Origin of the sequence: Pseudomonas sp. HN2 (assembly GCF_020736465.1) — a bacterium.
In the GTDB taxonomy this organism is placed as follows: domain Bacteria; phylum Pseudomonadota; class Gammaproteobacteria; order Pseudomonadales; family Pseudomonadaceae; genus Aquipseudomonas; species Aquipseudomonas moraviensis_A.
Genome location: NZ_CP085885.1, coordinates 5,735,347 through 5,792,182 on the forward strand (window position 1 = coordinate 5,735,347; position 56,836 = coordinate 5,792,182).

A 56,836-nucleotide genomic window follows, 5' to 3' on the forward strand; every position below is an offset into this window, starting at 1 on the left:
TTATGTGCACTCTTGTGAAAAGACCGTATTCTTGTCGCCTTTTTACTGACTTTTCAGCGGGTAACTGCAATGCGCCTGGCTCTATTCGATTTGGACAACACCCTTCTGGGCGGCGACAGCGATCACGCCTGGGGCGATTATCTGTGCGAGCGCGGCTTCCTCGACCCGATCGCCTACAAGGCGCGCAACGACGAGTTCTATCAGGATTACCTGGCCGGCAAGCTGGACAACGCCGCGTACCTGAACTTCTGCCTGGAGATTCTTGGCCGCACGGAAATGTCTGTGCTTGACGCCTGGCACAGCGATTACATGCGCGACTGCATCGAGCCGATCGTCCTGCCCAAGGCTCTGGATCTGCTGAAAAAGCACCGCGATGCCCGCGACAAACTGGTGATCATCACCGCCACCAACCGTTTCGTCACGGCGCCGATCGCCGTGCGTCTGGGCGTGGAAACCCTGATCGCCACCGAATGCGAGATGGTTGATGGCCGCTACAGCGGGCGCAGCACCGATATCCCGTGCTTCCGTGAAGGCAAGGTCACGCGCCTGAATCGGTGGCTGGAGGAGACTGGTTATTCGCTGGAGGGCAGCTATTTCTATAGCGACTCGATGAATGACCTGCCATTGCTGGAGCAGGTGGCGAATCCGGTGGCGGTGGATCCGGATCCGAATTTGCGTGCTGAAGCCGAAAAACGCGGCTGGCCGGTGATTTCGTTGCGCGGTTGATATTGCTATCGCGAGCAGGCTCACTCCTACATTTGGAATGCGTTCCCTGTAGGAGTGAGCCTGCTCGCGAATGGCCGCAACTCGGTCGCAAACCTTAAACCGGCTTGGCCCCCATCAACGCCGCTATGGCGACAAACCCGACGCCGCTGACAATCGCCAGCGCCAGATTGAATGTGCGGTTACCCCGCCCGGTTGTCCAGAGCCGATCCAGCCGAACCAGCAGCCAGACCGCACTGAACGTGGCCACGGCATAGATCACGCTGGATCCCAGAATCCACAATTGTCCCAAGGGCCAGCCAATCAGGTGCACCAGCCACCAGCCGGTGAACGGCATGCTGAGCATGCCGATCAGCATCAGGCACCAGATGAACAGCCACGGCCGGCGCATCGTGCTGGCCGGGCCTTCGCTGCGATTACGCCAGGTCAGGAAGGCCAGCCCCAGCCCACTCGCGAGGATGACCACGGTCGCTGCGACGTGAAGGACTTTCAGGGTGGTCAGGGTTTCCATGTCGTTCTCTTCCGTAGGTCCATGCCCATCAGCGTAGCCGTTCAGCCGAGAAACAGCTGATAGGCCGGATTGTCGCTTTCGTCCCAGTACGGGTAGCCGATTTCCGCCAGCGCCGCGGGCACCAGATGACGCTCGTCATGGGGCACTTGCAGGCCGGCGACCACACGGCCGTCCGCCGCGCCGTGGTTGCGGTAGTGGAACATCGAGATGTTCCAGCGCCCGCCGAGCTTGTTGAGGAAGTTGAACAGCGCCCCCGGCCGTTCCGGGAATTCGAAGCGCAGCACCACTTCATCGACCACCTGCGCGGCGCGGCCACCGACCATGTGGCGGATGTGCAGCTTGGCCAGTTCATTGTCGGTCAGGTCGATAACCGGGAAACCCTGCTCGGTCAGGCTCGCCAGCAAGGCGCTGCGCGGGTCGTTGTCAGGATGGGTCTGCACGCCGACGAAGATGTGCGCTTCGCTGCCGGTGTTGTAGCGGTAATTGAACTCGGTGATCTGGCGCTTGCCGATGGCTTCACAGAACGCCTTGAAGCTGCCGGCCTGCTCGGGAATGGTCACGGCGATGATCGCCTCGCGACCTTCGCCCAGCTCGGCGCGCTCGGCAACGTGGCGCAAGCGGTCGAAGTTGACGTTGGCGCCAGAGTCGATGGCGACGAATGTCTGACCGCTGACGCCGCGCTGCTCGACGTATTTCTTGATCCCGGCCACGCCCAGCGCGCCGGCAGGTTCGGTGATCGAACGGGTATCGTCGTAGATATCCTTGATTGCCGCGCAGATCTCGTCGGTGCTGACAGTGATCACTTCATCGACGTAATCCTTGCAGATCTCAAAGGTATGCTGGCCGATCTGTGCCACCGCCACACCGTCGGCGAAGATCCCCACGGTCGGCAGGACCACGCGCTCGCCCGCTGCCATCGCGGCCTGCAGACAGTTGGAATCGTCCGGCTCGACGCCAATCACCTTGATGTCGGGCCGCAGGTATTTCACGTACGCCGCGATACCGGCGATCAGCCCGCCGCCGCCGACCGGGACGAAAATCGCGTCCAGCGGCTGCGGGTGCTGACGGAGAATTTCCATGGCCACGGTGCCCTGCCCGGCAATGGTGTGCGGATCGTCGTACGGATGGATGTAGACGTAGCCTTTTTCATCGACCAGTTTCAGCGAATAGGCCAGTGCTTCCGGGAACGAATCGCCGTGCAGCACCACTTTGCCGCCGCGCGAACGCACGCCTTCGACTTTGATTTCCGGGGTGGTCTTGGGCATGACGATGGTGGCTTTGACGCCCAGCACTTTCGCCGCCAAGGCCAGACCCTGCGCATGGTTGCCCGCCGAGGCGGTGACCACGCCACGGGCGCGCTCTTCGTCGCTCAGTTGCGTCAACTTGTTGTAGGCACCGCGAATCTTGAACGAGAACACTGGCTGCAAGTCTTCGCGCTTGAGCCAAATGTCGTTGCCCAGTCGCTCGGAGAGCTGGCGAGCGTTCTGCAGCGGGGTTTCTACGGCAACGTCATAAACGCGCGAGGTGAGGATCTTTTTGACGTACTGTTCGAGCATCGGAAAGCATCACTGAGCGGGTTGGGCAGGGCCAAGGAGTCTAACCCGGCTTTCGGGCGCACGACCACACGAATCCAGAGGTTTTAGCCACGCTTGCGGCTATAATGCCGGCCTTTCTGCCCACCCCTTGCCCGCTTCGGAGCCCGCATGACCCAGGATCAACTCAAACAGGCCGTGGCCCAGGCCGCCGTCGACTTCATCCTGCCGAAACTCGACGACAAGAGCATCGTCGGCGTCGGCACCGGCTCCACCGCCAACTGCTTCATCGATGCCCTGGCCCAGCACAAGGGCGCGTTCGATGGTGCGGTCGCCAGCTCCGAAGCCACCGCCGCGCGCCTCAAGGGCCACGGGATTCCGGTGTATGAGCTGAACACTGTCAGCGATCTGGAGTTCTACGTCGACGGCGCCGATGAAAGCGACGCACACCTGAACCTGATCAAGGGCGGCGGCGCGGCCCTGACCCGCGAGAAGATCGTTGCCGCCGTGGCCAAGACCTTCATCTGCATCGCCGACGCCAGCAAACTGGTGCCGGTGCTCGGTGAATTCCCGCTGCCGGTGGAAGTGATCCCGATGGCCCGCAGCCACGTTGCCCGCCAACTGGTCAAACTCGGCGGCGACCCGGTGTACCGCGAAGGCGTGCTGACCGACAACGGCAATATCATCCTCGACGTGTTCAATCTGCAGATCACCAACCCGGTGGAACTGGAAGCGCAGATCAACGCCATTGTCGGCGTGGTCACCAACGGCCTGTTCGCCGCACGCCCGGCGGATCTGTTGTTGCTGGGCACGAGTGAAGGTGTGAAGACCCTGAAGGCTGAGTAAATATTCTTCAGGCGCTGAAATCCCCCTGTAGGAGTGAGCCTGCTCGCGATTAGCGGTCTGTCAGTTGATGTTTATGTCGACTGACAGACCGCTAATCGCGAGCAGGCTCACTCCTACAAAGGTTTTGTGGTGATGGTCAGTCTGATGTGGGTTTTTTGAAGACGTAGAAAAGATTCGGCTCACTCACCAGGTACAACGTGCCGTCATCGTCCATCGCAATCCCCTCGGCCTGCGGCACGGTTTTCTGCAAACCCTGACGGCCGCCACTGATCGACATGGTGCTCAACGGGCGGCCGTCGACATCCAATTCGATAATCAAGCGCGACTCGTCCGACAGCGCCAGCAAGTGCCCGCTGCGTTCGTCGTACTGCAGACTCGACAGGTCACGCACGAACATCCCGGCATCGCGCTTGGGGTTGTTGATCACGTGTACGGCGTAGGTCTTGTCCGGTTTGAAATGCGGAAAACCGTGGACCTCATAGATCAGCATGGGGTCGCGTTCTTTCGCCACGAACAGGCGTTTGCCCACCGAGTCGTAAGCCAGCCCCTCGAAACCCTTGTTGCTGGCCATGTGCACGCCCAAGGTCATCTGCTCGGCATCTTCGGCGTCGAGGAACGTGGTGTCGGCGTCGAGGTGGATCTTGATCAGGCGCTGCTGGCGCTCGTCGGTGATGACGTAGGTGTCGGCACTGATGTATTCGACCGCTTCAGGATCGCCGAACCCGACCAAAGCAATGCGCCGCAGGATCTTGCCTTCCAGCGACAGCTCGATCAGTTCGGAATTCTTGTTGGTCACGGTGAACAGGCTTTTGCGCACCGGATCGTAGGTCAGCGCCGAGACATCATCGTCGAGCCCGTCGATAGGCCGCGCTTCGATAGTCACGCGATATTGATCCAGACCGATCGCCTCGCTGCTCAACGGCTGCCACAGGGTGTGCAGGTTGAACCAGGCGCGCTCGAACAGGCGCAGGTACTGGCCGATCGCGAGCAACGCGACCAGAGCAATCATCAACAGGACAAGAATCAACGGTTTGGGACGGGCAAGTCGACGCATTCAGGCAGGCTCGGATTCAAGACAGGCCGATGAAATATCACGCCCGTCTGAATTGAAGCTTAATGGCCAGTTGCCTGCCAGGACAACCACACGATTCCGCGTTTGTCGTAGGGAAAATTACCGGTGCTTTTCGAAGCGATAGAACAGATTCGGCTCGCTGACCATGTACAGCGTGCCGTCTTCGTCCATGGTCAGGCCTTCGGCGCGGGGAATGGTGTCTTTAAGACCGTTGAAATTGCCGAGCAAGGTCATGAAGCTGACTTGCTCGCCACGCTCGTCCAGTTCCAGCAACAGGTGCGAATCGGCCGACAACACCAGTAGATGGCCAGTGCGCGGATCGACCGCCAGCGCCGAGAGATTGCGAATGTCGAGCTCGTCACTGGCCAGCTTCTGCTTGTCGCCGATCAGGGTCTGACTGCCATCGCTCTTCCAGGTGAACAGCGCTGGCGGGCGTTCTTCACCCAGCACAAGCTGATGATTGCGCGGATCCCAGGTGATGGCTTCAAAAGCCTTGTTCTGGTCTTTCGACGGCCCGAGGTCGTATTTAGGGAAGTCGGCAATGTTCAGCTCGCGGGTACCGGCGTCGACCTTGACGATCGACAACGTGTGCTGGCGCTCATCGACAATCGCCATCAGGCCGTTTTCCATGACCGTCAGGCCTTCGGGATTGCTCCAGCCCACCAGCGGCATCTTGCGCAGCACCTCGCCCTGCAGTGTCAGCTCAGCGAGGAACGGATTTTTGCCCATCACCGAAAACAGGGTTTTGGTCTGCGGGTTGTAAGCCAGGTCGGAAGCTTCGTCCTTCTCCATGCCCGGCAACGGTTTGGCGTCGATCACCACCTGATAGTCCGGCAGCCACACGCTCTCCTTTTGCTCGGCCTTGCTCTCGAAGCGCTCCAGCACCCACAGCACACCACGATCATCCCAGTGCATGGCAAACGCCAGCCCATAAGCCGCCACGATGGCCAGCAACAGCCAGACATACCAGCGCAGAGCGAAGCGGGAACGGAGGGTGGGTTTCTGCTGAGTTCGAGATGCCATCAAGGGACGCGTTCCGTAAATTCAGGCCAAGGGTAATAGCACAAAGAGGCCGGCTGAGACGCCGCAATCGCGGAAATTATCCAGAGAGGATGTGAAAAAAACGGGAAATGGCGGGATTGGCGTGTGCGTTTGCGGGCCACAACACATAACCAAGGTGGCATGGGGCAATTGTGGCGAGGGAGCTTGCTCCCGCTGGGGCGCGAAGCGGCCCCGCTTTTTTTACTGCAAAAAGCAGGGGCCTGCTGCGCAGTCCAGCGGGAGCAAGCTCCCTCGCCACAGGTGCGGTGACATTCCTACAAGTTAGCGCACGCTGCTGCTGAAGCTGCTCGCCCCCGGCAGTTCGAGGACGATCTCGTCGCCGACGTTCAGCGGGCCGACACCCACCGGCGTACCGGTAAGGATCACGTCGCCGGCCTGCAGCGAGAAGCAGCCGGCCATGTGCTGGATCATCGGCACGATCGGATTGAGCATCGCACTGCTGTTGCCGTCCTGGCGCACTTCGCCGTTGATGGTCAGGCGGATGCCGATGTCGGTCAGGTCAGCGAAAGTGCTACCGACCACGAACGGCGCGATCACCGCCGCGCCGTCGAACGACTTGGCGATTTCCCACGGCAGGCCCTTGGCTTTCAGCTCGGCCTGCTTGTCGCGCAGGGTCAGGTCCAGCGCCGGGGCGAAACCGGAGATCGCATCGAGGACTTCTTCGCGGCTTGGTTTGGTCGACAGCGGTTTGCCGATCAACACAGCGATTTCCGCTTCGTAGTGCACCGAACCACGCTCGGTCGGAATGCTGAAACCGCCTTCCAGCGGCACCACGCAACTGCCCGGCTTGATGAACAGCAGCGGCTCGGTCGGCACCGGGTTGTCCAGTTCCTTGGCGTGTTCGGCGTAATTGCGGCCAATGCACACGACTTTCCCGATCGGGAAGTGGATGCGCGTGCCGTCGACGTACTGGTGCTGATAGCTCATTTACCGACTCCTGCCTTCATTGATTCAACAGAGATTACCGATCACACCGGGAAAATCTTCCCCGGGTTCATGATGCCGTTCGGGTCGAACACTGCCTTGACCGCTTTCATGTACTCGATCTCGGCCGGTGAGCGGCTGTAGGTCAGGTAATCACGCTTGGTCATGCCCACGCCATGTTCGGCCGAGATCGAGCCGTTGTACTTCTCGACGGTTTCGAACACCCACTTGTTGACGGTGGCGCACTTGGCAAAGAACTCGTCCTTGCTCAGGTTTTCCGGCTTGAGGATGTTCAGGTGCAGATTGCCGTCGCCGATGTGGCCGAACCAGACGATTTCGAAATCCGGGTAGTGCTCACCGACGATCGCGTCGATTTCGCGCAGGAACGCCGGCACCCTGGAAACGGTCACCGAGATGTCGTTCTTGTACGGCGTCCAGTGGGAGATGGTTTCGGAGATATACTCGCGCAGCTTCCACAGATTATGCAGTTGGGTCTCGCTCTGGCTCATCACGCCGTCGAGTACCCAGCCTTGTTCGACGCAGTGTTCGAAGGTTTCCAGCGCGCTGTTGGCCACTTCTTCAGTGGTCGCTTCGAATTCCAGCAGGGCGTAGAACGGGCAGTCGGTGTCAAACGGCGCCGGCACGTCGCCGCGGCCCATGACCTTGGCCAGGGCCTTGTCGGAGAAGAATTCGAACGCGGTCAGGTCGAGCTTGCCCTGGAAGGCGTGCAGCACCGGCATGATCGAATCGAAATCGGCGGTGCCGAGGACCATGGCGGTGAGGTTTTTCGGTGCGCGATCAAGGCGCATGGTTGCTTCGACGACGAAACCGAGGGTGCCTTCGGCGCCAATGAACAGCTGACGCAGGTCATAACCGGTGGCGTTCTTGATCAGGTCCTTGTTCAGCTCGAGCACGTCGCCCTTGCCGGTGACGACCTTCATGCCGGCGACCCAATTGCGCGTCATGCCGTAGCGAATCACTTTGATCCCGCCGGCATTGGTGCCGATGTTGCCGCCAATCTGGCTGGAACCCGCCGAGGCGAAGTCGACCGGGTAGTACAGGCCGTTTTCTTCAGCAACGTTCTGCAGATGCTCAGTGACCACGCCCGGCTGGCATACAGCGGTGCGGTCGGTGAGGTTGACGTCGAGAATCTGGTTCATGTAATCGAACGACACCACCACTTCGCCATTGGCCGCCACCGCAGCGGCGGACAACCCGGTGCGCCCGCCGGACGGCACCAGCGCAACCTTGTGGGTGTTGGCCCAACGCACCACGGCCTGCACTTGCTCGATGGTCTTGGGAAACACGATAGCGCTCGGCGCCGGGGCGAAGTGCTTGGTCCAATCCTTGCCGTAAGCATTCAGGGAGTCGGCGTCGGTGAGGACTTTGCCGGGCTCAACCAGGGTCTTCAGTTCATCAATCAGCGCAGGATTGGTCATCGACAGAACTCTCGAACAATTCATGGTCATCCTGAGAACGCTTCACGTCGCAGGAATGAGTGTTTAGCGGGGTGGCTATGCTAGCATACCGACCCCGCAGGACAGTGCCCAAGGCCAGATCCGCGGTGACGGCTTTCCTGCCGTTTGGGTCAGCTCCAGGCTGCGCCCCTCCCTGCCATTTTTCTCCGGGATACAGGTTTACGCAGATGAGCAAGACTTCTCTCGATAAGAGCAAGATCAAGTTCCTTCTTCTCGAAGGCGTCCACCAATCGGCTGTCGACGTCCTCAAGGCGGCGGGCTACACCAGCATCGAATACCTGACTGGCTCCTTGCCGGAAGCCCAGCTCAAGGAAAAGATCGCTGACGCTCACTTCATCGGCATTCGCTCGCGCACGCAACTGACCGAAGAGATCTTCGATCACGCGAAGAAACTGGTCGCGGTCGGCTGTTTCTGCATCGGCACCAACCAGGTTGACCTCAGTGCGGCCCGCGAGCGCGGTATCGCCGTGTTCAACGCGCCGTACTCCAACACTCGTTCCGTAGCGGAACTGGTACTGGCCGAAGCGATCCTGCTGCTGCGCGGCATCCCTGAGAAAAACGCTTCCTGCCACCGTGGCGGCTGGATCAAATCCGCGGCCAACTCGTTCGAGATCCGTGGCAAGAAGCTCGGCATCGTCGGCTACGGCTCGATCGGCACGCAGCTGTCGGTTCTGGCGGAAGGCCTGGGCATGCAGGTGTTCTTCTATGACACCGTGACCAAGTTGCCACTGGGCAACGCTACCCAGGTCGGCAATCTGCATGAGCTGCTGGGCATGTCCGACATCGTCACCCTGCACGTCCCGGAAACCGCGGCGACCCAGTGGATGATCGGCGAGAAGGAAATCCGCGCCATCAAGAAGGGCGGCATCCTGATCAACGCTGCACGCGGCACCGTGGTCGAGCTCGACGCCCTGGCGGACGCGATCAAGGACAAGCACCTGATCGGCGCAGCCATCGATGTGTTCCCGGTGGAGCCACGCTCCAACGACGAAGAGTTCGAAAGCCCGCTGCGTGGCCTCGACAACGTGATCCTGACCCCGCACATCGGTGGCTCGACCGCCGAGGCGCAAGCCAACATCGGTCTGGAAGTGGCGGAAAAGCTGGTCAAGTACAGCGACAACGGTACTTCGGTGTCGTCGGTCAACTTCCCGGAAGTGGCCCTGCCGGCTCACCCTGGCAAGCACCGCCTGCTGCACATCCACGAGAACATCCCGGGTGTGATGAGCGAGATCAACAAGGTCTTCGCCGAAAACGGCATCAACATCTCCGGTCAGTTCCTGCAGACCAACGAGAAGGTCGGCTACGTGGTGATCGACGTCGACGCCGAATACTCGGAGCTGGCGCAAGAGAAGCTGCAACACGTCAACGGTACTATCCGTAGTCGCGTCCTGTTCTAGAAAAGCAGCGGCAAGTGAACAGCGCTCTTGTTTAAACTTGCCACTTGCAGCCAGCCACTTGTAGCTGAATAAAAAAGGGAGCCCCGAAGGGCTCCCTTTTTTATTTCACGTTAACCGTGATTTTTTCCGAAACGATCGATGGGTCGAACGGCATGTGGCCGCTGTCGCCGAGGATCAATTGCAAGGTGTGCTTGCCGGGGGCCAGTTTGATCGTGGCTTCGGTCTGCGCCTTGCCGAAATGCATGTGGTGCGCGTCGGTCGGGATCGGCGCGCCTTCGGCCGGCAGGTCGTCGACGTCGATCAGCAGATGATGGTGGCCGGTGTTCTTGGTGGTATCACCCGCCGGGGCCAGCGCGATGTTCTTGACGCCGAACTTGACTTTGAATTCCTGGGAGACCGTAGCGCCGTCCTCGGGAGAAACGATGAACACTTCAGCATCCTTGGGAGCCGGCGTTGCCGCACTGGCCAGCACCGAAACACCCATCAGCACACCGGCCAACGCTGCACGTGACATAAAGCTTTTCATTTTCTTCTCCAGTTTTTCCGTAAAATCCGCACGGTCATGACAACTTCATGACCATTCGTTGTCGAAGGCACTCGACAACCATAGCAAAGCGAGCCTGAATCAGAGCGTCGCGATAATGATTTCAAAGGAGTGACCATGCGCTTGCTGCCTGGCCTGATCTGCCTGCTACCCCTTTTAAGCCCGCTGGCTCACGCCGAACTGATTGATGACGTCAACGACCGTGGCGAGTTGCGCATAGCCATTGAGGCTAATACACCGCCCTTCAATTACAAGGAAGGCGACACACTCACGGGGTTCGAGGTCGAGCTTGGGCAACTTCTTGCCAAGGAGCTGGATGTACGCGCCGATTTCATCGTCACCGACGAGGGCGATCTGCTCCAGGGCGTTGAAAGCGGCAAGTACGACGTCGCGCTCAACCACATAGCACTGACACCCGAACTCAAGGATCGTTTCGACTTCAGCGAGCCGTACGGCGAGGTCGATGGGCAACTGCTCGCGAAGAAGGACGAGACGCCACGGCCGATGGTGCTGGTGCAGGCGTTGACCGAAGAGAAGCCGAAAGCGGCGGCGCCGGTGGAACTGGCGATTCCGTTTCAGAAGGGCAATCCGGCGTTTCAGGCCAGCCTCAAGAGCGCGCTGGAACGGATCAAGGCGGATGGGCGGTTGGCGGCGTTGTCGCAGAAGTGGTTGAAACCGTAAGAGCCCCCTCACCCTAACCCTCTCCCGGAGGGAGAGGGAACTGATCCGGGAATGCTTTAGAGGTACGCCGACTTGGGATTGCTATACCGAATCCGAAATCGACTGATCATGGCTTTGCCGAACCCATAATCGCCAAGGTCTTTCAGGTCGATGGACAGCGCCAGACACCTCGGTCGGCCCCCTCTCCCCCCGGGAGAGGGCTGGGGTGAGGGCAACTATTGCGGATCAGTCCAAAGCTGCCAAAGCCACCGCCGCCTCATCCAGCTCTAGCTCATTGAACACCCGAACACCATGACGCCTGAGCAACGCCGCCGTCACCCCTTCGCCACTGACCTTGACCCCACTGAACGTCCCGTCATACGTCAGCAGATTCCCGCACGAAGGGCTGTTGGCCTTGAGCACCGCCACCCTGATGCCGTGCCGTTGCACCAGTTCCAGCGCTTGGCGCGCACCTTCGAGAAACTGCGCACTGACATCCTCGCCTTCGGCAGTGATGACAGCAGCATTGCCATCCAGCACCTCACCGCCCTGCCCGCCGGGAATCTCCGCCGCCGCCCTCGGCGTCGGCAAACCACCGGCCACCTCAGGACACAACGGCACTACGCGGCCCTCGGCAATCCACTGCTCAAGCAGATCAAACGGACCACTCGCGCCACCGTCATAACGCACGCGATGGCCCAACAGGCAGCGGCTGACCAGAATCTTTTCCATGCTCAGAACGGCTCGTTGCCACGGCGACGGAACCACCCGGTCAGCGACAGCCGCTCGCGATGAGCCGGCAATACTTCGTGGGGGACTTCGCCGGAGAGAAACACCACCAGACAACCGCCGGTAGGCTGTACGTCATGCACGCGTTCATCACCCAGGTACATGCGCAACTGGCCACCGTCCTCCGGCAGCCAGGCGTCGTTGAGGTAGATGACCGCCGACACCATGCGTCGGTCGTCATCGCGAAAGCGGTCGACGTGCTTGCGATAAAACGCGCCGGGCGGGTACAGGGCGAAATGGCATTCGAAATCTTCGAGGCCCAGAAACAGTCCGCGATTGAGCGCCTCGCGCAGACTGTCCATCAGGCTCAGATAGCGGTCGGTAGCGTCGGCCTGGCCGGGGTCGATCCACTGAATGTGATCGCCACGAATACCCTCGCGAATCTCCGAAAACGGCCCGCGCCCGACCGCCGCCGGCGCCAGTTCACCTTCGGCCTCACGTTTACGGCACTCGGCCGCCAGCGCCCGGGTCAGATCGGGGGGCAGGAAGATGTTCTGCTGCGACCAGCCGTGTTCGGCCAGGTCATCGACAATGCGTAACAGCAGTGGGTGTTCAGAGGATATCGGCATGGCGCGCATAGTATGCCGACGGCAATAAATCCGACAGAGCCACGCAGCGGCTTGCTACGAATTCTCGACAAGTACCGGCACCGCACGGACAATAGTCCGCTGCTGACAGGAGTCCCTATGCGCCGTTTGCTTTTTTCACTGTTGATGTTCTGCGTATTGCCCGCCTGGGCGGACGGCCACGATCAGTTGTACAAGGTCGCCGGCTGGCCAGAACAACGCGCGCATTTCAACGATGCCCTCAGCGCCGCCCAGCAGCGCTATCAGAACAGCCTGCCGCCTGCGGTGTTTCAAGCACTGGTCAACAATAGCAACCAGCGGTTCGCCGCGCAGGCCATGGATCAACGCGCCGAAGCGCAACTGCGACAGAAACTCGCTGATCCGAAACCGGCGCTGACCTTTTTCCAGTCACCGCTGGGCAAGAAAATCGTCGCCGCCGAACTGCTCGCGACCCGCCGCGATCAACTGGCGAAAAATGCCCAGGGCCTGCCAAAAATGCAGGCCAGCGACAGTCGTTTGCTGATCATCGGCCACCTGGCGCAAGCCTTGCCGGCCCGCGAGGCTGGCGCCGAGGTCAGTCTGGCGATTGCCGGCGTCGCGGCGGACAGTTTGAGTTCGATGATCCCGGGATTGCTCGGTGGCGGTCAGGCGCAGGGCATGTTGAACGGTCAGCGCCAGCGGCTGATGGATCAGATCGGCGCCGATCTGAACAACACCCTGCTCTACGTTTATCGCGATTTGTCGGATGAAGAGCTGGAAGAATTTGCGACGTTTGCCGAGTCGACCGAGGGCAAGGCTTACTATCAGGCGGCGCTGGCGGCGATTCGGGCGGGGTTGGCGGTCGGCCAGTGATCTTCGTTGCCTGAAAGATCGCATTCGCGAGCAGGCTCGCTCCCACATTGAGTCCTCAGCGGACACAAAATTTGTGCCCCCCGACTTCCTGTGGGAGCGAGCCTGCTCGCGAAGAGGCCCGCCCAGCCGCTACAGATTCCGCCCCCTGATCCGCTTGCTCAAGAACTCGAAATACTCCTCACGCATCTCTACCGTCTCATTGGCCAGGTGATGCCGCGCCTCGGCCAGCAGCAGAATCTGCGGGCGGTCGAACTTCCATTTCAACACCTGCAGATTGTGCTGCCAGTCGACGGTCATGTCCGCCTGTCCCTGAATGATCAGCGGCCGTCGCGGACTTTTTTTCGCGTGCTCGACGCGGATGATCCAGCGCGACAACGCGCCCACCCACTTCGTCGGCAGACGCCGAGGCTGTAACGGATCAGCCTGCAGAAACGGCAGAAAGTCCGGATCGTTGGAATTTTCGCTGAAGCGCCGCGCGACGCCGCGAACAAATGGCCGCAGCAGGTAATAACTCAACTGCGACCAGCCCCAGGCCCGTGGTCGCACCAGAGGCGCCAGCAGAATCACCTGCCCCTGCGCCGGGCTGTTCTCGCCATGGTTGAGCAGGTGATCGACGACAATCGCGCCCCCGGTGCTCTGCCCGCACAAATGCCACGGCTGCGGCAGCGCGATCGAAGTCGCTTCAGCGAACAACGCTTGCAGCATGTGCTGATATTCAGCGAAATCGCGGATGCTCGCCCGCGGCCCGCTCGACAGTCCATGCCCCGGCAAGTCGCAGGCAATCACCGCGAAATCCTGATCCAGCGCCCACTCGATCACATGCCGGTAAAGGCCGATGTGATCGTAGTAACCGTGCAGCAGAAACAGTGTCGCCTTGACCTTCTCCGGCCACCAGCAATGACTGACCAGTTCGTAGCCATCGACCTCGAAACGTCCCATGCCGCGCCAGACATCGCGCTCGGCGAAGTCGGTCTTGTAGAAGCGCTGATAAGCCTTCGCCTCATCCGATAACGGCTGCCACTCGGCCAACGGCTTGAGGCTCGCGCGTAAATGATCGGGGTCGAAAGTATCGGGCATGCGCACATTCCAAAGCGGTTAACGGACTTTATCGGCCTGCGATATTCATCTGTCGGAGCAAGCATGGCAAGCTAGCCAACCTTTTCAGATTCCGAAACCATGCGTTCGCCCTACCGCACCGCACTGTTCGCCAGCCTGCTCGCGCTGATCTGCGCCGGGGTGCTGTGGGCGGCATATGACTGGTTTCAGGGCCGCTATCTGCGTGCGTTCAGTGAACACACGGCGGTGTTTTCCGGCGATCCGCTGCGCCTGCCGGACGACCTCGCCGGGCCGGGCAATATCCGTCTCGTGCACTTCTGGGACCCGGCCTGTCCGTGCAACGTCGGCAATCAACAGCACCTGAGCGAGATGGTCGAACAGTTCGGCGCGCGCGGCGTGGAGTTCTTCGCCGTGCAAAAACCCGGCAGCCACGGTCAGTTGCCCGCCACCCTCGCCGGCCTGAAAACCATCATCGTCCTGCGCGGCTCCGAACAGATTCCCGCCAGCCCCGCCGTGGCGATCTGGGATCGCAGCGGCAAACTGGCCTACTTCGGCCCGTACAGCGAAGGCCTGACCTGCAACTCCAGCAACAGCTTTATCGAACCGATCCTGCATGCCCTGACGGAAGACCGCCCGGTGAACGCTACGCACACCTTGGCGGTGGGTTGTTATTGTCCGTGGCCGGCGGATGCGCGGTAAGGCATTCCGGACTTTTCAAGGACAGCGCTGCACCGCACAGATGCTCTGTGCTAAATGTTTGCAGCCCGACGGGCGGCCCTCCCGCCTGCACAAGGAGTCACCATGAAGCGTGCGTTGATCGTCGTTGCCCTGCTGGTCGTTGTCCTGCTCTGCGCCGCTGGCGGGTATATCTACAGCAAGCAGCCGACGCGCCAGGGCCAGGTCCAGCTGCATAACCTGCAAGGCTCGGTGACCGTGCGCTATGACGAGCGCGGTGTGCCGCATATCCGCGCCGAGAACGAAACCGACCTCTATCGCGCCCTCGGTTATGTGCACGCGCAGGATCGCCTGTTCCAGATGGAAGCCCTGCGTCGCCTCGCCCGCGGTGAGCTGGCCGAAGTGCTCGGGCCGAAACTGCTCGACACCGACAAGCTGTTTCGCAGCCTGCGCATCCGCGAGCGCGCCGCCAGTTACGTCGCCAGCCTGGACAAGCAGTCGCCGGCGTGGAGGGGCCTGCAAGCCTATCTGGATGGCATCAACCAGTATCAGGACAGCCACGCCGCGCCGATCGAGTTTGACGTGCTGGGCATCCCCAAGCGGCCGTTCACCGCCGAAGACAGCATCAGCGTCGCCGGTTACATGGCCTACAGCTTTGCCGCCGCGTTTCGCACCGAGCCGCTGCTGACCTACGTGCGCGATCAGCTCGGCGCCGATTACCTCAATGTGTTCGATCTTGACTGGCAGGCCAAAGGCGTACTTGCCACGGATCACACCAGGCATCCGCCAGCCCTCGCCGCCGGCGACTGGCAGGACCTCACCGCCCTCGCCCGCCTCAGCGAACAGGCACTGATCGACAACGGTCTGCCGCAGTTCGAGGGCAGCAACGCTTGGGTCATCGCCGGCAGCCGCAGCCAGAGTGGCAAGCCGTTGCTGGCCGGCGATCCGCATATCCGCTTTTCGGTGCCGTCGGTGTGGTACGAGGCGCAGCTGTCGGCGCCGGGCTTCGAGTTGTACGGCCATCATCAGGCGCTGGTGCCCTTCGCGTTTCTGGGTCACAACCTCGATTTTGGCTGGAGCCTGACCATGTTCCAGAACGATGACCTCGATCTGATCGCCGAGAAGGTCAACCCTGACAATCCCGATCAGGTCTGGTATCGCGGCCAATGGACCGACCTGCTCGTCAGCGAGCAACAGATCAATGTGAAGGGTCAGGCGCCGGTGACGATCACCTTGCGCCAGTCGCCGCATGGGCCGATCGTCAACGATGCCCTCGGCAGCGCTGCCGGCAAGACCCCGATCGCGATGTGGTGGGCCTTCCTCGAAACACCCAACCCGATCCTCGACGGCTTTTACCAGCTCAACCGCGCTGACACGTTGGCCAAGGCCCGCGCGGCGGCGGCCAAGGTGCAGGCGCCGGGTCTGAATCTGGTTTACGCCAACGCCAAGGGCGATATCGCCTGGTGGGCCTCGGCCTTGCTGCCGAAACGTCCGGCCGGGGTGAAACCGGGCTTCATTCTCGACGGCAGCACGCCTGAGGCGGACAAGGACGGCTACTACCCGTTCAGCGCCAACCCGCAGGAGGAGAACCCGGCGCGCGGCTATATCGTCTCGGCCAACTTCCAGCCGGTATCGCCGACCGGCATGGAGATTCCCGGTTACTACAACCTCGCCGATCGCGGCCAGCAGCTTGATCGTCAGCTCAGCGACAACCGGGTGAAGTGGAGCAACGAGGCCAACCAGAAACTGCAGCTGGGCACGACGACCGGCTACGGCCCGCGTCTGTTGGCGCCGCTGTTGCCGGTGTTGCGTGAAGTGGTGAGCGATCCGGCGCAACGCAAACTGGTCGAGCAATTGGCGCAATGGCCCGGCGACTATCCGCTGAATTCGGTCAGCGCGACGGTGTTCAACCAGTTCCTCTACGACCTTGCCGACGCAGCGATGCGCGATGAGTTGGGCAATGACTTTTTCGAAACGATGCTGTCGACGCGGGTCATCGATTCCGCCTTGCCGCGACTGGCGGCGAGAGCTGATTCACCTTGGTGGGACAATCGCAGCACGCCGGTCAGAGAAACCCGCGCCGACATCGTGCGCACGGCATGGGCGGCGAGCATGCAGCATCTGCAACTGACCCTCGGCGACGATGTGGCGGGTTGGCAATGGGGCGCGGCGCATACCCTGACCCATGGCCATCCGCTGGGCCAGCAGAAGCCACTGGATCGGCTGTTCAATGTCGGCCCGTTCCCGGCGCCAGGCAGCCACGAAGTGCCGAACAACCTCTCGGCGAAAATCGGCCCGGCGCCATGGCCGGTGACCTATGGACCGTCGACCCGGCGTCTGGTGGATTTTGCCGATGCGGTGCATGCCCTGACGATCAATCCGGTCGGCCAGAGCGGCGTGCCGTTGGACAGTCACTATGACGATCAGGCCGAGGCGTATGTGGAGGGGATTTATGTGCAGGCGCATTTCAGCGAGGAAGAGGTGCTGGCGAATACGCGGAGTACGTTGAAGCTGTTGCCTGCGCGCAAGCCCTGAAGAGCCCCTCACCCTAGCCCTCTCCCAGAGGGAGAGGGGACCGATTGGGGGATATTGGGGAGAAACGCCGACGTGCAAGATTGGCACCGAATCCATAATCGATAAGGTCTTTCAGGTCGATGCAACACGCCAGACACCGCGGTCGGCCCCCTCTCCCTCTGGGAGAGGGCTGGGGTGAGGGCTTTCGAGCTCAAGCCCGGATCAGACATCCAGCGCAAAATTCAGCCGAAACTGCTGCGGCGTCACGCCCAAGCGCCGGTTGAACACACTGCGCATATGCTCCGCATCCCGAAACCCGCACTGATACGCCACGGTTTTCAACGGCGCCGTGGTGCTTTCCAGCATGACCCGCGCTGCGTCCACCCGCGCCCGTTCGACGAATTCCGCCGGGGTCACTTTGGCTTCTCGCGCGAACACCCGCGAGAAATTGCGCGCACTCATGTTCGCTGCATTGGCCAGATCGGCAATCGTCAGGTCGCCGGTGAGATTGGCCAGCACATACAGCTGCACCAGCGCCACCGCTGATGTCGGTTCGGCATGCGGCGTGAGGAACGGGCTGAACTGCGATTGCCCGCCCGAGCGCTGGGTGAACACCACCAGCCGTTTCGCTACACTCAGCGCCACCTCGGCACCGTGATCGCGCGCCAACAGGTACAGCGACAGATCAATGCCCGCCGTGACCCCGGCCGAGGTGTAGAGCGTGCCGTCCTCGACATACAGGCGATCCGCCTCGACCCGCGTGGTGGGGCACAACTGCGCAAGCGCCTCGGCATCGTTCCAGTGCGTGGTGACGGTGCGCCCCTCGAGCAAACCGGCGCGGGCGAGCATGAACGCGCCGTTGCAGATCGAGCCGCAACGCCGGGCGCGACCACAGGCGTCACGCAGCCAGGCGTCGAACGTCGGGCCGAAATCCATGAACTGCAATTGCGGGCCGCCAGCGACCAGCAACAGGTCGGGGCTATCGGTTGCTTCGCTGAAGTGGCAGTGGGCGTTCAGGCTCATGCCGTTGGAACAGGCCATCGGCCCGTGCTCGAGGCCGATCACTTGCAAGCGATAGTGATCCTGCGGCGCGAGGAAGCGGTTGGCTTCGGCGAACACGTCCATGGGTCCGCTGACATCCAGTGACTGCACGCCGGGGAATACCACGATGGCGACGGATTTGTTCATGGCTCAAACGTCCTCAATACCTGTGACAAACACACCAACCTGTGGGAGCGAGCCTGGCCTGTTGATCGAGCCAACCTGGCCAATCCACACCCGACAAGCGAGCTTGGCACGATTTGCAGGTGCAATGGCAAGGATCGCAGCCATGACTCGATTGCTCGCCTGGCGCGCCGGGAACAGACTTTCTCCAGCAGCGCCACGACGGCGTTTTCGACGAGGAAACCGTTATGACCAGCACCATCGCCGGCATCAAGATCCCTGACAGCGCCCTCGCCCGGGCCACCACCGAATACATCCGCGACATCGAATCCGACCTGCTCTATCACCACTCGCGTCGAGTGTTTCTGTTCGGTGCCTTGAGCGGCGAACGCCAGCAACTCGCCTACAACCCGGAGTTGCTGTACGTCGGCGCGATGTTCCATGACCTTGGTCTGGTCGCAGGCCATCGCAGCGATGACGAACGTTTCGAGGTGGACGGCGCGAATGCCGCGGCAGCGTTTCTCAAGCCGTACGGGCTGAGCGACGACGACATCGAGCAGGTGTGGCTGTCGATTGCATTGCACACCACGCCGGGCGTGCCCAAGCATCTGCGCCCGACCGTGGCACTGGTGACGGCCGGGGTGGAGATGGACGTGCTGGGCATGGACTACGCGGCCTTCAGCAGCGTGCAGCGCGAAGCCGTGGTGCATGCGCATCCACGCGGGGAGGGTTTCAAGGAGTGCATCATCTGCGCGTTCGCCGATGGCTTGCGCCATCGTCCGCAGACCACGTTCGGCAATGTGAAGACCGATGTGCTGGTGGATCAGGAGCCGGGATTCAAGCCGATGAATTTCGTCGAAGTCATCCGCCAATCTCCCTGGACTGCCTGAATCCCCTGTAGGAGTGAGCCTGCTCGCGATAGCGGAGTGTCAGCCGAATAATGCCTGGCTGACACACCGCTATCGCGAGCAGGCTCACTCCTACAGTCTGGATTTGGGTTGGCCTCGGAAATGAGACCAACCCTTCGGCTCACACAGCCTGTGGCGCAGGCGCGCGACGCGCGTCCGGTTGCTTCCACGAATCGGCGGCGCTTTCTTCGATGGCTTGCTGGATGGCTTTCTTGCGTGCTTCTTCGGCGCGGCGGCTGAAGAACCAGACGAGGAAGGTCACCAGCGACACCGCCAGCAGAATCAGGCTGGCCACCGCGTTGATCTCCGGCTTCACACCGAGCCGCACCGCCGAGAACACTTCCATCGGCAGGGTCGTCGAACCCGGGCCGGAGACGAAGCTCGCCAGCACCAGGTCATCCAGCGACAGCGCGAACGACATCATCCCGCCCGCCGCCAACGATGGCGCGATCATCGGGATGGTGATGAGGAAGAACACCTTCCACGGCCGCGCCCCCAGGTCCATCGCCGCCTCTTCGATCGATAGGTCCAGCTCACGCAGACGCGCCGACACCACCACTGCCACATACGCCGCGCAGAACGTGGTGTGCGCAATCCAGATGGTGACGATGCCGCGTTCCTGCGGCCAGCCGATCATCTGCGCCATCGCCACGAACAGCAGCAACAGCGACAGACCGGTGATCACTTCCGGCATGACCAGTGGCGCAGTCACCAGGCCGCCGAACAGCGTGCGACCCTTGAAGTGAGTGATGCGCGTCAGCACGAACGCCGCCAGTGTACCCAGCGCCACCGCAGCAACCGCCGTGTAGCAGGCGATTTCCAGCGAGCGCAGCACCGAGCCCATCAATTGCGAGTTGTCCAGCAGGCCGACGTACCACTTGATCGACCAGCCGCCCCACACCGTTACCAGTTTCGAGGCGTTGAACGAGTAGATCACCAGGATCAGCATCGGCAGATAGATGAAGATCAGACCCAGTACCAGCATCAGGCTGGAGAAACGGAAGCGCTTCATTCTTTACCCTCCATTTCCTTGGCCTGACTGCGGTTGAACAGGATGATTGGCACAATCAGGATCGCCAGCATCAACACCGCCAGCGCGGACGCCACCGGCCAGTCGCGGTTATTGAAGAATTCTTGCCACAGCACCTTGCCGATCATCAGGGTTTCCGGACCGCCGAGCAGTTCTGGAATGACGAACTCGCCGACCACTGGAATGAACACCAGCATGCAGCCGGCGATGATGCCGTTCTTGGACAGCGGAATGGTGATTTTCCAGAAGCTGTTGAAGGTGCTCGAACCCAGGTCCGACGCAGCTTCCAGCAGGCTCTGGTCATGCTTCACCAGGTTGGCGTACAGCGGCAGGATCATGAACGGCAGATACGAATAGACCACACCGATGTACACGGCGAGGTTGGTGTTGAGGATCTGCAGCGGCTCGTCGATCAGGCCCATGCTCATCAGGAAACCGTTGAGCAGGCCGTTGTTGCTCAGAATACCCATCCACGCGTAGACGCGGATCAGGATCGCGGTCCAGGTCGGCATCATGATCAGCAGCACCAGCACCGTTTGCAGCTCTTTGCGCGCGCTGGCGATGGCGTAGGCCATCGGATAACCGATCAGCAGGCAGAGCACGGTGCTGATGAAGGCCATTTTCAGCGAGCCGAGGTAGGCGGCGATGTACAGCTCGTCGTCGCCGAGCATCGCGTAGTTGCCCAGGTTCAGCAGCAGTTGCAGCTTCTGCTCGGCGTAGGTGTAGATCTCGGTGTACGGCGGGATCGCCACGTCGGCTTCGGCGAAGCTGATCTTCAGAACGATGAAGAACGGCAGCATGAAGAACAGGAACAGCCAGATGAATGGCACCCCGATGACCAGCTGCCGGCCATTGGGGATGATTCGGTTGATGCGGCGTTTGAATTTGCGCATGTTCATGAGCGAAGTACCACGCCGCTGTCGTCTTCCCACCACACGTAGACCTGATCGCCCCAGGTCGGACGCGCGCCGCGACGTTCGGCGTTGGCGACAAACGACTGCACCAGTTTGCCGCTCGGCAATTCGACGTAGAACACCGAGTGCCCGCCCAGATAGGCGATGTCGTGGACCTTGCCGCTCGACCAGTTGTACTCGCAGGTCGGTTGATCGGCGGTGACCAGCAGCTTCTCCGGGCGGATCGCGTAGGTGACCGACTTGTCCTGCACCGAGGTGCTGATGCCGTGGCCGACGTAGATCTGCCGGTCGAGGTCCTTGCAGGTGATGGTCGCGTGGCCTTCGGCGTCGTCGATGACTTCGCCTTCGAAGATGTTGACGTTGCCGATGAATTCACAGACCAGACGGCTGGTCGGGGTTTCGTAGATGTCGATCGGGCTGCCGATCTGCGCGATCCAGCCCAGGTGCATGATCGCGATGCGCTCGGCCATGGTCATGGCCTCTTCCTGGTCGTGGGTCACCATCACGCAGGTCACGCCGACGCGCTCGATGATTTCCACCAGTTCCAGCTGCATCTGCGAGCGCAGTTTCTTGTCCAGCGCGCCCATCGGCTCGTCGAGCAGCAGCAGCTTCGGCCGCTTGGCCAGCGAACGGGCCAGGGCCACGCGCTGACGCTGACCGCCGGACAGTTGATGCGGCTTGCGCTTGGCGTACTGGCTCATCTGCACCAGCTTGAGCATCTCGGCCACGCGGGCGTCGATCTCGGCCTTGGGGATCTTGTCCTGCTGCAGGCCGAAGGCGATGTTCTGCGCCACGGTCATGTGCGGGAACAGGGCGTAGGACTGGAACATCATGTTGATCGGACGGTCGTACGGCGGCATGTCGGTGATGTCGACGCCGTCGAGGAAAATCCGCCCTTCCGTGGGCCGTTCGAAGCCTGCCAGCATCCTCAGCAAGGTGGATTTGCCCGATCCCGAACCGCCGAGCAGGGCGAAGATCTCACCCTTCTTGATTTCCAGGGACACGTCGTCCACGGCAATCGTCTCGTCGAACTTCTTCGTGACCCGGTCGATTTTGACCAGCACCTGTTTCGGTGTCTGGTCGCCCTCGAGGGCTTTCTTGTAGGCGCCGGAGGCAACTGCCATTTACGAAACTCCCAACAGAAGCAGCAGTTCGCCCCGCAAGACGAACCCTGGATAGTTTGTGCGTTATTTGCCCGACTTGACCTTGGTCCAGCTGCGGGTCATCAAACGCTGAATATTGGCTGGCAACTCGGTCGACACGTAGGTCTTGTCGAGGACTGCTTGCGGTGGGTAAACCGCTTCATCGGTGCGAATGGATTGTTCCATCAGCTTGTCCGAACCCGGATTGGGGTTGGCGTAACCGACGTAATCACTGACCTGGGCAATCACCTCAGGTTTCAGCAAATAATTGATGAAGGCGTGGGCTTCCTTGACATTGGACGAATCCTTGGGGATCGCCAGCATGTCGAACCACAGCGCGCCGCCCTCTTTCGGAATCGAGTAGGCGATGTTGACGCCCTTCTTGGCTTCCTCGGCACGGTTCTTCGCCTGGAAGATGTCGCCGGAGAAACCGATCGCCACGCAGATGTCGCCGTTGGCCAGGTCGCCGATGTACTTCGAGGAGTGGAAATAGGTCACATAAGGACGCACCGCGAGCAGCTTGGCGGTGGCTTTTTCGTAGTCCTTGGTGTTGGTGCTGTTGGCGTTCAGGCCCAGGTAATTGAGCATGGTCGGCATCATTTCATCTGCCGAATCGAGGAACGCGACGCCACAGCTGTGCAGTTTCTTGATGTTTTCCGGTTCGAACAGCACGGCCCAGGAGTCGATCCTGTCGATGCCGAGCACGGCTTTGACCTTGTCGACGTTGTAGCCAATGCCGTTGGTGCCCCACAGATACGGTACGGCGTAGAGGTTGCCCGGATCGTTCTGCTCCAGACGCTTGAGCAGCGCCGGGTCGAGGTTGGAATAATTCGGCAACTGGGTCTTGTCGAGCTTCTGGAACGCGCCCGCCTTGATCTGCTTGCCGAGGAAGTGGTTCGACGGCACGACCACGTCGTAACCGGTGCGCCCGGCGAGCAGCTTGCCTTCCAGGGTTTCGTTGGAATCGAAAACGTCGTAGACCGGTTTGATTCCGGTCTCTTTCTCGAAGTCGGCCAGGGTCGATTCGCCGATGTAATCGGACCAGTTATAAATATGCACCGTACCGGCGGCGTGGGCTCCGACAGCGATGGTCAGGCCGGCAGCGGCCAGCAGGGCTTTGCGCAAAGAAGAAAATACAGGCAAGTGGAGGTCCTCTAGATTGATTGGGCCCAAGTTGCCCCCGCGCTGCATGACAGCCATGGCTGCCCGACAACAAAACCGGCGCGCAACTTACCTTCGAAAAACCGATCCAGCAAAACTTTCTGTCATTTAATTATCCGCTGGCCGCCGTCGCGGCGACGACGGCCAGTGGTTGTGGCGACAAACCGGCTTATTTACCCGATTTGATCTTGGTCCAGCTGCGGGTAATCAGACGCAGTGTCGCGGCGTCCAGATCGCTGATCGCATAGAGCTGCTTCTTCACTTCAGCCGACGGATAGATGCTCGGGTCGCTGGTGATGTCCTTGTCCACCAGAGGCGTCGCGGCCTTGTTGCCGTTCGGGAAACGCACGGCGTTGGTGATGCCGGCCATCACTTGCGGCTCCAGCAGGTAGTTCATGAACTTGTAGGCGGCTTCGACGTTTTCGGCATCCTTGGGAATGGCGACCATGTCGTAGAAAGTACCAGCGCCTTCTTTCGGAATGGTGTAGGCCAGCTTGACCTTGTCACCGGCCTCCTGGGCGCGGGTCTTGGATTGCTCCAGGTCACCCGAGTAACCGACGGCGACGCAGATGTTGCCGTTGGCCAGGTCGGAGATGTACTTGGAAGAGTGGAAGTAGGCGACCGAAGGACGGATCTTCAGGAACAGGTCTTCGGCGGCCTTCAGATCAGCCTTGTCCTTGCTGTTGGTCGGCTTGCCCAGGTAGTGCAATGCCGCCGGAATCATTTCGGTCGGCGCATCGAGGAAGCTCACGCCGCAGCTTTTGAGCTTCTCGATGTTTTCCGGCTTGAACACCACGTCCCACGAATCGATCTTGTCGATGCCCAGCGCAGCCTTGACCTTGGCCGGGTTGTAGCCAATGCCGATCGAGCCCCACATATACGGAAAGGCGTGCTTGTTGCCCTGGTCGCTGGCGTCGCCAACAGCCTTGAGCAGGTCTTCGTCGAGGTTTTTCCAGTTCGGCAGTCTGGACTTGTCCAGCTCCTGGTAGACGCCGGCCTTGATCTGCTTGGCGAGGAAGTTGTTGGAAGGCACCACGATGTCGTAACCGGATTTGCCGGCCAGCAGCTTGGCTTCCAGGGTTTCGTTACTGTCGAAGACGTCGTAGACGACTTTGATCCCGGTGGCTTTCTCGAAGTTGGCCACGGTGTCCGGCGCGATGTAGTCGGACCAGTTGTAGACGTGCAGTACCTTGTCGTCCGCGTGCACCGCACCCGCCATCATGCCCGCCATGGACAGCGCGAGCAGAGTCTTGCCAGCTAGCTTTTTACCTAATGCCTTCATGCGTCATGCTCCAAATTTTTCTTTTTTGAACCACTTTGTTCAGCGGCCGAACCCGGACAACCGGAACCGCGGCTAGTCTGGCAAGATCCGAGGCGGTCTTTCAACAAAAGACCAGCCTTTCTGACAGCTTTGAGCGAGTGCGCCGCAGCTCCCCCGCTCAAAGCCTAGCACCTAGGCCTGCAGCGCATTGAGGGTCAGGTCCAGACACTTGCGTGCTTTTGTAACCAGCTCATCGATCTCGGCTTTGCTGATCACCAGCGGCGGCGCGATGATCATGGTGTCGCCGACTGCGCGCATGATCAGGCCGTTGTCGAAGCAGAACTGCCGGCAGATCATGCCGACGCCCTTGCCTTCATAACGCTTGCGCGTGGCCTTGTCCTGCACGAGCTCGATCGCCCCCAGCAGACCGACGCCGCGAACTTCACCCACCAATGGGTGATCGTTCAGCTCGCGCAGACGTTTCTGCAAATACGGTGCCGTTTCGTTATGGGCGTTCTCGATAATTTTTTCTTCGCGCAGGATGCGGATGTTTTCCAGGCCCACCGCTGCTGCCACCGGGTGCCCGGAGTAAGTGAAACCGTGGTTGAAATCGCCGCCTTCATTGAGCACGGCCACCACCGAATCACGCACGATCAGCCCACCCATCGGGATGTAGCCGGAAGTCAGGCCCTTGGCGATGGTCATCATGTCAGGCGCAAGGTCGTAGAAATCGCTACCGAACCACTCACCGGTACGGCCGAAACCGCAGATCACTTCATCGGCGACGAAAAGGATGTCGTACTTGGCAAGGATTTCCTTGATGCGCGGCCAGTAGGTATCGGGCGGAATGATCACGCCACCGGCACCCTGGATCGGCTCGGCAATGAAGGCACCGACGTTGTCGACGCCGACTTCGAGAATCTTCTCTTCCAGCTGATTGGCCGCCCAGATGCCGAACTCTTCCGGCGACATGTCGCCGCCTTCAGCGAACCAGTACGGCTGCGCGATGTGGACGATGCCCGGAATCGGCAGGTCGCCCTGCTCGTGCATATAGGTCATGCCGCCGAGGCTCGCGCCGGCCACGGTGGAACCGTGATAACCGTTCTTGCGGCTGATGATGACTTTCTTGTTCGGCTGGCCCTTGATCGCCCAGTAGTGGCGAACCATACGCAGCATGGTGTCGTTGCCTTCGGAGCCGGAACCGGTGAAGAACACATGGTTCATGCCTTCAGGCGCAACGTCGGCGATCGACTTGGCGAGTTCCAGCGCTGGCGGGTGGGCGGTCTGGAAGAACAGGTTGTAGTACGGCAGTTCGCGCATCTGTTTGGCGGCGGCATCGGCCAGTTCATCGCGGCCGTAACCGATCGCCACGCACCACAGGCCGGCCATGCCGTCGAGGATCTTGTTGCCTTCGCTGTCCCACAGGTAAACGCCCTTGGCGTTGGTGATGATCCGCGGGCCCTTCTCTTTCAGTTGCTTGAAATCACTGAACGGGGCCAGGTGGTGATCGCTGCTCAGCGTTTGCCACTCACGGGTTTGCGGGTTGTTGCTGGTCATGCCAATTCTCCTTGTTATCGGTGAAGGCGCGACGGCTGGCCGCCGCGCCTGGCGTATCAGACGGCGAAGAGCAGGTACTCACGCTCCCAGGAACTGATCACGCGCTTGAAGTTTTCATGCTCGGCCCGCTTGACCGCGACGTAGCCGGTGATGAAGGTCTTGCCGAGGTATTTTTCGACGGTCTTGCTGTTCTCCATGCGCTCCAGCGCATCTTCGATGGTCAGCGGCAGGCGCAGGTTGCGGCGCTCGTAACCACGACCGACCACCGGCGCGCTCGGGTTGAGGCCCTCGACCATGCCGATGTAGCCGCAGAGCAGGCTCGCGGCGATCGCCAGATACGGGTTGGCATCGGCGCCCGGCAGACGGTTTTCCACGCGGCGGTTCTGCGGGCCGGCATCCGGTACGCGCAGGCCGACGGTGCGGTTCTCCTCGCCCCACTCGACGTTCACCGGTGCCGAGGTGTCCGGGAGGAAGCGGCGGAACGAGTTGACGTTCGGCGCGAACAACGGCAACAGCTCGGGGATCAGTTTCTGCAGGCCACCAATGTGATGCAGGAACAGTTGGCTCATGGTCCCGTCTTCGTTGGAGAAAACGTTCTTGCCAGTCTGAATGTCGATGATGCTCTGGTGCAGGTGCATGGCGCTGCCCGGCTCGCCGGTCATTGGCTTGGCCATGAACGTCGCGGCCACGTCGTGCTTGAGCGCGGCTTCACGCATGGTGCGCTTGAACACCAGAATCTGGTCGGCCAGCGACAGGGCGTCGCCGTGACGGAAGTTGATTTCCATCTGCGCCGTGCCGTCCTCGTGGATCAGCGTGTCGAGGTCCAGCTCCTGCAGTTCGCACCAGTCGTAGACGTCTTCGAACAGCGGGTCGAATTCGTTGGCCGCCTCAATGGAGAACGACTGCCGACCGATTTCCGGACGGCCCGAGCGGCCGATCGGCGGCTGCAACGGATAGTCGGGGTCGTCGCTGCGCTTGGTCAGGTAGAACTCCATTTCCGGCGCCACGATCGGCTGCCAGCCCTTGTCGGCATACAGCTTCAGGACTTTCTTGAGGACGTTGCGCGGCGACAGCTCGATCGGGTTGCCTTGCTTGTCGTAGGTGTCGTGGATCACCTGCGCGGTCGGCTCGATGGCCCACGGCACCAGGTACACCGCGTTCTGGTCGGGGCGGCAGATCATGTCGATGTCGGCCGGGTCGAGCAGTTCGTAATAGATGTCGTCTTCGACGTAGTCGCCGGTCACGGTCTGCAACAGCACGCTCTCCGGCAGCCGCATGCCTTTTTCGGCGATGAACTTGTTGGTCGGCGAAATCTTGCCCCGGGTGATCCCGGTCAAGTCAGCGATCATGCATTCGACTTCTGTGATCTTGCGGTCTTTCAACCAATCGGTGAGCTGGTCGAGGTTGTTACTCATAAATGCCTCTGGGCTGAGTCTCCTGACGCGATGTCAGGCAATTTTGACGCTTGGGGCGTCGCGTTAAGGGGGGCTTGCTCGCGCAGTGCCGGCTTACGCCTGGCACCGCGCATAGACAATGAAAGAGGAGCTTACCTGCCCTTTGCGCTGGTGTTGCATTTCCCGTGCACTTTGCAAACGTGCAGAATCGACAGCACGACGCTGAGCGCGGCATGGGCTTTGAGAGGGAAAGAGTTCTATAGTGGAAGGGGACGCCATAAAGCGGATGCTGTGTCCGACGTCCAGAATATCGGACGCTGCCGTTTCGTCGACTGTTGACGAGAGTCTCGTCGACAGGCTGCGCGCCTTGCTGGCTGCGCTACGGACGGATTGATCGCCACTGATGTGATGAGCATGCAGACCGGACTGTTGCGAGCAGTCGGTGATGCCGATTAACGGCAGGCGAGACATGAAGCACCCCGGTATTATTGCTGTTATGGGTTTGACCGGAGCTTAGCCTTGTTCATTTTTTTACACAACACCCCCGTAAAAAATACAACACGGCCTGCTCAAGCCCGCAGCTGAGCAACGTTCAAGGTTTGAAAAAACGCCCCAAAGTGCCCCATAAATGCCCTTCAAGCGCTTTTTCGGGGCAAAAAAGGCCTCGCTTGACTTCGGCAGGCCGTTCGGGTTGACTGAAACCAGAAAAGATCAATGATTGATATTTTTAACAACAAAGGTGTTGCATCATGTCGGTACCCCCGCGTGCCGTTCAGCTTAACGAAGCGAACGCGTTCCTTAAGGAACATCCTGAGGTTCTGTACGTTGACCTTCTGATTGCGGATATGAATGGTGTGGTGCGCGGCAAGCGCATCGAACGCACCAGCCTCCACAAGGTTTACGAGAAAGGCATCAACCTGCCGGCCTCTCTATTTGCTCTGGATATCAACGGCTCCACGGTGGAAAGCACCGGTCTGGGCCTGGACATCGGCGACGCCGATCGCATCTGCTATCCGATCCCCGATACCCTGTGCAACGAGCCATGGCAGAAGCGCCCTACCGCGCAACTGTTGATGACCATGCACGAACTCGAAGGCGACCCGTTCTTCGCCGATCCCCGTGAAGTGTTGCGTCAGGTGGTGACCAAGTTCGACGAGCTCGGCCTGACCATCTGCGCCGCCTTCGAACTCGAGTTCTACCTGATCGATCAGGAAAACGTGAACGGCCGTCCACAGCCGCCACGCTCGCCGATCTCCGGCAAACGTCCGCACTCGACTCAGGTCTACCTGATCGACGACCTCGACGAATACGTCGACTGCCTCCAGGACATTCTCGAAGGCGCCAAAGAGCAAGGCATCCCGGCCGATGCGATCGTCAAGGAAAGTGCCCCGGCGCAGTTCGAAGTGAACCTGCACCACGTCGCCGACCCGATCAAGGCCTGCGACTACGCAGTGCTGCTCAAGCGTCTGATCAAGAACATCGCCTACGACCATGAAATGGACACCACTTTCATGGCCAAGCCGTATCCGGGCCAGGCGGGCAACGGTCTGCACGTACATATTTCGATTCTGGACAAAGCCGGCAAAAACATTTTTGCCAGCGAGGATCCCGAGCAGAACGCCGCGCTGCGTCACGCGATCGGCGGTGTGCTCGAGACCCTGCCGGCGCAGATGGCTTTCCTCTGCCCGAACGTCAACTCGTATCGTCGCTTCGGCGCGCAGTTCTACGTACCGAACTCGCCGTGCTGGGGCCTGGACAACCGCACTGTGGCGATTCGCGTACCGACCGGCTCGGCCGATGCCGTGCGTATCGAACACCGCGTGGCCGGCGCCGACGCCAACCCGTACCTGCTGATGGCTTCGGTACTGGCCGGCGTGCACCACGGTCTGGTCAACCAGATCGAGCCGGGCGCACCTGTCGAAGGCAACAGCTACGAGCAGAACGAACAGAGCCTGCCGAACAACTTGCGCGATGCCCTGCGCGAGCTGGACGACAGTGAGGTGATGGCCAAGTACATCGATCCGAAGTACATCGATATCTTCGTCGCCTGCAAGGAGAGCGAGCTGGAGGAATTCGAACACTCCATCTCCGACCTTGAGTACAACTGGTATCTGCATACCGTTTAAACGGTTTGCGGTAATAAAAAGCGCTGCCGGCTATTTCATCCGGCAGCGCTTTTTTATGCCTGATTGCTTTCCCTTTGTGGCGAGGGAGCTCGCCACAGGGATCGTATTGCATTCGGGATGGACGCTCCGCGTACAATGCCCGCTGCCCCGCAGGAGACTTCCATGACGCGTCCCGCCACCGTTCGCAAACCCCGTGCCCGCAGTCAGGCGCGGATCGATTCGATACTCGACGCCGCGCGCACGCTGCTGGCCGCCGAGGGCGTGGCCAGCCTGTCGATCTACAGCGTCGCCGAGCGCGCGCAGATTCCGCCCTCTTCCGTGTATCACTTTTTCGCCAGCGTCCCGGCGCTGCTCGAAGCGCTGACCGCCGATGTCCACGCGGCCTTCCGTGCCTGCCTGCAAGCGCCGATCGATCATGATGCTTTGCGCGACTGGCGAGATCTGTCGCGACTGGTCGAACAGCGCATGCTCGAGATCTACGATCAGGATGCCGCCGCACGGCAATTGATTCTGGCGCAACATGGCCTGACCGAAGTGACCCAGGCTGACCGCCAGCACGATCTGGAACTGGGCGACCTGATGCACAAATTGTTCGACCAGCATTTCGAGTTGCCGAGACTGCCGGACGATGTCGATGTGTTTGCCCTGGCCATGGAACTGGGCGACCGGGTGTATGCCCGCTCGGTGCAGCAGCACGGGCAGATCACCCCGCGCATGGCCGAGGAAGGGATGCGCGTGTTTGATGCCTATATCGGCCTGTATCTACCGACGTACCTGCCGAAGAGAAATCCCTAGCGCATGCACCGACCCCTTCGCGAGCAGGCTCGCTCCCACATTTGAAATGCGCTCCCCTGTGGGAGCGAGCCTGCTCGCGAAAGTCGCGCCGCCAATTTCAAGCCAGGCACAAAAAACCCCGAAGGGCTCACACCCTCCGGGGTTGTTTTTTGTTCACCGGCTTACAACTTGGCGATCGACACCTCGGTGGATTTCACAAAGGCGATCACCTCGCTGCCGACCACCAGTTCCAGCTCCTTGACCGAACGGGTGGTGATCACCGAAGTGACGATGCCCGAAGCGGTCTGCACGTCGATTTCCGACAGCACGTCGCCGAGGACGATTTCCTTGATCGAGCCTTTGAACTGGTTGCGCACGTTGATGGCTTTGATAGTCATGGCATTGATTCCTGTCGTTTGCTTGAGTTATTGCGCCCAACGCAATTGCGTAGGCAGGGGTGAAACGGGTTCCGGCGCCGGCGGTTCACCGGGCAGGGACAGAACACGGTTGAGCACTTCGGTTTCCAGCGCGGCGAGGCGATGCGAGCCACGCACCCGAGGGCGCGGCAGCTCGACGTGCAGGTCGAGGCCGACTTCGCCGTCCTCGATCAGAATCACCCGGTCGGCAATCGCCACCGCTTCGCTGACGTCGTGGGTCACCAGCAGCACGGTGAAGCCGTGTTGCTGCCAGAGACGCTCGATCAATTGCTGCATCTCAATGCGGGTCAGCGCATCCAGTGCACCGAGCGGTTCGTCGAGCAGCAGCAGACGCGGCTGATGGATCAGTGCGCGGGCCAGTGCAACCCGCTGCTTCTGCCCACCCGACAACGCCGCCGGCCATTCATTGGCGCGATCTGCCAGGCCAACCGCGTCCAATGCTTCAAGAGCCTTCGGACGCCAGTTGCCTTTAAGCCCGAGTCCGACGTTGTCGATGATCCTTTTCCACGGCAGCAGTCGCGCTTCCTGGAACATCAATCGCGTGTCGTCGCGTGCCTGGCTGAGTGGCGCGGAGCCGGCGAGCAGCTCGCCGCCAGTCGGCTGGTCGAGGCCGGCGAGCAAGCGCAAAAACGTGCTCTTGCCACAACCGCTACGTCCGACCACGGCGACGAATTGCCCCGCCGGAATGTGCAGATCGATGTCGCGCAGCACCTGGCGCGCGCCGAAGGTTTTTTGCAGGTTGCGCACCGCCAGTGGAATCCCGCGCAGCAGGCGTGGAGGTTGTTGAGCGGTCATGCCGCACCTCCCTTGGCAACCTGATAGGCCGGGTGCCAGCGCAGCCACACACGCTCAAGTCCACGGGCGGCGAGGTCGGCAAGTTTGCCGAGTACCGCGTAAAGCAGGATCGCCAGCACCACCACGTCGGTCTGCAAAAACTCACGGGCATTCATCGCCAGGTAGCCAATGCCGGAGCTGGCCGAGATGGTTTCGGCGACGATCAGCGTCAGCCACATAAAGCCCAAGGCAAAGCGCACGCCAACCAGAATCGACGGCAACGCGCCCGGCAGAATCACCTGCCAGAACAGGCTGAAACCGCTCAGACCATAACTGCGCGCCATCTCCACCAGCGCCGGGTCGACGTTACGGATGCCGTGATACGTGTTGAGATAGATCGGGAACAACGTGCCCAGCGCCACCAGAAAAATCTTCGCCGACTCGTCGATGCCGAACCACAGGATCACCAGCGGAATCAGCGCCAGATGCGGCACGTTGCGGATCATCTGCACCGAACTGTCGAGCAGGCGTTCGCCCCACTTCGACAGACCGGTGATGAAACCCAATACCAGGCCGATGCTGCCGCCAATGGTGAAACCGAGTGCCGCGCGCCAACCGCTGATCGCCAGGTGCGTCCAGATCTCGCCGCTGCGTACCAGACTGACGCCGGCCTCGATCACCGCCACCGGTGCCGGCAGAATCCGCGTGGACAACCAGCCCGCCGACACCGACAACTGCCACACCGCCAGCAGCAACACCGGCAACGCCCAAGGCGCGAGGCTGTGGATAAATTTCTTCATGGCCGCGCCTCAGCTCTGCGACGCGGCTTTGGGCAGGATGTCGTTGGCGACCATCTCACCGAACGGGCTGACATAACCGGCACTTTTCGGCAGTTCCGGGCGCTCGACGTCGAGGTGTGGGAACAGCAGCTCGGCCACCCGATACGATTCTTCGAGGTGTGGATAACCGGAGAAGATGAAGGTGTCGATGCCCAGATCCGCGTATTCCTTGACCCGCGCCGCCACGGTCGGGCCGTCACCGACCAGCGCGGTTCCGGCACCGCCGCGCACCAGACCGACGCCGGCCCAGAGGTTCGGGCTGACTTCGAGGTTGTCGCGGCTGCCACCGTGCAGCGCGGCCATGCGTTGCTGGCCGACCGAATCGAAGCGCGCCAGCGAGGCCTGAGCACGCTGGATGGTGTCGTCGTCCAGATGCGAGATCAGGCGATCCGCCGCTTGCCAGGCTTCGGCGTTGGTTTCACGCACGATCACATGCAGACGAATGCCGAAGCGCACGGTGCGCCCGAGCTTGGCGGCCTTGGCGCGAACCTGGGCAATCTTCTCGGCCACCGCTGCTGGCGGCTCGCCCCAGGTCAGAACCATCTCCACTTGCTCGGCGGCCAAATCCTGCGCCGCTTCCGAGGAACCACCGAAATACAGCGGCGGACGCGGTTGCTGGATCGGCGGATAGAGCAGCTTGGCGCCCTTCACGCTGATGTGCTCGCCGTCATAATCGACGGTTTCGCCTTCCAGAACGCGGCGCCAGATGCGGGTGAATTCCACCGAGGCCTGATAGCGTTCTTCATGGTTGAGGAACAGCCCGTCACCGGCCAGTTCTTCCGGATCGCCACCGGTGACCAGATTGAACAGCGCACGCCCGCCGGACAAACGATCGAGCGTGGCTGCCTGGCGCGCCGCGACCGTCGGGGAAATGATCCCGGGGCGCAGGGCGACGAGGAATTTCAGACGCTGGGTCACCGGAATCAGCGAGGCCGCGACCAGCCATGAGTCTTCGCAGGAACGCCCGGTGGGAATCAGCACCCCGCCGAAACCCAGACGATCCGCCGCTTGCGCGACCTGTTGCAGGTAACCGTGATCAACCGCGCGGGCGCCTTCGGCGGTGCCAAGGTAATGGCCGTCGCCGTGGGTAGGCAGGAACCAGAAGATATTGAGGCTCATGGAGTGGTCTCCTTGTAGATTCGAATTACTCGGCTTGTGAGCTTTGGGCCACAGCGGCCGGCGGGGTCCAGATCACATCCTTGATGCTCAACGGCTTGGGAATCAGCTTGAGCTGGAAGAACGTGTCAGCGATTTTCTGTTGTGCGGCGACCACTTCCGGGGTCAGGAACAGCGCGCCATAGCCCTGGCGTTTCACCGAGGTCAGGGTGATGTCCGCCGGCAGGCCGAGCAGCGGCGCGACCTGCTGGGTCACGTCTTCAGGATTGGCTTTGGACCATTCACCAACCGCGCGCACTTCTTCGACGAGGGTCTTGATCACCTCGGGATTTTTCTGCGCGTAGGGTTTGGTCGCCAGATAGAACTGGTGGTTGTCGACGATGCCTTTGCCGTCGCGCAGGGTGTGCGCTTGCAGTTGTTGCTCGGCAGCGGCCTGGTACGGGTCCCAGATGACCCAGGCGTCGACACTGCCACGCTCGAACGCAGCGCGGGCATCGGCCGGTGGCAGGAACACCGTTTGAATGTCGCTGTACTTGAGGCCGGCGTCTTCCAGCGCACGCACCAGCAGGTAGTGGACGTTGGAGCCTTTGTTCAGGGCGACTTTCTTGCCCTTGAGATCGGCCACGGATTTGATCGGCGAGTCCTTCGGCACGAGGATCGCTTCGCTGTTCGGCGCTGGCGGTTCGTAGGCGACGTAGAGCAGATCAGCGCCGGCAGCCTGAGCGAAAACCGGCGGGGTTTCGCCGGTCACGCCAAAGTCGATCGAGCCGACGTTGAGGCCTTCGAGCAGTTGTGGGCCGCCGGGGAATTCGGTCCATTGCACGTCGACGCCTTGCGCCGCCAGACGTTTTTCCAGGGTGCCTTTGGCTTTGAGCAGCACCAGCGTGCCGTACTTCTGATAACCGATCCGCAATGTCTCGGCTTGAGCTTGAGTGATGGCGCCGAAGGACACAGCCGCAGCAAACAGAGCGACCAGACCACGACGCAAAAATACAGTGCGCATAGCGCTCTCCTTTTTGCTGTTGGGTTTTGGCTGCACCTGCTTGCCCGTTGGCGGGCGAGTAAGGCCAGTACTTCAAATTCCGGTGAGGCTTAAATGCTCCAGCGAGCACTCAACAAACGTTCGTTCAACAGGCCCGGCTCCAGCGGTTTCGGCCGACGCGCCATGGCGCCAATGAACTGGTCCAGCGCCTCGTGCAAGCGTTGCTCCAGGGCCGGCGCCAGTTGCGCGGCGGCACTGCCTTCGCCGTAAGCGATCTGGCTGTCCTCGGCGAAAATGCCCTGGAGCATTTCCTGGGCTTTGAGTGCCGACAGCACAGGCTTGAGGGCGTAATCGACCACCAGCATGTGGGCGATGCTGCCGCCGGTGGCCATCGGCAAGACGATCTTGTGGTTCAGGGCACGCTCGGGGAGCAGATCCAGCAGGGTCTTCAGCGCTCCGGAAAACGAGGCCTTGTACACCGGGGTGGCGATCAGCAGGCCATCGGCGTTTTCAATCTGTTGCAGCAGGTCGAGGACCTTCGGGCTGTCGAAGCGGGCATGGAGCAGATCCTCGGCCGGGAAGTCCCGTACCTGATAACTCACCACTTCCACCCCTTGCTGTTGCAACCAGCGTTGCGAACGCTCCAGCAGCACTCCGGAACGGGAGCGCAGGCTGGGGCTGCCACCGAGTGAGACGACCAGCATTGCAGATTCCTTTAAGCGTTACAGGCGATTCGCAGGCTGCGATCTCGCTTCAATGGCAGTGACCTTACCAGCTGATTTATATATCCATAAATCATATTTATTCATTTGGTTATGCATTTAAGAGATATAGCGCCAAGCAGAATCCAGGCGAAAAAAAAGGCCGTCGAAACGGCCGGAAATCCCCTGCTTTGTGGTTCCGGATTCTCGGTTGCCTGGGCTGGCGCCTTCGCGAGCAGGCTCACTCCTACAGGGAAACGCATTCCAAATGTAGGAGTGAGCCTGCTCGCGATGGCGCCAGCGGCTACTCCGCAGAAATCACTTGTTGGGTTGCGGCGTCAGGCGCAGGTAAGGCTTCACCGCGCGATAGCCTTTCGGGAAGCGCTGCTTGATCTCGTCTTCGTCCTTGAGCGACGGCACAATCACCACTTCTTCACCGTCCTGCCAGTTGGCCGGGGTGGCCACCTTGTAGTTGTCGGTGAGCTGCAGCGAGTCGATCACCCGCAGGATCTCGTGGAAGTTGCGCCCGGTGCTTGCCGGATAGGTGATGGTCAGGCGGATCTTCTTGTTCGGGTCGATCACGAACAGTGAACGCACGGTCAGGGTGTCGTTGGCATTCGGGTGGATCAGATCGTAGAGATCGGAGACCTTGCGATCGGCATCGGCGAGGATCGGGAAATTGACGATAGTGTTCTGGGTTTCGTTGATGTCTTCGATCCACTTGTGGTGCGAGTCCACCGGGTCGACCGACAGCGCGATGGCTTTTACGCCGCGCTGGCTGAATTCATCCTTGAGCTTGGCGGTGAAACCCAGCTCGGTGGTGCACACCGGGGTGAAATCCGCCGGATGGGAAAACAGCACGCCCCAGCTATCGCCCAGCCATTCGTGGAAACGAATCTTGCCGGCGCTGGAATCCTGTTCGAAATCGGGGGCGATGTCGCCGAGTCTGAGGCTCATGGTGCTGCTCCTGATGAGGGATGGGAGACAACAACTGTAGCTCGGGATCGATCAGTGTGAAAAAGAATAAATAACTAGATATCTAGATCATTAATGAATATTAAACATCTGTTCATTGGACACTGGCCCGCATCGCGACGAACATCGCACGCAAGGTTCGAGAAGGCCTTGAGTTGCAGCAAAGAGGGAATCGAGAAGGGCTTACGGGGGTGAGCCTGACTCGAAACGCAAAAGCCCCGTCCGGCGCGATGCCGGACGGGGCTTTTTTTGTCTGCGAATCGAGCCGCGTGATTACAGCAGCGGGATCGAGTAGCTGACGATCAGGCGGTTTTCGTCCTGCGAACGGGTGTTCGGCAGGTCGGTGCGCCATACAGCGTTTTTCCACATCAGGCCGACGTTCTTGAACGGGCCTTCCGGTACTACGTAACCGATGGTGAAGTCGCGTTCCCACTCGGAGCGGTTCGAAGCGTTTTCACGGCCGTTGGTACCAACGGTGTCGATGCTGTCGCCTTTGAGGTAGACCACACCCGCCGTCAGGCCAGGTACGCCGACCTTGGCGAAGTCATAGGAGTAGCGAGCCTGCCAGGTTTTCTCACCGGCGCGGCCGAACTTCTGGATCTGCATGTCGGTGATGGTGTAGTTCGACGAACCGTCACCCTGGTTCAGCCAAGGGAAGTCGCTGCTGCCGTTGGAAACCTGATAACCGCCACCGAAGGTGTGACCGGCAACGGTGTACAGGAACAGGCCGCTGTACAGGTTGTTGTCGACTTCACCACGGCCGTTACGGAAACCGGTGTAGTTACCCGAGCTGTAGTAAGCCGAGTCAGTACCGTTCTTGCCGTCATCGGAACTGTTGAAGTAACGCAGATCGGATTTCAACACGCCCGGGCCGATCGACCAGTTGTGCACCAGACCGAGGAAGTGCTGCTTGTAGAAATCTTCCAGGTTGCCGTAGTAGTACTGGGCAGTCAGGTCTTTGGTGATCTTGTAGTCACCGCCGGCGTAGATGAACTTGTTGCTGTCACGGAAAGCCGTGCCACGGGAGTTGGCACCACCGATCGAGAGGTTTTCGTTGTTGCTGGAGTTACGACCTTTTACCGCTTCGATCTGACCGCCGACCAGGGTCAGGTCCTTGATCTCGCCGGAAGTGATCTGGCCACCCTGCCAGGTTTGTGGCAGCAGACGACCATCGTTGGTCACGATCACCGGCAGTTTTGGCTGCAGGGTACCGAGCTTCAGTTCAGTCTGGGAGATCTTGGCTTTGGCAGTCAGGCCCAGGCTGGAGAAGTTGTCCACGGCCTTGCCGTTGGACTCGCTCGGGAACACGGTGCCGCCGTAAGCGGTGCCGCTGTTGCCGTTGGTGCCGCCGCCCGAATCAAGACGGATGCCCAGCAGGCCGATGGCGTCCAGACCAAAACCTACGGTGCCTTGGGTGTAACCGGAGATGAAACGCAGATCGAAGCCCTGGCCCCACTCTTCGTTCTTGTTGGCGCCAGCGCCGTCACGGTTGTCAGTGTTGATGTAGAAGTTGCGCAGACCCAGAGTAGCCTTGCTGTCTTCGATGAAACCGGCGGCGCCTGCCTGCTGCGCCATAACCCCAACGGCCACGGCCAGGGCCAAGGTGGACTTGTTCATGTATCGCTCCTCTCGTTCTAATTCTTGTGTTCCTGGTTCGGGGTCGATTTGCCCTGAATCCTAAGATTCGCGATTAGCGCCAGACCGTGACTGCCAAGTCAATCGTAACCTTGTATGTCTACGACCATCGTCTAATCGCAAGTGATTTGGTCCCTGCAGCGTAAAGACTTCCTGATAATCCCAAAAAGAATTTATTCATTCTTTTTCATACCATTCGGGTATATGGCCCATTAATGGCCATCCGCGCCGGGAAACAGCGTATCGGCGCCTAAGCTCATTCCTAAATGGTATTTGTTGACCTTTTTTTAGATCGATTAGCTTTGCCGTACTCCCAACACGGCAAATCCCATCGAAAAGGCGACGCATCATGGCGAAACGCGCACTATCAAGTCAATTTGTTACAGTTTGTGTGTCGGCACTGTTTTGTTTTTCCGCACAGGCCGCCGGTCTGACTGTCGGCTACCAAACCGGCATCGACCCGAGCAAGGTGCCGCAGGCCGACGGCGTCTATGAGAAAACCATTGGCGAGAAGATCGACTGGCGCCGCTTTAACAGCGGCCCGGAAGTAGTGACAGCCATTGCTTCTGGCGACGTGCAGATCGGCAACCTTGGCTCCAGCCCACTGGCTGCGGCGGCGTCACGTAATCTGCCGATTGTGGCGTTCATTGTTTCGGCGCAGATCAACGCCGCCGAAGCTTTGGTGGTGCGCAACGGCAGCGGCATCGACAAGCCGCAGGATCTGGTCGGCAAGACCATCGCCACGCCGTTCGTATCGACCTCGCACTACAGTCTCCTCGGGGCGCTGAAGCACTGGGGCCTGAATACTTCGCAAGTCAAAGTGGTCAATCTGCAACCGGCGGAAATCGCCGCCGCGTGGAAGCGTGGCGACATTGACGGGGCGTTCGTCTGGTCTCCGGCGCTGGGTGAGATTCGCAAGACCGGCAAGACCCTGACCGACGCCGCACAAGTCGGCCAGTGGGGTGCGCCGACCTTCGAGGTGTGGGTCGCGCGCAAGGATTTTGCCGAGAAGCATCCCGAGGTCGTGGCGAAATTCGCCAAGGTCACCCTGGACTCCTTCGCTGATTACGCCGCGCACAAGGACAGCTGGACAGCCGACTCGGTGCCTGTGCAGAAAATCGCCAAACTGACTGGTGCCAACGCAGCGGATGTGCCGGAGCTGCTGGCCGGCTCGGCATTTCCGGATGCCACGGCGCAGCAAACCACGGCGCTGCTGGACGGCGGCACCGCGAAGGCCATTGCTGAAACGGCGAAATTCCTGAAAGAACAGGGCAAGGTCGAGACGGTCCTGCCGGATTACTCGCCTTACGTCAGCGCGAAGTTCATCACCCAGTAAAAAGCTTCGCGAGCAGGTCGAATCGTCGCACCGTCGCTCCCACACTGGAATGCGCTTTCCTGTGGGAGCGACGGTGCGACCTGCTCGCGAATGGAGCGACACGGTTTTACAGAGTTTTTTCGAAAATCTTCGAATTGCGCTGATAGTTGTACAGCGACGCCCGCGCCGCTGGCAGGCGTTCGACGCTGCTCGGCTCGAACCCGCGCTCACGGAACCAGTGCGCGGTGCGGGTGGTGAGCACGAACAGGGTTTTCAAACCCTGCGCCCGCGCCCGGGTTTCGATGCGCTCAAGCAATTCGTCGCCGCGGCCGCCATGGCGGTATTCCGGATTCACCGCCAGACACGCCAGCTCGCCCGCATCGGAATCGGCAATCTGATACAGCGCCGCACAAGCAATGATCATCCCTTCACGCTCGACCACGCTGAACTGCTCGATCTCGCGCTCCAGCACTTCACGGGAGCGGCGCACCAGAATGCCCTGCTCCTCCAGTGGACTGATAAGGTCGAGCAGGCCACCAACGTCTTCAATCGCCGCCTCGCGCACCAGCTCGAATTGCTCTTGCGCGACCAGCGTACCGCCACCGTCACGGGTGAACAGTTCGGTCAGCAGCGCGCCGTCTTCGGCGTAACTGACGATATGGCTGCGCGCCACGCCGCCACGGCAGGCCTCGGCGGCGGCATCGAGCAACTCCGCTTGATAGTTGCTCATGCCCAGGCGCTGCAGATGCGCCGGCACCTGTTGCGGGCGCAGTTCGCGCACCAGTTTGCCGTTCTCGTCGATCAGGCCGAGCTCGGCGCCGAACAACAGCAGCTTGTCCGCGCCCAGATCAATCGCGGCGCGGGTGGCGACGTCTTCGCAAGCAAGGTTGAAGATTTCGCCGGTCGGCGAGTAGCCCAACGGCGACAGCAGCACGATCGAACGCTCGTCGAGCAGGCGGTTGATGCCCTTGCGGTCGACCCGACGCACTTCGCCGGTGTGGTGATAGTCGACGCCTTCCAGCACACCGATCGGCCGCGCCGTGACGAGGTTGCCGCTGGCCACGCGCAAGCGTGAGCCCTGCATCGGCGAAGAGGCCATGTCCATCGACAGCCGCGCTTCGATGGCGATACGCAAATGGCCGACCGCATCGATCACACATTCCAGAGTCGCGGCATCGGTGATGCGCATGCCGTGATGGTAATGCGGGGTCAGGCCACGGGCGGCGAGGCGGGTTTCGATCTGCGGGCGCGAACCGTGCACCAGCACAAGACGCACGCCGAGGCTGTGCAGCAAGACCAGGTCGTGGACGATATTGCCGAAATTCGGATGCTCGACGCCGTCGCCGGGAAGCATGACGACGAAGGTGCAATCGCGGTGGGCATTGATGTAGGGAGACGCGTGGCGGAGCCAATTGACGTATTCGGGCATGAACCTGGGCCTGTAATAAAGAGCAGCCGAAAAAAAGGGGCGAAACGAAAAACGCACAGCGGGCTGATGGTTATCGTCGGAACAGGCTTGGCGACACGCGCGCTCTCCTCATGAATACGGGTTGGGGTGCAGGCAATTTAGCGGGTTCGGTCAGACAAAACACAACTCCCCTGTAGGAGTGAGCCTGCTCGCGATAGCGGAATTTCAGTCAATATCTTCGGTGACTGACTCACCGCTATCGCGAGCAGGCTCACTCCTACAGGTACAGCATTCACTCACACAAGTTTGTCCGGGCTCAGGCAGTAATGTTCAATCAACTGCCGAATCAGATGCACGGTAGGCTGCAAACGTGACATTTCAAGGTACTCGCCCGGTTGATGCGCGCAGGCGATGTCGCCGGGGCCAAGCACAATGGTTTCGCAGCCGAGGCGCTGAAGATAAGGCGCTTCGGTGCCGAACGCTACTGCTTCGGCACGATGACCGGTGAGCTTTTCGGCGATGCGCACCAGTTCGGCATCCTCGGCCTGCTCGAACGGCGGCACTTCCGGGAACAGCGGTTTGTAATCGATTTTCACCTTGTGCCGCTCGGCCACCGGGTTGAGCTTGCGCAGGATTTCCGCGCGCAGCACGTTCGGGTCCATGCCCGGCAGCGGCCGCAGGTCGAATTCCAGCGAACACTGGCCGCAGATGCGATTGGGGTTGTCGCCGCCATGAATGCAACCGAAGTTCATCGTCGGTTGCGGCACGCTGAACTGTGGATTGCTGAATTCGCGCTGCCACAACAGGCGCAGGCCGCGCAGTTCGCCGATGGCATCGTGCATCGCTTCGAGGGCGCTGTGGCCCAGCCGCGGATCCGAGGAGTGACCGCTCTGCCCGAGGATGTCGATGCGCTCCATCATGATGCCTTTGTGCATGCGGATCGGCTTGAGCCCGGTCGGCTCGCCGATCACCGCCGCGCGGCCCAGCGGTTGCCCGGCCTCGGCCAGCGCGCGGGCGCCGGACATCGAGCTTTCTTCGTCGCAGGTGGCGAGAATCAGCAGCGGTTGTTTGAACGGTTGCTCGAGCAGCGGCTGCACGGCTTCGATGATCAGCGCGAAGAAGCCCTTCATGTCACAACTGCCCAGCCCTACCCAGCGGCCATCGACTTCGGTGAGCTTCAGCGGGTCGGTCTGCCACAACGCGTCATCGTAGGGCACCGTGTCGCTGTGCCCGGCCAGCACCAGGCCGCCGGGACCACTGCCAAAACTGGCGAGCAGATTGAATTTGCCGGGGCTGACCTGCTGGATATCGCAGCTGAAACCCAGGTCACCCAGCCAACCCGCCAGCAGATCGATGACGGCGCGGTTGGATTGATCGAGGCTCGGTTGGGTACAGCTGACCGATGGCGCGGCAATCAGCGCGGCGAACTGGTCTTGCATGGACGGCAATGGCATCACTGACTCCAGGTCCCGGATTGAGGCCCACTATAGAACCATCCGGCGCGCGGAATAAACCGCCGCAGGGCGTAGGAAGTTTGACTCCTGTACACTGCACGGCCTTGGCAGCCACACATTCCCCCGGCTGCGCTCCCGATTCTGGATGTTCCGGCCATGCAAAAAGAAACCGAAATCAAACTCCGCGTCAGCCGCGAAACCCTCGCTGCCCTGCGCGAGCACCCGCTGCTGAAGAAACGCAACAAAAGTGGCTGGGAACGCCGTGAGTTGATGAACCAGTATTTCGACACCCCCGAGCGCGATCTGGCCCAGGCCAAAGTCGCCCTGCGCCTGCGCAAGGACGGTGACGAAGTGATTCAGACCCTCAAGACCCGTGGCCAGAGCGTCGCCGGTCTGTCCGAGCGTAACGAGTACGACTGGAAGCTCCCGAAAGCCAAGCTCGACGTGAAGAAACTCGACGGCGAATGCTGGCCCGAGGCGCTGGCCGAGCTGGACAAGAAAACCCTCAAGCCGATCTTTACCACTGATTTCGTCCGCGAGCGTGCCGAAATCGCCTGGGGCCGTGGCAAGACCAAAGTGGTTATCGAGGCCGCACTGGATCTCGGTCACGTGGTGGTCGGCAAGCAGAAGGAAGAGATCTGCGAACTGGAACTGGAGCTGCGCGAAGGCGAGCCCGCCGCGCTGTTGGAACTGGCTGCTGAACTGGCCGAGACCTTGGCACTGATGCCGTGCGACATCAGCAAGGCCGAGCGCGGTTATCGCCTGCACGACGCCAACAGCTACTCGCTGAGCCTGCCAGCGCCGCAGCTGACCACCGAAACCCGTCTCGACGACGCCTTCGCCGCGCTGAGCTGGCACCTGCTCGGCAGCAGCCAGCGTCTGGCCGAACAATATCGCTTCAACGGCCACTGGCGCCTGCTGCAGGACTGGGTCGAGAACCTCGCGGAAATGCGCGCCCTGCTCAGCAGCCTCGGTCAAGCGGCACCGCGTCAGTCGACCCACGACCTGCGCGTCGCCCTTGATGCCTTGCTGGAAGACTGGCGCCCGCTGGTGCAGGTCGGCATCGAAGACGAAGACGTGCGCAAAGCCGCGCCTGAGCAGTTCCTCGAAGAGCTGGAAGACCCGCGCTGGGGTCAGTTCTCGCTGAACGCCTCGCGCTGGCTGCTGGCCCGTACCTGGACCGCCGACCGCAACACTCGAGGCAACCGTCAGGGGGACGCGCAACTGCACAGCTGGTTGCCGCGCCTGCTGGGCGAAGAAGCCACCGCTCTGCAGTTGCAGCGCTACCAGCAGCAGCCGGAAGATCTCGCCGAGCAACTGCCGCGCATCGAGCGCATTCAGGTCTGGCTGCACCATGCACGCAACGTGCTGGACATCCCGGAAATGGATCGCCTCTACGGTGAACTGAACAAACTGGCGCAACTGGCCAACGAGCCGACCATCACCGACGAACTGCTCGATGCACGCAAGCATCAGGCGATTGCGGTGTACCAGAACCGCGCCTGGAAGATCCTCCTGCGCATGTAACACGTTGTGGCGAGGGAGCTTGCTCCCGCTGGGCTGCGAAGCGGCCCCGAAACCTGCGTCCGCAGGAACAGGGAGTCCTCCGGCCTCCAGCGGGAGCAAGCTCCCTCGCCACAATTGCTATCAGACCGGGAGGCTCGTGGTGGACTTGATCTCCGACAGCGCCACGATCGAATTCACTTCCTGTATCCCCGGCACCAGCGACAGCTTCTCGAAGAAGAACCGCTCGTACGCCTCGATGTCCGCCGCAACGATGCGCAACATGAAGTCCACGGCACCCATCAGCACGTAACACTCCAGCACTTCCGGAAAGCCGCGAATCGCCTCGGTGAATTCGGTGAAGTTCGACCGGCCGTGGGCGTTGAGTTTGATCTCGGCGAAGATCTGCGTGTTCAGGCCGATCTTCTTGCGATCCAGCAAGGTCACCTGCCCGCGAATGATGCCCTCCTCCTTCATCCGCTGAATCCGCCGCCAGCACGGCGATTGCGACAGGCCCACCTGCTCGGCGATCTGCGCGCTAGACAGCGAGGCGTCTTGCTGCAGCAAGGCGAGAATCTTGCGATCGTAGCCATCCAGCTCGCTGTGCATAAAAAATCCTCAAAGATCAGTTTTAACGAATTGTAGATTTCAATAAATCCAGTCAAGCGCCGATCATAGCCAAGAAATACCCCGCGCCGAATGTAAAAATTTCTCCAGTACCTTTGGAGACTCGCCATGCCGCACCTTGAAGCCGTGAACAGCCCCGCCACCCGCGCCGATGTCTGGAACATCAGTAACGCGCACTGCCTGGCGCAATACCAAATCCTCGCCGAGGCCGAGCCGGATCTGTTGGTGCGGGTATTGAATCTGTTCGCCTTGCAGTTCCTGACCCCGGAGCAGGTCAACGTGCAGCGGCTGGACGACCTGCTGTCGATCGATCTGCTGATGAGCGGCCTGAGCTGGCATCGCGCGCAGGTGATCGCGGAAAAACTGCGCAACCTGATCAGCGTCTGCTCGGTGGACCTGCACAACGTCGACGCGGCATGGCAGGCGCCCGTGCAAGCCGCCGGCTGACAGATCCGGCAACGGCTTCGTCGGGTAGTGGCCCAACGGTCAGCAGCGCCACGACTATCCTTTTGGGCATGACGCTTAAAAAGGAAAGCCACATGTCCGTTCAATTTGTCACTCAGGACCGCTGGCTGGACCTCAACGATGTACTGCGTGAACTGGTCGCCCAAGGCTTCATCTGCCAGGACGCGGCGGAACAGGCGCTCAATGCCCGCCGTCGCCATGCTGCTCACGGGCAGATGCATCCGCTGGAGTTCATCGCCAGCCAACAACTCGACGACCTCAGCCGGCCAGGCAAATATCTGGATCTGGAAAGCCTGACCCTGTGGCTGGCGCAACAGGCCGGCCAGCCGTACTTGCGCATCGATCCGTTGAAAATCAACGTCGCAGCGATCACACCGCTGATGTCCTACGCCTTCGCGCAACGGCACAGGATTCTCGCCGTCGCCGTGGACCGTGATGCGGTGACCGTGGCCAGCGCCCAGCCTTACGTCAACGGATGGGAAGCCGATCTGACCCACGTATTGAAGTTGCCGATCAAACGGGTCGTGGCCAACCCGGTGGATATCCAGCGCTTCAGCGTCGAGTTCTTTCGTCTGGCCAAATCGGTCATCGGCGCCAGCAATGCCGACGCGCAGGGCGGCAATCTCGGCAACTTCGAACAACTGCTCAATCTCGGCGCCAGCGACCAGGAGCCGGACGCCAACGACGCACACATCGTCAACATCGTCGACTGGCTGTTCCAGTACGCCTTCCAGCAGCGCGCCAGTGACATCCACATCGAACCGCGCCGCGAGCACGGCACCGTGCGCTTTCGCATCGACGGCGTGCTGCACAACGTCTATCAATTCCCGCCGCAGGTGACCATGGCAATTGTCAGTCGCCTGAAAAGCCTCGGTCGCATGAACGTCGCGGAAAAGCGCAAACCCCAGGATGGCCGGGTCAAGACCAAGACCCCGGATGGCGGCGAAGTGGAATTGCGTCTGTCGACCCTGCCGACGGCGTTCGGCGAAAAAATGGTCATGCGGATTTTCGACCCGGAAGTGCTGCTGAAGAATTTCGACCAGTTGGGTTTCAGCGCCGACGACCTGCGGCGCTGGCAGGACATGACCCGCCAGCCCAACGGCATCATTCTGGTCACCGGGCCGACCGGTTCGGGCAAGACCACCACCCTCTACACCACGCTGAAAAAACTGGCGACGCCGGAGGTCAACCTCTGCACCATCGAAGACCCGATCGAAATGGTCGAGCCGGCCTTCAATCAGATGCAGGTGCAGCACAACATCGAGCTGAGCTTCGCCTCCGGGGTGCGCGCGCTGATGCGACAGGACCCGGACATCATCATGATCGGCGAGATCCGCGATCTGGAAACCGCGGAAATGGCGATTCAGGCTGCGCTCACCGGGCACCTGGTCTTGTCCACCCTGCACACCAACGATGCGCCAAGCGCCATCAGCCGTTTGCTCGAACTCGGCGTGCCGCATTACCTGATCAAGGCGACCGTGCTGGGGGTCATGGCCCAGCGGCTGGTGCGCACGTTGTGCCCGCACTGCAAGGCGCCGCTGACGCTCGAAGAGGAAGACTGGCAAACCCTGACCCGGCCATGGCAGGCGCCGCTGCCGAGCCATGCGCAACGGGCGATCGGTTGCCTGGAATGCCGCGACACCGGCTATCGCGGCCGCGCCGGGGTCTACGAAATCATGCAACTGAGCGACAGCCTGAAAGCGCTGATCACCCCGGACACCGACCTCACCGCGATTCGGCGCCAGGCTTTCAAGGAAGGCATGCGCAGCCTGCGCCTGTCCGGCGCGCAGAAGGTCGCGGCGGGCCTGACCACGGTGGAGGAAGTGCTGCGGGTGACGCCACAAAGTGAGTTGAAATAAGTCGCCACGGAACTGGATCGATGGATCGCCGATCCAACGCCGTAGTCAATCCCCAGGAGTCACCCCATCATGCGTCTCAAACTTGCTGTCGCCACCTTGGCCCTGCTGTCGCTTCCCGTTGGTTCGGCCATGGCGGACAGCTTTTGGCGTAACGTCATTTCCTCCGGCGCCACCACCGGTTCGACCTACCTGACCTTCAAGGATCACAAGTTGATCGTCGCTGCCCAGGACGACGCCGGCAGCTTCGTCGCCAGCGACGGCGGCATCCGTGGCCCGTACCTGGAAGCAGCGATGCAGAAAGTCCGCGCCGACAACCCGGGCCTGCAAGCCTCGGACATGGAACTGGCGAACGCGATCCTGGCGAAGAACGCCGTGGCTTCCGAGTAACAAAAAATGCCGCTCGATCGAGCGGCATTTTTTTGCCCAAATTTCAGCTCCACCACAATCCCTTGTAGGAGTGAGCCTGCTCGCGATAGCGGTGTATCAGGCAAATTCTCCGGTGACTGATTCACCGCTATCGCGAGCAGGCTCACTCCTACAGGGGAACTGTGTACACCTATGTATCAGCGATAATCATCCACCGGCACACAGGCGCAATACAGATTGCGATCGCCGTAAACGTTATCCACCCGATTCACTGCCGGCCAGTACTTGTGCGCTCGGGTGTGCGCATCCGGGGTGATGGCCTGTTCGAGGCTGTAGGGTCGCTCCCAGATTCCAGTGACATCGGCCAGCGTATGCGGGGCGCGTTTGAGCGGGTTGTCTTCGGCCGGCCAGTTGCCCTTCTGCACTTCATTGATCTCTGCGCGAATACTCAGCATCGCCGCGATGAACCGGTCGAGTTCCGCCTTGGATTCGCTCTCGGTCGGCTCGACCATCAACGTCCCGGGCACCGGAAAAGACATGGTCGGCGCGTGGAAACCGTAATCCATCAGACGCTTGGCCACGTCTTCCTCACTGATGCCGGTCTGCGCCTTCAGTGGGCGCAGATCAAGAATGCATTCATGCGCCACGCGGCCATTGCGCCCGGTGTAGAGCACCGGAAACGCGCCGGATAGATGCTGCGCCAGATAGTTCGCCGCCAGAATCGCCACCTCGCTGGCGTCCGCCAGTTGCGGACCCATCATGGCGATGTACATCCAACTGATCGGCAAAATGCTCGCACTGCCCCACGGTGCCGCGCTGACTGCGCCGTTCTGCGCCAGTGGCCCGTCAATCGGCACCACCGGGTGGTTGGCCACGAACGGCGCCAGATGCGCGCGAACGCCGATCGGGCCCATGCCCGGCCCGCCGCCGCCATGGGGTATGCAGAAGGTCTTGTGCAGGTTCATGTGTGACACGTCGGCGCCGATGTCCGCTGGACGGGCGAGACCCACCTGGGCATTGAGATTGGCGCCATCCATGTACACCTGGCCGCCGTGCTGGTGAATCACTGCGCAGATTTCGCTGATGCCTTCCTCGTACACGCCATGGGTCGATGGATAGGTCGCCATCAGACACGACAACTTGTTCCCGGCCTCGGCGGCTTTCAGCTTCAAGTCGTCCAGATCAACGTTGCCCGCCTCATCGCACTCGACAATGACCACGCGCATCCCGGCCATCTGCGCCGAAGCCGGATTGGTGCCGTGGGCCGACGACGGAATCAGGCAGATCTCCCGCGTGCCCTCGCGCCGGCTCTCGTGATATTTGCGAATTGCCAGCAAGCCTGCGTACTCGCCTTGGGCGCCGGAGTTGGGCTGCATGCAGATCGCATCGAAACCGGTAATTGCACACAGCCAACGCTCAAGCTCTTCGATCATCAGCGTGTAACCGGCGGCCTGCTCTCTCGGCACGAACGGATGCAGATTGGCGAACTGCGGCCAGGTGATCGGGATCATCTCGCTGGTGGCGTTGAGTTTCATCGTGCAGGAGCCGAGGGGAATCATCGACTGGTTGAGCGCCAGATCCTTGTTTTCCAGTTGTTTGAGGTAACGCAGCATCTCGGTTTCGCTGTGGTGCGCATTGAATACTGGATGGCGCAGGTACGGCGTGCTGCGCTGGAGCTCACTTGGAATTCCCGAGGCGATGTCTTCGGCATCCAGCGCGTCGACGCTCAAGCCATGATCGGCACCGAGCAGCACATCGAACAATTTCGCCACGGTGTGTTCATCACAGGTCTCGTCCAGACTCAGACCGACGCGGCCGCGACCGAGAATGCGCAGGTTGATCTGCGCTGCCTGAGCGCTTTCGATGATCGCCGTTTGTGCGCCGCCGACTTCCAGGGTCAGCGTGTCGAAGAACTGGGCGTTGAGCCGTTTGATGCCGTTGCGCTCAAGTCCAGCCGCGAGGATGCAGGTCAGACGATGCACGCGCTGGGCGATACGCTTCAAGCCCTCGGGACCGTGATACACCGCATAGCAACTGGCGATATTCGCCAGCAGCACCTGTGCCGTGCAGATGTTCGAGTTAGCCTTCTCGCGGCGGATATGTTGCTCACGGGTTTGCAGGGCCATGCGCAGCGCGACGTTGCCGCGAGCATCCTTCGATACGCCGATGATCCGCCCCGGAATCGCCCTCTTGTATTCCTCGCGGCTGGCGAAGAACGCCGCGTGCGGTCCGCCATAACCCATTGGCACGCCAAAACGCTGGGACGAGCCGAACACCACATCGGCACCCAACTCACCCGGCGGCGTCAGCACCAGCAGGCTGAGCAAGTCGGTGGCAACGCAGGCCAGGGCGTGCTGCGCGTGCAGGTGATCGATCAGCGGTTTCAGATCGCGGATTTCGCCGTGGGTGTCGGGATATTGCAGCAGCGCACCGAACACCTCGTGCTGCGCCAGGTTATCCACCGCGTCGACGATCAGCTCGAAGCCGAAACCTTCGGCGCGGGTCTGCACCACGGAGAGGGTTTGCGGATGACAGTTTTCATCGACGAAAAACGCATTGCTCTTCGACTTCGCCACGCGCTTGGCCAGAGCCATGGCTTCGGCGGCAGCGGTGGCCTCATCGAGCAGCGAGGCGTTGGCCAGCTCCAGGCCGGTGAGGTCGATGGTCAGCTGCTGAAAATTCAGCAGCGCCTCGAGCCGGCCTTGGGCGATCTCTGGTTGGTATGGGGTATACGCGGTGTACCAGCCGGGATTTTCCAGCACGTTGCGCAAGATCACGGTTGGCGTGACGGTGCCGTGGTAGCCCATGCCGATCAGGCTGGTGAACAGCTGATTCTGCTCGGCATAACCGCGCAGTTTCGCCAGCGCAGCTTGCTCGTCGAGGGCCGGCGGCAGATCCAGTGCGCGATTGAAGCGAATGCCCGGGGGCACGGTCTGCTCGATCAGCTCGGCGCGACTGCCCAGGCCCAGGCTGTCGAGCATCGCCTGCTGCTCGGCAGCATCCGGGCCGAGGTGACGGCGCAGAAAGGCTTCGGGATCGCGTAACTGGCTCAGAGACGGCGACTGGGGCATGACGGGCTCTCCTGGCTGGGGCTTGGCGTCAATCGACACGGTCAAACCAGCATAGCAGCCTGCGTGACAACCCATTTTCTGGACACCGCATCCCCTTGTAGGAGTGAGCCTGCTCGCGATAGCGGTGGGTCAGCCACCGAAAATGAACTGACAGACCGCTATCGCGAGCAGGCTCACTCCTACAGTGGATTTGCATCGGACATAAAAAAGCCCCGACGAATCGGGGCTTTGGGTCATGCCGGCAGGTTACTCGCCGATGGCAGCCTTGTAAGCCGCCGCATCCAGCAGCTTGTCCAGCTCGGCCTTGTCGCTTGGCTTGAGCTTGAAGATCCACGCGCCGTACGGGTCGGAGTTCAGCAGCTCGGGCGAGCCACTCAGCTCTTCGTTGATCGCGATGACTTCGCCGCTGACCGGGGCGTAGATGTCGGAGGCGGCTTTTACCGACTCGACCACGCCGGATTGGTCACCGGCGGCGAACACCTTGCCGACTTCGGTCAGCTCGACGAACACCACGTCGCCCAGCGCTTCCTGCGCGTGATCGCTGATGCCCACGGTGACGGTGCCGTCAGCTTCCAGACGCGCCCATTCATGACTTTCGGCAAAACGCAGTTCGGCAGGGATATCGCTCATCTTCGGTTCCTCGGAAATTGGTCAGCGGTCATGCCCGCCAGAAAAGGTTAGATCAAGGTTTTGCCATGGCGTACGAAGGTCGGTTTGACCACTCGTACCGGGTACCACTTGCCACGGATTTCCACTTCGGCGCGGTCGGCAGTTGCCATCGGCACACGCGCCAGGGCAATCGATTTGCTCAGCGTAGGAGAGAAACTACCACTGGTGATCTCCCCTTCGCCAACATCGGCGATGCGAACCACTTGGTGAGCGCGCAGAACCCCGCGTTCTTCGAGCACCAGACCGACCAGTTTGTGCGCCACGCCGGCGGCTTTTTCCGCCTCCAGCGCCGCGCGGCCGATGAACTGACGCGACGCCGGTTCCCAGGCGATGCTCCAAGCCATGTTCGAGGCCAGCGGCGAAACGTCCTGGTGGATGTCCTGACCGTAGAGGTTCATCCCGGCCTCGACGCGCAAGGTGTCGCGGGCGCCAAGGCCGATCGGCGAAATGCCGGCGCCGACCAGGTCGTTGAAAAAACCCGGCGCCTGATTCGCCGGCAGGCAGATCTCCAGACCATCCTCGCCGGTGTAACCGGTGCGCGCGATGAACCAGTCGCCGTCGATGGCGCCTTCGAAAGGTTTGAGTTGCTGGATCAGCGTGGCGCGGGACTGAGTCACCAGTTCGGCGATCTTGTGCCGGGCCTGCGGGCCCTGGATGGCGAGCATCGCCAGCTCGGAGCGCTCGTGCAGTTGCACGTCGTAAGCGCCGAGCTGGGCGTTCATCCAGGCCAGATCCTGATCGCGGGTAGAGGCGTTGAACACCAGCCGGTAAGCGTCGTCGAGGCGGTAGACGATCATGTCGTCGACGATGCCGCCACGCTCGTTGAGCATGGTGCTGTACAACGCCCGGCCGGGATGCTGCAGGCGCTCGACATCATTGGCCAGCAGATGCTGGAGCCAGGCCTTGGCCTGGGCACCGGTGACATCGATCACGGTCATGTGGGAAACATCGAACACCCCGCAATCGCGGCGCACTTCGTGGTGCTCCTCGACCTGCGAGCCGTAATGCAGTGGCATGTCCCAACCGCCAAAATCGACCATCTTCGCGCCGAGCGCGAGGTGCAGGTCATACAGAGGCGTACGCTGTCCCATGGGTTTCTCCTTCCGGGCGTGGCGAGGGTGCGGACCGCCGCTATACGGCTGAAAGCCTTGATAAATAAGGCTTGCAGCCGATTCCAGCGCACGGGTCTGTCAGACGAACCGCACCGAATGCCGCGCATTGTAGCCGCATGATGTAGGACTCACTACTAAGTGTTTCGGTGCGCTGAGCGTCGAATCAATCCGATCACTGGCAATAGCCCGACCAGCACCAGGGTCAATGCCGGCAATGAGGCGCGCGCCCATTCGCCTTCGCTGGTCATTTCAAAGATGCGCACCGCCAGCGTGTCCCAGCCAAACGGGCGCATCAGCAGGGTCGCGGGCATTTCCTTGAGCACATCGACGAACACCAGCAACGCGGCGCTCAGCGTGCCGGGCAGCAACAGCGGCAGATACACTTTGAAAAACAGTCGCGGCCCACTGACACCCAGGCTACGTGCTGCTTCGGGCAAAGATGGCCGTATACGCGCCAGACTGCTTTCCAGCGGTCCGTAAGCGACGGCGATAAAACGCACCAGATAAGCCATGAGCAAAGCGGCGAGGCTGCCGAGCAACAGTGGTTTGCCGGCACCGCCGAGCCACGCGGAGAGCGGAATCACCAGTTCCCGATCCAGATAACTGAAAGCGAGCATGATCGACACCGCCAGCACCGAACCGGGCAACGCGTAGCCGAGATTGGCCAGGCTGACGCCGGAGTTTATCGTTGGGGTCGGCGCCAGACGCCGGGCGAAAGCCAGCAACAACGCAACGCTGACGGTAATCAGCGCCGCCATCGCGCCCAGATACAACGTGTGCAGGATCAGCCCGGCGTAGCGCTCGTCCAGATCGAAGCGCCCGCGCTGCCAGAACCACACGATCAGTTGCAGCACCGGAATGACGAAGGCGCAGGCGAACACCAATCCACACCAGCCCGTCGCCGCAAACGCTTTGAGCCCGCGCAGGTGATACAGCGCTTTCACCCGTGGCCGTTCATTGCTGGCCCGGTTCGCCCCGCGTGCCCGGCGTTCGCCGTACAGCACCAGCATTACCACCAACAGCAACAGACTCGCCAGTTGCGCGGCGCTGGGCAGGCTGAAGAAGCCGTACCAGGTTTTGTAGATGGCGGTGGTGAAGGTGTCGAAATTGAACACCGACACCGCGCCGAAATCGGCCAGGGTTTCCATCAGCGCCAGCGCCACACCGGCACCAATCGCCGGACGCGCCATCGGCAACGCGACCCGCCAGAACGCCTGCCACGGCGATTGTCCGAGCACCCGCGCCGCCTCCATCAACCCTTTCCCCTGGGCCAGAAACGCGGTGCGCGCCAGCAGGTAAACGTAGGGATAAAACACCAGCACCAGCACCACAATCACCCCGCCGGTGGAGCGCACCCGGGGCAGGCGCAGGCCCGTGCCGAACCATTCGCGGAACAGGCTCTGCACCGGGCCGGCGAAATCCAGCAGGCCGACGAAAACGAACGCCAGTACATACGCTGGAATGGCAAAGGGCAGCATCAGCGCCCAGTCGAGCCAGCGCCGACCGGGGAATTCGCAGAGGCTGGTCAGCCAGGCCAGGCTGACACCGAGCAGCGTCACGCCGACACCGACGCCGAGGATCAGCGTCAGGGTATTGCCGAGCAGACGCGGCATCTGGGTTTCCCACAGGTGCGACCAGATCTGCTGATCGATGGTCTGCCACGACAGCAGCAACACGCTCAGCGGCAACAGCACCAGCGCAGCGATGGCGAAGACGATGGGGTACCAGCGGCGTTGGGCGGGGTGGGCCACTTTAGGGTCTCTGGAGGTATTGGCGTGGTCTTGGATTGCGTGTTCCAGGTTGAGAGTGCTGCCCTCACCCTGGCCCTCTCCCGGAGGGAGAGGGGACTGACCGCGTCGCTTGTACGTATTATGCCGATCTGAGGTAGCAAGCCGAACTCAGGTTCGAATCCAACACAAATCGGCTGCCTCTCCCTCCGGGAGAGGGCTGGGGTGAGGGCAGCGATCTAAAGTAAACGGTGTTATCGGAACAGACTCAATTCCACCCCGCCCGATCCATCATCCGGATCGCTTCGGCCTGGCGTTTGCCCGCGACCTCGACCGGCAAGGTATCGGCCACGAACTTGCCCCACGCCGCGACTTCTTCCGAGGGTGCCACAGCCGGGTTGGCCGGGAATTCCTGATTCACATCAGCAAAAATCTTCTGCGCCTCAGGGGTGGTCATCCATTCGACCAGCGCCTTGGCCGCTTCCGGGTGCGGTGCATGCTTGGTCAGGCCGATGCCCGACAGATTCACATGCACGCCGCGATCAGCCTGATTCGGCCAGAACAGCTTCACCGGCAATTCAGGCTTCTGCTTGTGCAGGCGACCGTAGTAATAAGTGTTGACGATGCCGACGTCACACTGCCCGGCGTTGATCGCTTCCAGCACCGCAACGTCATCGGAGAACACGTCAGTGGACAGGTTGTTGACCCAGCCCTTGAGGATTTTCTCGGTCTTCTCGGCGCCGTGGACTTCGATCATGGTCGCGGTCAGCGACTGGTTGTAGACCTTCTTCGCCGTGCGCAGGCACAAGCGACCTTCCCAGTTCTTGTCGGCCAGCGCTTCGTAGGTGGTCAGTTCGCCCGGTTTCACCCGCTCGGTGGAATAGGCGATGGTCCGGGCGCGCAGGCTCAGGCCGGTCCAGGCGTGAGTGGAGGAGCGATATTGCGGCGGAATGTTGGTGTCGATGGTCTTCGAGGTGAACGGCTGCAGAATGCCCATCTGCTCGGCCTGCCAGAGGTTGCCGGCATCGACAGTGAGCAGCAGGTCGGCGGTGGCGTTTTCACCTTCGGCCTTGATGCGCTGCATCAGCGGCGCTTCCTTGTCGGTGATGAACTTGATCTTCACCCCGGTCTTGGCGGTGTAGGCATCGAATACCGGCTTGATCAGCTCATCGATACGCGACGAGTAGACCACCACCTCATCGGCAGCCTGGGCAGTGGTGCTGCCGATCAGGGTCAAGGCCAGTGCGGTCAGAAGACGCTTGGGTGCCAACATGGGAGTGGTCTCTCGGTCGGAAAATGTGGGCCAAATGATAAGGACTCACATTTACCACCACAATCGAACACTGGGTGAAGGCGTTACCAGATGTTGCACAGTCGGAATGCTGTGGTTGAACCGACTGGCGCCATCGCGAGCAGGCTCACTCCTACAATTGGCATGCGTTCCCCTGTAGGAGTGAGCCTGCTCGCGATGAGGCCATTAAATTCAATGCACATCTCAGGGCTTGGCGAGCGCTGGAAGATCCCCGGTCAACCCCAGCGCCTCGCGCACAAACAACGCCTTGGCCTCGGGCATCTGCTCGACCAGTTTCAACCCGGTATTGCGCAGCCAGCGCAGCGGCAGCGGATCGGCCTGGAACAAGCGCTCAAAGCCTTCCATCGCCGCCATCAGCGCCAGGTTATGCGGCATGCGCCGACGCTCGTAGCGGCTCAGCACTTTCACGTCCGCCAATCGCTGGCCGCGCTCATGCGCTTGCAGCAACACTTGCGCCAGTACCGCTGCATCGAGGAAACCGAGATTCACGCCCTGCCCCGCCAATGGGTGAATGGTATGTGCCGCGTCACCGATCAAGGCCAGGCCTTCCGCGACGTAGCGCTTGGCATGGCGCTGACGCAGCGGCACGCACAGACGCGGATCGGCGCTGATCACTTCACCGAGGCGTCCCTCAAAGGCTCGCTCCAGTTCGGCGCAAAACCCAGCGTCGTCCAGCACCATCAAGCGCTCGGCTTCACTCGGCGTGGTCGACCAGACGATCGAGCACCAGTCCTGCTGGCCATCGCGTTCCAGCGGCAGAAATGCCAACGGCCCGTGATCGGTAAAGCGCTGCCACGCGGTTTTGCGGTGCGGCTGGCTGCAGCGCACGCTGGTGACGATGGCGTGATGCAGGTAATCCCACTCGCGAGTGGCCACGCCGGTGAGACGGCGCACTGCAGAATTGGCGCCATCCGCCGCGATCACCAGCGGCGCGCGCAGGGTGCGGCCGTCAGCCAGGGTCAGCAGCCAGTCATCGCCGGAGCGACGCATCTGCTCCAGCCGCGCGTTGGCGAGCAGGCCCAGATCGCAGCTGTGCAAACGTTCGAGCAGGGCGTCCTGGACCACGCGGTTTTCAACGATGTGGCCGAGCACATCGGCATGCACGCTGCTCGCCGAGAAATGAATCTGCCCGGTGCCGCTGCCGTCCCAGACGTGCATGTCGGTGTACGGACTGCTGCGCCGTTGGGCGATGCCATCCCACACGCCGAGGCGTTCGAGGATGCGCTGGCTCGCCGCCGACAACGCACTGACCCGCGGTTCAAACGCCGCTTCGGCATCGAACGGCTTCACGCTCAACGGACTGCCATCGAGCAGCAGCACTTCCAGGCCGCTGTCCTGTAGCGCCAGCGCCAAGGCGCTGCCGACCATTCCGGCTCCGACAATCAGCATATCTGCGCGCATTTCCATGCTTTAGGCCTGTCTCGCTTGCGGCTTGCGCCGCACGTAATGGGTTTTACCGAGCGCGCCAGTGGGCGGCGCGATCCTGAAAATGAAAGTGCCGGGCGGCCACTCAAGCATCCGGACGCGTCCCCAAGCCCATCGCCTGACGGGCGAACCAGCGTTTCGCCGGCGGCAGCAGATCGAGCCCGAGCAGGCCGAGGTTGCGCCCCAGCGACACCAGCGGCTGGGTGCTGCCGAACAACCGCGTGACCTGATCGGAGAAGCCCACGGTCAGGTCCTGATCGAGGCGCTGCCGCTCGCGGTAGGCCTGCAACGTGGCGAAGTCGCCCAGCGGCTTGTCACTGGCCAGCAGCGCAGTCGCCAGGGCGTCGGCGTCACGCAGCGACAGGTTGAAGCCCTGGCCGGCGATCGGATGCAGGCTGTGCGCGGCGTTACCGAGCACAGCCAGGTGCGAAC

51 protein-coding genes (1 of these 51 cut by a window edge) are annotated in these 56,836 nt (G+C 61.1%); 15 read left to right on the forward strand and 36 right to left on the reverse strand.

Translation table 11 applies throughout. The annotated features are described in order from the left end of the window. Positions 1-69 precede the first annotated feature (69 nt). Positions 70-726: an HAD family hydrolase gene (locus LIS66_RS25520; protein ID WP_227973270.1), complete on the forward strand. Its 657-nt coding sequence runs from the start codon at positions 70-72 to the stop codon at positions 724-726. 94 nt (positions 727-820) lie between these two features. On the opposite strand, the gene LIS66_RS25525 is transcribed toward LIS66_RS25520, so the two are convergent. Continuing rightward, positions 821-1,234: a DUF2269 family protein gene (locus tag LIS66_RS25525; protein WP_042606520.1), complete on the reverse strand. Its 414-nt coding sequence runs from the start codon at positions 1,232-1,234 to the stop codon at positions 821-823. A gap of 41 nt (positions 1,235-1,275) precedes the next feature. Further along, positions 1,276-2,790, reverse strand: coding sequence for a threonine ammonia-lyase, biosynthetic (gene ilvA / locus LIS66_RS25530; protein WP_042606519.1), 1,515 nt, complete (start codon positions 2,788-2,790; stop codon positions 1,276-1,278). Positions 2,791-2,937: 147 nt separating this feature from the next. Here ilvA and rpiA point away from each other — a divergent pair, with 147 nt between their 5' ends. Beyond that, positions 2,938-3,612: a ribose-5-phosphate isomerase RpiA gene (gene rpiA, locus LIS66_RS25535; RefSeq protein WP_007913886.1), complete on the forward strand. Its 675-nt coding sequence runs from the start codon at positions 2,938-2,940 to the stop codon at positions 3,610-3,612. Between the two features lie 136 nt (positions 3,613-3,748). Here rpiA and LIS66_RS25540 read toward each other — a convergent pair whose 3' ends face one another. The 4 genes from LIS66_RS25540 to LIS66_RS25555 all read right to left on the reverse strand — a co-directional run bounded on the left by LIS66_RS25540 (position 3,749) and on the right by LIS66_RS25555 (position 8,109). Beyond that, a complete protein-coding gene (locus tag LIS66_RS25540) occupies positions 3,749-4,666 on the reverse strand; it encodes an SdiA-regulated domain-containing protein (protein ID WP_042606518.1) in 918 nt (305 codons plus the stop codon). 117 nt (positions 4,667-4,783) lie between these two features. Continuing rightward, positions 4,784-5,707, reverse strand: coding sequence for an SdiA-regulated domain-containing protein (locus tag LIS66_RS25545; protein WP_042606517.1), 924 nt, complete (start codon positions 5,705-5,707; stop codon positions 4,784-4,786). Between the two features lie 300 nt (positions 5,708-6,007). Beyond that, a complete protein-coding gene (locus tag LIS66_RS25550) occupies positions 6,008-6,673 on the reverse strand; it encodes a fumarylacetoacetate hydrolase family protein (RefSeq protein ID WP_024014705.1) in 666 nt (221 codons plus the stop codon). Between the two features lie 41 nt (positions 6,674-6,714). Continuing rightward, the gene (locus tag LIS66_RS25555) at positions 6,715-8,109 is read right to left on the reverse strand and encodes an FAD-binding oxidoreductase (RefSeq protein WP_042606516.1); all 1,395 of its coding nucleotides are present in this window, start codon (positions 8,107-8,109) and stop codon (positions 6,715-6,717) included. 206 nt (positions 8,110-8,315) lie between these two features. Here LIS66_RS25555 and serA point away from each other — a divergent pair, with 206 nt between their 5' ends. Further along, positions 8,316-9,545: a phosphoglycerate dehydrogenase gene (gene serA / locus LIS66_RS25560; protein ID WP_025112046.1), complete on the forward strand. Its 1,230-nt coding sequence runs from the start codon at positions 8,316-8,318 to the stop codon at positions 9,543-9,545. Positions 9,546-9,645: 100 nt separating this feature from the next. Here serA and LIS66_RS25565 read toward each other — a convergent pair whose 3' ends face one another. Then, positions 9,646-10,071, reverse strand: coding sequence for a DUF4399 domain-containing protein (locus LIS66_RS25565; RefSeq protein WP_039757489.1), 426 nt, complete (start codon positions 10,069-10,071; stop codon positions 9,646-9,648). A 135-nt stretch (positions 10,072-10,206) separates the two neighbouring features. On the opposite strand from LIS66_RS25565, the gene LIS66_RS25570 reads away from it, so the two are divergent. After that, the gene (locus LIS66_RS25570) at positions 10,207-10,770 is read left to right on the forward strand and encodes a transporter substrate-binding domain-containing protein (RefSeq protein WP_064364710.1); all 564 of its coding nucleotides are present in this window, start codon (positions 10,207-10,209) and stop codon (positions 10,768-10,770) included. A 225-nt stretch (positions 10,771-10,995) separates the two neighbouring features. Here LIS66_RS25570 and LIS66_RS25575 read toward each other — a convergent pair whose 3' ends face one another. Together LIS66_RS25575 and LIS66_RS25580 are read right to left on the reverse strand one after the other, a co-directional pair. Beyond that, the gene (locus LIS66_RS25575) at positions 10,996-11,481 is read right to left on the reverse strand and encodes a DUF523 domain-containing protein (protein ID WP_064364709.1); all 486 of its coding nucleotides are present in this window, start codon (positions 11,479-11,481) and stop codon (positions 10,996-10,998) included. Between the two features lie 2 nt (positions 11,482-11,483). Then, complete coding sequence (locus tag LIS66_RS25580; RefSeq protein WP_227973271.1) at positions 11,484-12,116, reverse strand: 2OG-Fe(II) oxygenase; 633 nt, start codon at positions 12,114-12,116, stop codon at positions 11,484-11,486. A 108-nt stretch (positions 12,117-12,224) separates the two neighbouring features. Between LIS66_RS25580 and LIS66_RS25585 the strand changes: the two genes are divergently transcribed. Then, the gene (locus LIS66_RS25585) at positions 12,225-12,956 is read left to right on the forward strand and encodes a DUF2059 domain-containing protein (RefSeq protein ID WP_024014712.1); all 732 of its coding nucleotides are present in this window, start codon (positions 12,225-12,227) and stop codon (positions 12,954-12,956) included. 129 nt (positions 12,957-13,085) lie between these two features. Here the strand turns inward: LIS66_RS25585 and LIS66_RS25590 are convergent, their stop codons facing one another. Beyond that, entirely contained in the window at positions 13,086-14,033 is a 948-nt protein-coding gene (locus tag LIS66_RS25590; protein ID WP_042606512.1) for an alpha/beta hydrolase, read from the reverse strand. 99 nt (positions 14,034-14,132) lie between these two features. Here LIS66_RS25590 and LIS66_RS25595 point away from each other — a divergent pair, with 99 nt between their 5' ends. Together LIS66_RS25595 and LIS66_RS25600 are read left to right on the forward strand one after the other, a co-directional pair. Beyond that, positions 14,133-14,711 carry a DUF6436 domain-containing protein gene (locus tag LIS66_RS25595; RefSeq protein WP_227973272.1) on the forward strand — a complete coding sequence of 193 codons (579 nt, stop codon included), beginning with the start codon at positions 14,133-14,135 and terminating at the stop codon, positions 14,709-14,711. Positions 14,712-14,813: 102 nt separating this feature from the next. Then, on the forward strand, positions 14,814-17,222 hold the full coding sequence (locus LIS66_RS25600; protein ID WP_227973273.1) for a penicillin acylase family protein: 2,409 nt from the start codon (positions 14,814-14,816) through the stop codon (positions 17,220-17,222). Positions 17,223-17,423: 201 nt separating this feature from the next. On the opposite strand, the gene LIS66_RS25605 is transcribed toward LIS66_RS25600, so the two are convergent. Continuing rightward, complete coding sequence (locus tag LIS66_RS25605) at positions 17,424-18,389, reverse strand: GlxA family transcriptional regulator (protein ID WP_042606509.1); 966 nt, start codon at positions 18,387-18,389, stop codon at positions 17,424-17,426. A 224-nt stretch (positions 18,390-18,613) separates the two neighbouring features. Here LIS66_RS25605 and LIS66_RS25610 point away from each other — a divergent pair, with 224 nt between their 5' ends. Beyond that, positions 18,614-19,255, forward strand: coding sequence for an HD domain-containing protein (locus LIS66_RS25610; RefSeq protein WP_042606508.1), 642 nt, complete (start codon positions 18,614-18,616; stop codon positions 19,253-19,255). Between the two features lie 139 nt (positions 19,256-19,394). Here the strand turns inward: LIS66_RS25610 and LIS66_RS25615 are convergent, their stop codons facing one another. The 7 genes from LIS66_RS25615 to LIS66_RS25645 all read right to left on the reverse strand — a co-directional run bounded on the left by LIS66_RS25615 (position 19,395) and on the right by LIS66_RS25645 (position 27,753). Continuing rightward, positions 19,395-20,285, reverse strand: coding sequence for an ABC transporter permease subunit (locus tag LIS66_RS25615; protein ID WP_042606507.1), 891 nt, complete (start codon positions 20,283-20,285; stop codon positions 19,395-19,397). Then, the gene (locus tag LIS66_RS25620; RefSeq protein ID WP_227974547.1) at positions 20,282-21,163 is read right to left on the reverse strand and encodes an ABC transporter permease subunit; all 882 of its coding nucleotides are present in this window, start codon (positions 21,161-21,163) and stop codon (positions 20,282-20,284) included. The genes LIS66_RS25615 and LIS66_RS25620 overlap by 4 nt, the downstream gene beginning before the upstream one ends. Positions 21,164-21,198: 35 nt before the next feature. Continuing rightward, a complete protein-coding gene (locus LIS66_RS25625) occupies positions 21,199-22,341 on the reverse strand; it encodes an ABC transporter ATP-binding protein (protein ID WP_064364702.1) in 1,143 nt (380 codons plus the stop codon). Positions 22,342-22,404: 63 nt separating this feature from the next. Further along, positions 22,405-23,502 (reverse strand): polyamine ABC transporter substrate-binding protein, encoded by a 1,098-nt coding sequence (locus tag LIS66_RS25630; protein ID WP_064364767.1) that lies wholly within the window; start codon positions 23,500-23,502, stop codon positions 22,405-22,407. Positions 23,503-23,689: 187 nt separating this feature from the next. After that, positions 23,690-24,802 (reverse strand): polyamine ABC transporter substrate-binding protein, encoded by a 1,113-nt coding sequence (locus tag LIS66_RS25635; RefSeq protein WP_042607056.1) that lies wholly within the window; start codon positions 24,800-24,802, stop codon positions 23,690-23,692. Positions 24,803-24,973: 171 nt separating this feature from the next. Further along, entirely contained in the window at positions 24,974-26,338 is a 1,365-nt protein-coding gene (locus tag LIS66_RS25640) for an aspartate aminotransferase family protein (protein WP_042607057.1), read from the reverse strand. A gap of 56 nt (positions 26,339-26,394) precedes the next feature. After that, a complete protein-coding gene (locus LIS66_RS25645) occupies positions 26,395-27,753 on the reverse strand; it encodes a glutamine synthetase family protein (RefSeq protein WP_042607058.1) in 1,359 nt (452 codons plus the stop codon). 728 nt (positions 27,754-28,481) lie between these two features. On the opposite strand from LIS66_RS25645, the gene LIS66_RS25650 reads away from it, so the two are divergent. Next, positions 28,482-29,858 (forward strand): glutamine synthetase family protein, encoded by a 1,377-nt coding sequence (locus LIS66_RS25650; RefSeq protein WP_039757469.1) that lies wholly within the window; start codon positions 28,482-28,484, stop codon positions 29,856-29,858. A gap of 162 nt (positions 29,859-30,020) precedes the next feature. Further along, positions 30,021-30,653: a TetR/AcrR family transcriptional regulator gene (locus LIS66_RS25655; RefSeq protein WP_116659289.1), complete on the forward strand. Its 633-nt coding sequence runs from the start codon at positions 30,021-30,023 to the stop codon at positions 30,651-30,653. Between the two features lie 161 nt (positions 30,654-30,814). Here the strand turns inward: LIS66_RS25655 and LIS66_RS25660 are convergent, their stop codons facing one another. From LIS66_RS25660 to LIS66_RS25695, 8 genes are all read right to left on the reverse strand, one after another. Beyond that, a complete protein-coding gene (locus tag LIS66_RS25660) occupies positions 30,815-31,030 on the reverse strand; it encodes a TOBE domain-containing protein (protein WP_003229256.1) in 216 nt (71 codons plus the stop codon). Between the two features lie 27 nt (positions 31,031-31,057). Then, a complete protein-coding gene (gene ssuB / locus LIS66_RS25665) occupies positions 31,058-31,864 on the reverse strand; it encodes an aliphatic sulfonates ABC transporter ATP-binding protein (protein WP_042607060.1) in 807 nt (268 codons plus the stop codon). Further along, a complete protein-coding gene (gene ssuC / locus LIS66_RS25670) occupies positions 31,861-32,643 on the reverse strand; it encodes an aliphatic sulfonate ABC transporter permease SsuC (protein WP_011336451.1) in 783 nt (260 codons plus the stop codon). The genes ssuB and ssuC overlap by 4 nt, the downstream gene beginning before the upstream one ends. Positions 32,644-32,652: 9 nt before the next feature. Then, positions 32,653-33,801: an FMNH2-dependent alkanesulfonate monooxygenase gene (gene ssuD / locus LIS66_RS25675; RefSeq protein WP_016772653.1), complete on the reverse strand. Its 1,149-nt coding sequence runs from the start codon at positions 33,799-33,801 to the stop codon at positions 32,653-32,655. 25 nt (positions 33,802-33,826) lie between these two features. Next, positions 33,827-34,801: a sulfonate ABC transporter substrate-binding protein gene (locus LIS66_RS25680; protein WP_042607061.1), complete on the reverse strand. Its 975-nt coding sequence runs from the start codon at positions 34,799-34,801 to the stop codon at positions 33,827-33,829. Between the two features lie 89 nt (positions 34,802-34,890). Then, positions 34,891-35,484, reverse strand: a complete 594-nt coding sequence (gene ssuE / locus LIS66_RS25685; protein ID WP_042607062.1) for an NADPH-dependent FMN reductase — start codon at positions 35,482-35,484, stop codon at positions 34,891-34,893. A 315-nt stretch (positions 35,485-35,799) separates the two neighbouring features. Next, positions 35,800-36,438 carry a peroxiredoxin gene (locus tag LIS66_RS25690; RefSeq protein ID WP_024014725.1) on the reverse strand — a complete coding sequence of 213 codons (639 nt, stop codon included), beginning with the start codon at positions 36,436-36,438 and terminating at the stop codon, positions 35,800-35,802. Positions 36,439-36,729: 291 nt separating this feature from the next. Further along, on the reverse strand, positions 36,730-38,073 hold the full coding sequence (locus LIS66_RS25695; RefSeq protein WP_064364696.1) for an OprD family porin: 1,344 nt from the start codon (positions 38,071-38,073) through the stop codon (positions 36,730-36,732). A gap of 364 nt (positions 38,074-38,437) precedes the next feature. Here LIS66_RS25695 and tauA point away from each other — a divergent pair, with 364 nt between their 5' ends. After that, positions 38,438-39,427 carry a taurine ABC transporter substrate-binding protein gene (gene tauA, locus LIS66_RS25700; protein ID WP_227974548.1) on the forward strand — a complete coding sequence of 330 codons (990 nt, stop codon included), beginning with the start codon at positions 38,438-38,440 and terminating at the stop codon, positions 39,425-39,427. 106 nt (positions 39,428-39,533) lie between these two features. On the opposite strand, the gene argA is transcribed toward tauA, so the two are convergent. Then, complete coding sequence (argA, locus tag LIS66_RS25705; protein WP_064364694.1) at positions 39,534-40,835, reverse strand: amino-acid N-acetyltransferase; 1,302 nt, start codon at positions 40,833-40,835, stop codon at positions 39,534-39,536. A 275-nt stretch (positions 40,836-41,110) separates the two neighbouring features. Continuing rightward, entirely contained in the window at positions 41,111-42,268 is a 1,158-nt protein-coding gene (gene argE, locus LIS66_RS25710) for an acetylornithine deacetylase (protein WP_042607066.1), read from the reverse strand. A gap of 156 nt (positions 42,269-42,424) precedes the next feature. Between argE and LIS66_RS25715 the strand changes: the two genes are divergently transcribed. Further along, complete coding sequence (locus tag LIS66_RS25715; RefSeq protein ID WP_039757448.1) at positions 42,425-43,795, forward strand: inorganic triphosphatase; 1,371 nt, start codon at positions 42,425-42,427, stop codon at positions 43,793-43,795. Positions 43,796-43,915: 120 nt separating this feature from the next. Here LIS66_RS25715 and LIS66_RS25720 read toward each other — a convergent pair whose 3' ends face one another. Next, the gene (locus LIS66_RS25720) at positions 43,916-44,380 is read right to left on the reverse strand and encodes an Lrp/AsnC family transcriptional regulator (RefSeq protein ID WP_042607067.1); all 465 of its coding nucleotides are present in this window, start codon (positions 44,378-44,380) and stop codon (positions 43,916-43,918) included. Between the two features lie 126 nt (positions 44,381-44,506). Here LIS66_RS25720 and LIS66_RS25725 point away from each other — a divergent pair, with 126 nt between their 5' ends. The 3 genes from LIS66_RS25725 (at position 44,507) to LIS66_RS25735 (ending at position 47,109) form a co-directional block, all read left to right on the forward strand. Beyond that, positions 44,507-44,845: a hypothetical protein gene (locus LIS66_RS25725; RefSeq protein ID WP_227973274.1), complete on the forward strand. Its 339-nt coding sequence runs from the start codon at positions 44,507-44,509 to the stop codon at positions 44,843-44,845. Between the two features lie 92 nt (positions 44,846-44,937). Then, entirely contained in the window at positions 44,938-46,722 is a 1,785-nt protein-coding gene (locus tag LIS66_RS25730; protein ID WP_227973275.1) for a GspE/PulE family protein, read from the forward strand. Between the two features lie 66 nt (positions 46,723-46,788). Then, positions 46,789-47,109 carry a DUF2388 domain-containing protein gene (locus LIS66_RS25735; protein WP_172667868.1) on the forward strand — a complete coding sequence of 107 codons (321 nt, stop codon included), beginning with the start codon at positions 46,789-46,791 and terminating at the stop codon, positions 47,107-47,109. Between the two features lie 176 nt (positions 47,110-47,285). Here the strand turns inward: LIS66_RS25735 and gcvP are convergent, their stop codons facing one another. From gcvP to ubiH, 7 genes are all read right to left on the reverse strand, one after another. Next, positions 47,286-50,159 (reverse strand): aminomethyl-transferring glycine dehydrogenase, encoded by a 2,874-nt coding sequence (gcvP, locus tag LIS66_RS25740; RefSeq protein ID WP_227973276.1) that lies wholly within the window; start codon positions 50,157-50,159, stop codon positions 47,286-47,288. Between the two features lie 246 nt (positions 50,160-50,405). Further along, on the reverse strand, positions 50,406-50,789 hold the full coding sequence (gcvH, locus tag LIS66_RS25745; protein ID WP_042607071.1) for a glycine cleavage system protein GcvH: 384 nt from the start codon (positions 50,787-50,789) through the stop codon (positions 50,406-50,408). A 47-nt stretch (positions 50,790-50,836) separates the two neighbouring features. After that, the gene (gcvT, locus tag LIS66_RS25750; protein ID WP_064364689.1) at positions 50,837-51,919 is read right to left on the reverse strand and encodes a glycine cleavage system aminomethyltransferase GcvT; all 1,083 of its coding nucleotides are present in this window, start codon (positions 51,917-51,919) and stop codon (positions 50,837-50,839) included. Positions 51,920-52,074: 155 nt separating this feature from the next. After that, a complete protein-coding gene (locus tag LIS66_RS25755; protein WP_227973277.1) occupies positions 52,075-53,691 on the reverse strand; it encodes an ABC transporter permease in 1,617 nt (538 codons plus the stop codon). A 244-nt stretch (positions 53,692-53,935) separates the two neighbouring features. Next, entirely contained in the window at positions 53,936-54,940 is a 1,005-nt protein-coding gene (locus LIS66_RS25760) for an extracellular solute-binding protein (protein WP_123417764.1), read from the reverse strand. 222 nt (positions 54,941-55,162) lie between these two features. After that, positions 55,163-56,380 (reverse strand): 2-octaprenyl-3-methyl-6-methoxy-1,4-benzoquinol hydroxylase, encoded by a 1,218-nt coding sequence (locus tag LIS66_RS25765; RefSeq protein WP_227974549.1) that lies wholly within the window; start codon positions 56,378-56,380, stop codon positions 55,163-55,165. Between the two features lie 109 nt (positions 56,381-56,489). Continuing rightward, a protein-coding gene (gene ubiH / locus LIS66_RS25770) for a 2-octaprenyl-6-methoxyphenyl hydroxylase (RefSeq protein WP_227973278.1) crosses the window boundary here: on the reverse strand, positions 56,490-56,836 show its 3' portion. It continues 841 nt past the right edge of the window; 347 of the gene's 1,188 nt are visible here — the last part of the coding sequence; its start codon lies off the right edge, out of view; the stop codon is at positions 56,490-56,492.

Bases quoted from the DNA above. Each gene is read 5' to 3' on its own strand.
- LIS66_RS25520 (WP_227973270.1), top strand. From the start codon at position 70: ATGCGCCTGGCTCTATTCGATTTGGACAACACCCTTCTGGGCGGCGAC.
- LIS66_RS25525 (WP_042606520.1), bottom strand. From the start codon at position 1,234: ATGGAAACCCTGACCACCCTGAAAGTCCTTCACGTCGCAGCGACCGTG.
- ilvA (WP_042606519.1), bottom strand. From the start codon at position 2,790: ATGCTCGAACAGTACGTCAAAAAGATCCTCACCTCGCGCGTTTATGAC.
- rpiA (WP_007913886.1), top strand. From the start codon at position 2,938: ATGACCCAGGATCAACTCAAACAGGCCGTGGCCCAGGCCGCCGTCGAC.
- LIS66_RS25540 (WP_042606518.1), bottom strand. From the start codon at position 4,666: ATGCGTCGACTTGCCCGTCCCAAACCGTTGATTCTTGTCCTGTTGATG.
- LIS66_RS25545 (WP_042606517.1), bottom strand. From the start codon at position 5,707: ATGGCATCTCGAACTCAGCAGAAACCCACCCTCCGTTCCCGCTTCGCT.
- LIS66_RS25550 (WP_024014705.1), bottom strand. From the start codon at position 6,673: ATGAGCTATCAGCACCAGTACGTCGACGGCACGCGCATCCACTTCCCG.
- LIS66_RS25555 (WP_042606516.1), bottom strand. From the start codon at position 8,109: ATGACCAATCCTGCGCTGATTGATGAACTGAAGACCCTGGTTGAGCCC.
- serA (WP_025112046.1), top strand. From the start codon at position 8,316: ATGAGCAAGACTTCTCTCGATAAGAGCAAGATCAAGTTCCTTCTTCTC.
- LIS66_RS25565 (WP_039757489.1), bottom strand. From the start codon at position 10,071: ATGAAAAGCTTTATGTCACGTGCAGCGTTGGCCGGTGTGCTGATGGGT.
- LIS66_RS25570 (WP_064364710.1), top strand. From the start codon at position 10,207: ATGCGCTTGCTGCCTGGCCTGATCTGCCTGCTACCCCTTTTAAGCCCG.
- LIS66_RS25575 (WP_064364709.1), bottom strand. From the start codon at position 11,481: ATGGAAAAGATTCTGGTCAGCCGCTGCCTGTTGGGCCATCGCGTGCGT.
- LIS66_RS25580 (WP_227973271.1), bottom strand. From the start codon at position 12,116: ATGCGCGCCATGCCGATATCCTCTGAACACCCACTGCTGTTACGCATT.
- LIS66_RS25585 (WP_024014712.1), top strand. From the start codon at position 12,225: ATGCGCCGTTTGCTTTTTTCACTGTTGATGTTCTGCGTATTGCCCGCC.
- LIS66_RS25590 (WP_042606512.1), bottom strand. From the start codon at position 14,033: ATGCCCGATACTTTCGACCCCGATCATTTACGCGCGAGCCTCAAGCCG.
- LIS66_RS25595 (WP_227973272.1), top strand. From the start codon at position 14,133: ATGCGTTCGCCCTACCGCACCGCACTGTTCGCCAGCCTGCTCGCGCTG.
- LIS66_RS25600 (WP_227973273.1), top strand. From the start codon at position 14,814: ATGAAGCGTGCGTTGATCGTCGTTGCCCTGCTGGTCGTTGTCCTGCTC.
- LIS66_RS25605 (WP_042606509.1), bottom strand. From the start codon at position 18,389: ATGAACAAATCCGTCGCCATCGTGGTATTCCCCGGCGTGCAGTCACTG.
- LIS66_RS25610 (WP_042606508.1), top strand. From the start codon at position 18,614: ATGACCAGCACCATCGCCGGCATCAAGATCCCTGACAGCGCCCTCGCC.
- LIS66_RS25615 (WP_042606507.1), bottom strand. From the start codon at position 20,285: ATGAAGCGCTTCCGTTTCTCCAGCCTGATGCTGGTACTGGGTCTGATC.
- LIS66_RS25625 (WP_064364702.1), bottom strand. From the start codon at position 22,341: ATGGCAGTTGCCTCCGGCGCCTACAAGAAAGCCCTCGAGGGCGACCAG.
- LIS66_RS25635 (WP_042607056.1), bottom strand. From the start codon at position 24,802: ATGAAGGCATTAGGTAAAAAGCTAGCTGGCAAGACTCTGCTCGCGCTG.
- LIS66_RS25640 (WP_042607057.1), bottom strand. From the start codon at position 26,338: ATGACCAGCAACAACCCGCAAACCCGTGAGTGGCAAACGCTGAGCAGC.
- LIS66_RS25645 (WP_042607058.1), bottom strand. From the start codon at position 27,753: ATGAGTAACAACCTCGACCAGCTCACCGATTGGTTGAAAGACCGCAAG.
- LIS66_RS25650 (WP_039757469.1), top strand. From the start codon at position 28,482: ATGTCGGTACCCCCGCGTGCCGTTCAGCTTAACGAAGCGAACGCGTTC.
- LIS66_RS25655 (WP_116659289.1), top strand. From the start codon at position 30,021: ATGACGCGTCCCGCCACCGTTCGCAAACCCCGTGCCCGCAGTCAGGCG.
- LIS66_RS25660 (WP_003229256.1), bottom strand. From the start codon at position 31,030: ATGACTATCAAAGCCATCAACGTGCGCAACCAGTTCAAAGGCTCGATC.
- ssuB (WP_042607060.1), bottom strand. From the start codon at position 31,864: ATGACCGCTCAACAACCTCCACGCCTGCTGCGCGGGATTCCACTGGCG.
- ssuC (WP_011336451.1), bottom strand. From the start codon at position 32,643: ATGAAGAAATTTATCCACAGCCTCGCGCCTTGGGCGTTGCCGGTGTTG.
- ssuD (WP_016772653.1), bottom strand. From the start codon at position 33,801: ATGAGCCTCAATATCTTCTGGTTCCTGCCTACCCACGGCGACGGCCAT.
- LIS66_RS25680 (WP_042607061.1), bottom strand. From the start codon at position 34,801: ATGCGCACTGTATTTTTGCGTCGTGGTCTGGTCGCTCTGTTTGCTGCG.
- ssuE (WP_042607062.1), bottom strand. From the start codon at position 35,484: ATGCTGGTCGTCTCACTCGGTGGCAGCCCCAGCCTGCGCTCCCGTTCC.
- LIS66_RS25690 (WP_024014725.1), bottom strand. From the start codon at position 36,438: ATGAGCCTCAGACTCGGCGACATCGCCCCCGATTTCGAACAGGATTCC.
- LIS66_RS25695 (WP_064364696.1), bottom strand. From the start codon at position 38,073: ATGAACAAGTCCACCTTGGCCCTGGCCGTGGCCGTTGGGGTTATGGCG.
- argA (WP_064364694.1), bottom strand. From the start codon at position 40,835: ATGCCCGAATACGTCAATTGGCTCCGCCACGCGTCTCCCTACATCAAT.
- argE (WP_042607066.1), bottom strand. From the start codon at position 42,268: ATGCCATTGCCGTCCATGCAAGACCAGTTCGCCGCGCTGATTGCCGCG.
- LIS66_RS25715 (WP_039757448.1), top strand. From the start codon at position 42,425: ATGCAAAAAGAAACCGAAATCAAACTCCGCGTCAGCCGCGAAACCCTC.
- LIS66_RS25720 (WP_042607067.1), bottom strand. From the start codon at position 44,380: ATGCACAGCGAGCTGGATGGCTACGATCGCAAGATTCTCGCCTTGCTG.
- LIS66_RS25725 (WP_227973274.1), top strand. From the start codon at position 44,507: ATGCCGCACCTTGAAGCCGTGAACAGCCCCGCCACCCGCGCCGATGTC.
- LIS66_RS25730 (WP_227973275.1), top strand. From the start codon at position 44,938: ATGTCCGTTCAATTTGTCACTCAGGACCGCTGGCTGGACCTCAACGAT.
- gcvP (WP_227973276.1), bottom strand. From the start codon at position 50,159: ATGCCCCAGTCGCCGTCTCTGAGCCAGTTACGCGATCCCGAAGCCTTT.
- gcvH (WP_042607071.1), bottom strand. From the start codon at position 50,789: ATGAGCGATATCCCTGCCGAACTGCGTTTTGCCGAAAGTCATGAATGG.
- gcvT (WP_064364689.1), bottom strand. From the start codon at position 51,919: ATGGGACAGCGTACGCCTCTGTATGACCTGCACCTCGCGCTCGGCGCG.
- LIS66_RS25760 (WP_123417764.1), bottom strand. From the start codon at position 54,940: ATGTTGGCACCCAAGCGTCTTCTGACCGCACTGGCCTTGACCCTGATC.
- LIS66_RS25765 (WP_227974549.1), bottom strand. From the start codon at position 56,380: ATGCGCGCAGATATGCTGATTGTCGGAGCCGGAATGGTCGGCAGCGCC.